Source organism: Burkholderia sp. SJZ089, from assembly GCF_007828315.1.
Taxonomy (GTDB): domain Bacteria; phylum Pseudomonadota; class Gammaproteobacteria; order Burkholderiales; family Burkholderiaceae; genus Burkholderia; species Burkholderia gladioli.
The window spans coordinates 113,949-170,762 of the sequence record NZ_VIUM01000010.1; the positions used below are offsets into that span (position 1 = coordinate 113,949).

General features: G+C 69.7%; 49 protein-coding genes, 1 tRNA gene, 2 pseudogenes and 2 riboswitches (2 of these 54 running past the window's edge). Of the genes and pseudogenes, 12 read left to right on the plus strand and 40 right to left on the minus strand.

Features of this window, described 5'->3' with window-relative positions; translation table 11 throughout:
- On the minus strand, positions 1-609 hold the 5' end (the start) of the coding sequence (adh, locus tag FB600_RS19640; RefSeq protein ID WP_036035280.1) for an aldehyde dehydrogenase. The gene continues 912 nt to the left of window position 1, outside the view; 609 of the gene's 1,521 nt are visible here — the first part of the coding sequence; its start codon is at positions 607-609; the stop codon falls past the left edge of the window.
- A 338-nt stretch (positions 610-947) separates the two neighbouring features.
- On the opposite strand from adh, the gene FB600_RS19645 reads away from it, so the two are divergent.
- Entirely contained in the window at positions 948-2,090 is a 1,143-nt protein-coding gene (locus FB600_RS19645; RefSeq protein ID WP_145757266.1) for a helix-turn-helix domain-containing protein, read from the plus strand.
- Positions 2,091-2,151: 61 nt separating this feature from the next.
- Here FB600_RS19645 and FB600_RS19650 read toward each other — a convergent pair whose 3' ends face one another.
- From FB600_RS19650 to FB600_RS19690, 9 genes are all read right to left on the minus strand, one after another.
- Entirely contained in the window at positions 2,152-3,237 is a 1,086-nt protein-coding gene (locus FB600_RS19650; protein ID WP_145757265.1) for a glycosyltransferase family 9 protein, read from the minus strand.
- Between the two features lie 45 nt (positions 3,238-3,282).
- Positions 3,283-5,004 (minus strand): thiamine pyrophosphate-binding protein, encoded by a 1,722-nt coding sequence (locus tag FB600_RS19655; protein WP_145757264.1) that lies wholly within the window; start codon positions 5,002-5,004, stop codon positions 3,283-3,285.
- Positions 5,005-5,209: 205 nt separating this feature from the next.
- Positions 5,210-6,598: an L-serine ammonia-lyase gene (locus FB600_RS19660; protein ID WP_013696197.1), complete on the minus strand. Its 1,389-nt coding sequence runs from the start codon at positions 6,596-6,598 to the stop codon at positions 5,210-5,212.
- Between the two features lie 29 nt (positions 6,599-6,627).
- Positions 6,628-7,773 (minus strand): alginate lyase family protein, encoded by a 1,146-nt coding sequence (locus FB600_RS19665; protein WP_013696198.1) that lies wholly within the window; start codon positions 7,771-7,773, stop codon positions 6,628-6,630.
- A 143-nt stretch (positions 7,774-7,916) separates the two neighbouring features.
- Positions 7,917-10,847, minus strand: coding sequence for an aminomethyl-transferring glycine dehydrogenase (gene gcvP, locus FB600_RS19670; protein WP_145757263.1), 2,931 nt, complete (start codon positions 10,845-10,847; stop codon positions 7,917-7,919).
- Between the two features lie 63 nt (positions 10,848-10,910).
- Complete coding sequence (gene gcvH, locus FB600_RS19675; RefSeq protein WP_098181426.1) at positions 10,911-11,294, minus strand: glycine cleavage system protein GcvH; 384 nt, start codon at positions 11,292-11,294, stop codon at positions 10,911-10,913.
- A 43-nt stretch (positions 11,295-11,337) separates the two neighbouring features.
- Positions 11,338-12,456: a glycine cleavage system aminomethyltransferase GcvT gene (gene gcvT, locus FB600_RS19680; protein ID WP_145757262.1), complete on the minus strand. Its 1,119-nt coding sequence runs from the start codon at positions 12,454-12,456 to the stop codon at positions 11,338-11,340.
- Positions 12,457-12,551: 95 nt separating this feature from the next.
- A riboswitch (glycine riboswitch) is annotated at positions 12,552-12,673 on the minus strand.
- Positions 12,674-12,710: 37 nt separating this feature from the next.
- Positions 12,711-12,809: riboswitch (glycine riboswitch) on the minus strand.
- A 523-nt stretch (positions 12,810-13,332) separates the two neighbouring features.
- Complete coding sequence (locus tag FB600_RS19685; RefSeq protein WP_013696202.1) at positions 13,333-13,737, minus strand: hypothetical protein; 405 nt, start codon at positions 13,735-13,737, stop codon at positions 13,333-13,335.
- A gap of 202 nt (positions 13,738-13,939) precedes the next feature.
- Positions 13,940-14,992 (minus strand): oxidoreductase, encoded by a 1,053-nt coding sequence (locus FB600_RS19690; RefSeq protein WP_145757261.1) that lies wholly within the window; start codon positions 14,990-14,992, stop codon positions 13,940-13,942.
- Between the two features lie 471 nt (positions 14,993-15,463).
- On the opposite strand from FB600_RS19690, the gene FB600_RS19695 reads away from it, so the two are divergent.
- Positions 15,464-17,548 (plus strand): UvrD-helicase domain-containing protein, encoded by a 2,085-nt coding sequence (locus FB600_RS19695; RefSeq protein WP_017920316.1) that lies wholly within the window; start codon positions 15,464-15,466, stop codon positions 17,546-17,548.
- A gap of 97 nt (positions 17,549-17,645) precedes the next feature.
- Here FB600_RS19695 and FB600_RS19700 read toward each other — a convergent pair whose 3' ends face one another.
- On the minus strand, positions 17,646-18,584 hold the full coding sequence (locus FB600_RS19700; RefSeq protein ID WP_036048662.1) for a c-type cytochrome: 939 nt from the start codon (positions 18,582-18,584) through the stop codon (positions 17,646-17,648).
- A gap of 243 nt (positions 18,585-18,827) precedes the next feature.
- Here FB600_RS19700 and FB600_RS19705 point away from each other — a divergent pair.
- A tRNA-Arg gene (locus tag FB600_RS19705) sits at positions 18,828-18,903 on the plus strand.
- Between the two features lie 99 nt (positions 18,904-19,002).
- Here FB600_RS19705 and FB600_RS19710 read toward each other — a convergent pair.
- The 7 genes and pseudogenes from FB600_RS19710 to FB600_RS19740 all read right to left on the minus strand — a co-directional run bounded on the left by FB600_RS19710 (position 19,003) and on the right by FB600_RS19740 (position 25,064).
- Positions 19,003-20,109: a tyrosine-type recombinase/integrase gene (locus FB600_RS19710; protein ID WP_145757260.1), complete on the minus strand. Its 1,107-nt coding sequence runs from the start codon at positions 20,107-20,109 to the stop codon at positions 19,003-19,005.
- Between the two features lie 83 nt (positions 20,110-20,192).
- Positions 20,193-20,414: pseudogene (locus FB600_RS38180) on the minus strand (DNA-binding protein); the annotation flags it as partial.
- A gap of 496 nt (positions 20,415-20,910) precedes the next feature.
- Positions 20,911-23,703: a toprim domain-containing protein gene (locus FB600_RS19720; protein WP_145757259.1), complete on the minus strand. Its 2,793-nt coding sequence runs from the start codon at positions 23,701-23,703 to the stop codon at positions 20,911-20,913.
- Positions 23,704-23,705: 2 nt separating this feature from the next.
- Positions 23,706-23,909 (minus strand): hypothetical protein, encoded by a 204-nt coding sequence (locus FB600_RS19725; RefSeq protein WP_017920741.1) that lies wholly within the window; start codon positions 23,907-23,909, stop codon positions 23,706-23,708.
- Positions 23,906-24,418 carry a hypothetical protein gene (locus tag FB600_RS19730; protein WP_145757258.1) on the minus strand — a complete coding sequence of 171 codons (513 nt, stop codon included), beginning with the start codon at positions 24,416-24,418 and terminating at the stop codon, positions 23,906-23,908. Before FB600_RS19730 ends, FB600_RS19725 begins: the two co-directional genes overlap by 4 nt.
- 84 nt (positions 24,419-24,502) lie before the next feature.
- Positions 24,503-24,751 (minus strand): ogr/Delta-like zinc finger family protein, encoded by a 249-nt coding sequence (locus FB600_RS19735; RefSeq protein WP_025097752.1) that lies wholly within the window; start codon positions 24,749-24,751, stop codon positions 24,503-24,505.
- A gap of 109 nt (positions 24,752-24,860) precedes the next feature.
- A complete protein-coding gene (locus FB600_RS19740) occupies positions 24,861-25,064 on the minus strand; it encodes a hypothetical protein (protein WP_013696212.1) in 204 nt (67 codons plus the stop codon).
- A gap of 91 nt (positions 25,065-25,155) precedes the next feature.
- On the opposite strand from FB600_RS19740, the gene FB600_RS19745 reads away from it, so the two are divergent.
- The gene (locus tag FB600_RS19745) at positions 25,156-25,629 is read left to right on the plus strand and encodes a helix-turn-helix domain-containing protein (RefSeq protein WP_098154677.1); all 474 of its coding nucleotides are present in this window, start codon (positions 25,156-25,158) and stop codon (positions 25,627-25,629) included.
- Positions 25,630-25,818: 189 nt separating this feature from the next.
- Positions 25,819-26,106, plus strand: a complete 288-nt coding sequence (locus FB600_RS19750; RefSeq protein ID WP_046580238.1) for a hypothetical protein — start codon at positions 25,819-25,821, stop codon at positions 26,104-26,106.
- A 195-nt stretch (positions 26,107-26,301) separates the two neighbouring features.
- On the opposite strand, the gene FB600_RS19755 is transcribed toward FB600_RS19750, so the two are convergent.
- The 22 genes and pseudogenes from FB600_RS19755 to FB600_RS19860 all read right to left on the minus strand — a co-directional run bounded on the left by FB600_RS19755 (position 26,302) and on the right by FB600_RS19860 (position 42,786).
- A complete protein-coding gene (locus FB600_RS19755) occupies positions 26,302-27,399 on the minus strand; it encodes a phage late control D family protein (protein ID WP_145757257.1) in 1,098 nt (365 codons plus the stop codon).
- Positions 27,399-27,881 carry a phage tail protein gene (locus tag FB600_RS19760; RefSeq protein WP_096749939.1) on the minus strand — a complete coding sequence of 161 codons (483 nt, stop codon included), beginning with the start codon at positions 27,879-27,881 and terminating at the stop codon, positions 27,399-27,401. Before FB600_RS19760 ends, FB600_RS19755 begins: the two co-directional genes overlap by 1 nt.
- 14 nt (positions 27,882-27,895) lie before the next feature.
- Positions 27,896-30,841: a hypothetical protein gene (locus FB600_RS19765; protein ID WP_145757256.1), complete on the minus strand. Its 2,946-nt coding sequence runs from the start codon at positions 30,839-30,841 to the stop codon at positions 27,896-27,898.
- Complete coding sequence (locus FB600_RS19770) at positions 30,838-30,957, minus strand: GpE family phage tail protein (RefSeq protein WP_013696217.1); 120 nt, start codon at positions 30,955-30,957, stop codon at positions 30,838-30,840. Before FB600_RS19770 ends, FB600_RS19765 begins: the two co-directional genes overlap by 4 nt.
- Before the next feature lie 8 nt (positions 30,958-30,965).
- Positions 30,966-31,301, minus strand: a complete 336-nt coding sequence (locus FB600_RS19775) for a phage tail assembly protein (RefSeq protein WP_096749937.1) — start codon at positions 31,299-31,301, stop codon at positions 30,966-30,968.
- Between the two features lie 69 nt (positions 31,302-31,370).
- Positions 31,371-31,880, minus strand: coding sequence for a phage major tail tube protein (locus tag FB600_RS19780; RefSeq protein ID WP_013696219.1), 510 nt, complete (start codon positions 31,878-31,880; stop codon positions 31,371-31,373).
- 27 nt (positions 31,881-31,907) lie between these two features.
- Positions 31,908-33,080 carry a phage tail sheath protein gene (locus FB600_RS19785; protein ID WP_025097759.1) on the minus strand — a complete coding sequence of 391 codons (1,173 nt, stop codon included), beginning with the start codon at positions 33,078-33,080 and terminating at the stop codon, positions 31,908-31,910.
- A gap of 253 nt (positions 33,081-33,333) precedes the next feature.
- A pseudogene (locus tag FB600_RS19790) lies at positions 33,334-33,969 on the minus strand (tail fiber assembly protein); the annotation flags it as partial.
- 18 nt (positions 33,970-33,987) lie between these two features.
- Entirely contained in the window at positions 33,988-36,582 is a 2,595-nt protein-coding gene (locus tag FB600_RS19795) for a phage tail protein (RefSeq protein WP_098181417.1), read from the minus strand.
- Between the two features lie 2 nt (positions 36,583-36,584).
- Positions 36,585-37,142, minus strand: a complete 558-nt coding sequence (locus FB600_RS19800) for a phage tail protein I (RefSeq protein ID WP_096749934.1) — start codon at positions 37,140-37,142, stop codon at positions 36,585-36,587.
- Positions 37,120-38,025, minus strand: a complete 906-nt coding sequence (locus FB600_RS19805; protein WP_098181416.1) for a baseplate J/gp47 family protein — start codon at positions 38,023-38,025, stop codon at positions 37,120-37,122. Before FB600_RS19805 ends, FB600_RS19800 begins: the two co-directional genes overlap by 23 nt.
- Positions 38,022-38,384: a GPW/gp25 family protein gene (locus FB600_RS19810; RefSeq protein WP_025097764.1), complete on the minus strand. Its 363-nt coding sequence runs from the start codon at positions 38,382-38,384 to the stop codon at positions 38,022-38,024. Before FB600_RS19810 ends, FB600_RS19805 begins: the two co-directional genes overlap by 4 nt.
- Positions 38,381-39,079, minus strand: coding sequence for a phage baseplate assembly protein V (locus FB600_RS19815; protein WP_096750684.1), 699 nt, complete (start codon positions 39,077-39,079; stop codon positions 38,381-38,383). Before FB600_RS19815 ends, FB600_RS19810 begins: the two co-directional genes overlap by 4 nt.
- A gap of 233 nt (positions 39,080-39,312) precedes the next feature.
- Positions 39,313-39,729: a phage tail protein gene (locus FB600_RS19820; RefSeq protein WP_013696227.1), complete on the minus strand. Its 417-nt coding sequence runs from the start codon at positions 39,727-39,729 to the stop codon at positions 39,313-39,315.
- Positions 39,722-39,991, minus strand: coding sequence for an Rz1-like lysis system protein LysC (gene lysC / locus FB600_RS37520; RefSeq protein ID WP_227743026.1), 270 nt, complete (start codon positions 39,989-39,991; stop codon positions 39,722-39,724). Before lysC ends, FB600_RS19820 begins: the two co-directional genes overlap by 8 nt.
- Complete coding sequence (gene lysB, locus FB600_RS37765; protein WP_145757254.1) at positions 39,876-40,325, minus strand: Rz-like lysis system protein LysB; 450 nt, start codon at positions 40,323-40,325, stop codon at positions 39,876-39,878. The genes lysC and lysB overlap by 116 nt, the downstream gene beginning before the upstream one ends.
- Entirely contained in the window at positions 40,322-41,134 is an 813-nt protein-coding gene (locus FB600_RS19835; protein ID WP_145757253.1) for an N-acetylmuramidase domain-containing protein, read from the minus strand. Before FB600_RS19835 ends, lysB begins: the two co-directional genes overlap by 4 nt.
- Positions 41,131-41,403 (minus strand): phage holin family protein, encoded by a 273-nt coding sequence (locus FB600_RS19840; RefSeq protein ID WP_013696231.1) that lies wholly within the window; start codon positions 41,401-41,403, stop codon positions 41,131-41,133. The genes FB600_RS19835 and FB600_RS19840 overlap by 4 nt, the downstream gene beginning before the upstream one ends.
- Position 41,404: 1 nt before the next feature.
- Positions 41,405-41,749, minus strand: a complete 345-nt coding sequence (locus tag FB600_RS19845) for a putative holin (RefSeq protein WP_013696232.1) — start codon at positions 41,747-41,749, stop codon at positions 41,405-41,407.
- A 15-nt stretch (positions 41,750-41,764) separates the two neighbouring features.
- On the minus strand, positions 41,765-41,971 hold the full coding sequence (locus FB600_RS19850) for a tail protein X (protein ID WP_013696233.1): 207 nt from the start codon (positions 41,969-41,971) through the stop codon (positions 41,765-41,767).
- A complete protein-coding gene (locus FB600_RS19855) occupies positions 41,968-42,162 on the minus strand; it encodes a hypothetical protein (RefSeq protein WP_036035325.1) in 195 nt (64 codons plus the stop codon). The genes FB600_RS19850 and FB600_RS19855 overlap by 4 nt, the downstream gene beginning before the upstream one ends.
- Positions 42,163-42,501: 339 nt before the next feature.
- Positions 42,502-42,786, minus strand: coding sequence for a hypothetical protein (locus FB600_RS19860; RefSeq protein WP_047836218.1), 285 nt, complete (start codon positions 42,784-42,786; stop codon positions 42,502-42,504).
- Between the two features lie 1,053 nt (positions 42,787-43,839).
- Here FB600_RS19860 and FB600_RS19865 point away from each other — a divergent pair.
- The 7 genes from FB600_RS19865 to FB600_RS37275 form a co-directional block, all read left to right on the plus strand.
- On the plus strand, positions 43,840-50,976 hold the full coding sequence (locus tag FB600_RS19865; RefSeq protein ID WP_261383422.1) for a beta-1,3-glucanase family protein: 7,137 nt from the start codon (positions 43,840-43,842) through the stop codon (positions 50,974-50,976).
- Between the two features lie 90 nt (positions 50,977-51,066).
- A complete protein-coding gene (gspG, locus tag FB600_RS19870) occupies positions 51,067-51,531 on the plus strand; it encodes a type II secretion system major pseudopilin GspG (protein ID WP_098154669.1) in 465 nt (154 codons plus the stop codon).
- A 145-nt stretch (positions 51,532-51,676) separates the two neighbouring features.
- Positions 51,677-52,864: a type II secretion system F family protein gene (locus FB600_RS19875; protein ID WP_145757251.1), complete on the plus strand. Its 1,188-nt coding sequence runs from the start codon at positions 51,677-51,679 to the stop codon at positions 52,862-52,864.
- Complete coding sequence (locus FB600_RS19880) at positions 52,864-54,573, plus strand: GspE/PulE family protein (RefSeq protein WP_098154668.1); 1,710 nt, start codon at positions 52,864-52,866, stop codon at positions 54,571-54,573. Before FB600_RS19875 ends, FB600_RS19880 begins: the two co-directional genes overlap by 1 nt.
- Positions 54,566-55,432 carry a hypothetical protein gene (locus tag FB600_RS19885; RefSeq protein WP_186083039.1) on the plus strand — a complete coding sequence of 289 codons (867 nt, stop codon included), beginning with the start codon at positions 54,566-54,568 and terminating at the stop codon, positions 55,430-55,432. The genes FB600_RS19880 and FB600_RS19885 overlap by 8 nt, the downstream gene beginning before the upstream one ends.
- Complete coding sequence (locus FB600_RS19890) at positions 55,429-55,980, plus strand: pilus assembly protein (protein ID WP_145757250.1); 552 nt, start codon at positions 55,429-55,431, stop codon at positions 55,978-55,980. The genes FB600_RS19885 and FB600_RS19890 overlap by 4 nt, the downstream gene beginning before the upstream one ends.
- Positions 55,977-56,814, plus strand: the 5' portion of a protein-coding gene (locus FB600_RS37275; protein ID WP_186467950.1) for a hypothetical protein. Its footprint extends 1,097 nt past the window's final position; only the first 838 of its 1,935 coding nucleotides appear in the window; the start codon lies at positions 55,977-55,979; its stop codon lies off the right edge, out of view. Before FB600_RS19890 ends, FB600_RS37275 begins: the two co-directional genes overlap by 4 nt.

Consider the following 56,814-nt stretch of genomic DNA (forward strand, 5'->3'; position numbering starts at 1 on the left):
CAGCTCGGCCCACACCAGGATCGAGGCCGGCGTCTGCTCGGCCGGCTTGAGCACCACGCAGTTGCCGGCCGCCAGCGCCGGCGCGATCTTCCAGGCCGCCATCAGGATCGGGAAGTTCCAGGGGATGATCTGGCCGACCACGCCGAGCGGCTCGTGGAAGTGATAGGCCACCAGGTCGCCGCCGATGTCGGCGATCGAGCCTTCCTGGGCGCGCACGCAGCCCGCGAAGTAGCGGAAATGGTCGATCGCGAGCGGGATGTCGGCCGCGGTGGTCTCGCGCAGCGGCTTGCCGTTGTCGATGGTCTCGGCCACCGCCAGGCGCGCCAGGTTCTGCTCCATGCGATCGGCGATGCGCAGCAGCACGGCGGCGCGCTCGGCCACCGGGGTCGCGCCCCAGCTCGCCTTGGCCTTGTGCGCGGCGTCCAGCGCGAGGTTGATGTCGGCTTCCTGCGAGCGCGGGATCGCGGTGAAGGCCTGGCCGGTGACGGGCGAGAGATTGTCGAAGTACTGGCCGTCGACAGGGGGCACCCATTCGCCGCCGATGAAGTTCCCGTATTGCTTGCGGTACGGGAATTCGATGTTCAGGTGCTGCATCTCGGCGTGGTTCATCGTGTCGCTCCTCGCATGTCGGTTTTGGGGAAAACATCGCCGCGCGCGCAAGAGGACGCTCGCCACGCGCGGCGCGGTGTTCCGGATACGCCAAAAGCGTGCCAGCGCGCCGCCTTGCGGTGCGAGCCCGGCGCGAGGCGGTGCGGCGGCGGCGGGCAGGGCCGCCGCGACGATGATGCTGCCGCGACTGTGCAGGAATGGAACGTTCGCCCGTCACAGGCTGTGCCGTCGCGGCACAGCGCGCGGCGGCGGGCGACCGGGCCGCGCCGGGCCCGGTTTCGGCACGGGACTTGCGTTCGCTTTGCGGGTCGAGGCAGGAACAGGCTGGGAGGGTGAACATGGACAGCGCACGAGGCGGCGGCGAGGCGACCGCGGAGGACACGCGGCGCAGCGCGGCAGGCGACGAGGTGCCGGCTGGCCGCGCCGTGGTCAGCGTCGCGCACGACGCCGACGAGCAGGCGCGCAACCTGGTGGGCTGGCGCCAGACCTACGACCAACTGGCGGCCGGGCATTTCGTCGGCACCCTCACCGAGCTGCCGCTCGACACCATGAAGCTGTTCCGCGAGACCACCAGCCACACGCTGCGCCAGGCCTGCGAGGTGCGCGGCGATGCTTACTGGTTCGGTATCCCGGTGCTGCCGCCCGAGTTCGAGGCCGCGCAGATGCGTATCGATACGCGGCCGGTCGCGGCCGACGGCTTCGCCTGCCGGCCCGGCAATGTCGAATTCGAGCTGCTGACGCCGGCGGCCTTTTCGATCTACGGCGTGGTGGTGCGCGGCGAGGTGCTGCGCCGTCATGCCGAGCAGGTCGAGCGAGCCGGCTTCGACGAGAGCGTGCCGCGCCAGGCCATGGTGCGCGCCGGCGATGCGCGGCTGGCGCGCCTGCGCGCGCTGCTGGCATCGCGGCTCGATCCATGGCCGGATTCGCGGCCTGCTTCACGGCCTACCTCACAGCCTGCTTCGCAATTCGGCTCTCAGTCCGACTTGCCTCCCGATTCACGGCTGCTCCAGGCGACCTCGCCGCGTGCAGCCCTTTCCGATGGCGAGCGCCATGATCTGCAGGAGGCCGTGCTGGCTGCCCTGTTCGACGTCTGCGCGGGGCCGGCCGGCGATGAAGAGGCCGATGGCATGCAGCCGCAGCGGCGCCGCCGCATCGTTGCCCAGGCGCGCGACTACGTGCTCGCGCATCGCGCGCGTGCGGTGGGCGTGCCCGAGCTTTGCGAGCAACTGCACGTGAGCCGACGCACCTTGCAGAACTGCTTCCAGGACGTGCTCGGGATGGCGCCGGCCACCTATCTGCGCGCGCTGCGCCTGAACGGCGCGCGACGCGACCTGTGCGGGCGCGCCGCCGGCTCGGTGCAGGACGTGGCCGCCGCCTGGGGGTTCTGGCACCTGAGCCAGTTCGCGACCGACTATCGCCGCATGTTCGGGATGCGGCCTTCCGAGGCGCTGCGCGAATCGGTGGCGGTCGCGCTCGGCTGAAGCGGGCGAGCGCCGCGTCGCCGGTCATTGCTTGCCAATCGTCGATCCTCGGCCTCGGCTGCTACGCCCGCGCCCGCGGCCACGCCAACGCGTCCCAATCGACCAGCCCCCATGCCGCCTCGACCATCGCGATCTCGGCGGGATCGTCGCTGGCATGGCGATCGCGCAGCGCGGGCGGCACCGTCACCACGAAGGGCCGGCACAGCGGATAGTCGCGCACGCGCAGCTCCGGCGCGATGCTGGTGAAGCCGGCCAGGGTCGGCACCTCGAAGCCGTCGGCGGCGTGGATCGCCGACGTGTCGGCGCTGACCAGCACCGCCGCGTCGCGGATCCAGGCGAAGTAGGCGGCCGTGTCGGGAGACAGCTCGCGCACGTCCGTGTAGGCGGCATGCTCGACGGGCCCGAAGCCCAGCACGGGCAGGCCGTATCGCCGGGCGATGCGCTCCACGATGGCGGCTCGCCGCGAGGGCGGGATGCTGCGCAGCGGCGTGCTCGCCTCGGCGCAGAACAGCGCGTAGCGCCGCCCGCGCCAGGCCGCGGGCAGTTCCGGCAGCGCCAGCCGCGACAGCCAGCGATTGCGCCTGGCGGCGGCCGGCACCGTGGCCGGATCGACGCCGAGCGCATCGAGGAAGTAGTCGATCATCGGCAGCGCCGCGAAGGACGGCCGATACAGCTGGTTGCCGACGTCGATCCTCGGGTCGTCGGCCGGCAGCGCATCGAGGTGCGCCGGCAGCATGCGCATGCCGGCGACCGCCTCGTCGGCGAGCCGATAGAGCTGCTCGACATGGCCGGACAAACGCGATGGCCGATACAGCGCGATACGCAGCGCCGGATGCGCATCACGCAGCGCCGCCAGCGCGCTGAGCCCGATGATCGAATCGCCGAGCGCGACGCCCATGCCGTTGATCACGTGGACCCGGGCATGTCGCGCGTAGTCGAGCCGGAACGGCTGCTCGGTCGCGTTGAGGATGCCGGTGCCGCCCTGGCTGGCGGCGCGATGGCCGGGCGGCACCTGGCCCGCCATCTCCAGGTCGTAGGGCGCCACCAGCCGGCGCTCGCGCGAGAGCAGGGTGCCGGGGTGCCGCAGCGCGGCCGGCCCCTCCAGGTCGGCCGGCGTGTCAGCGGCGAGCGGCGCGGGATGTGCCATCGATCCGGGAATCCTCGAAGCAAGAGTCGACGGGAGCAGGGCGTCTCATGCGCCCGGCCCGGTTTCGCCGCGGGCGCGCCGCCCCTGCTCGCGCACCTGCTCCAACGTCGCGGCCGGCGTGCTGGCCTCCTGCGGGATCCGGATCTCGATCAGCGCGGGCAGGCCGCTGCCGAGCGCGCGTTCGAGCGCCGGCGCGAATTCGGCGGTGGTGGCGACGGTCTCGCCATGCGCGCCGAACGCGCGCGCATAGGCGGCGAAGTCGGGATTGGTGAGGCCGGTGCCATGCACGCGGTTCGGGTAATGGCGTTCCTGGTGCATGCGGATCGTGCCGAAGTGGCCGTTGTTGACCACGATCACCACGATGTTCAGGCCGTATTGCATCGCCGTGGCCAGCTCGTGGCCGGCCATCATGAAGCAGCCGTCGCCGGCCAGCGCCACCGCGATTCGTTGCGGATACAAGGACTTCGCGGCCAGCGCGGCCGGCACGCCGTAGCCCATCGCGCCATTGGTCGGCGCGAGCTGCGAGCGGAACGCGCGATAGGCGTAATGGCGATGCAGCCAGGTGGCGTAGTTGCCGGCGCCGTTGCTGACGATCGCGTCGTGCGGCAGCCGTTCGCGCAACTGCTGCATGATCTCGCCGAGCTGTACCTCGCCCGGCATCGGCAGCGGCTTGCGCCAGGCCAGGTAGGCCGCGTGCGCCTCGCTCGCGCTGCCGGCCCAGGGCAGCAGCTCGGGCGGCGCGAGCTCGGCCAGCCGCGCCGCGATCTCGGGCATGCCCGAGACGATCGGCAGGTCGGGCAGGTAGACCCGGCCCAGTTCCTCGGCGCCCTGGTGGACGTGGATCAGCGACTGGCGCGTCTTCGGTATTTCCAGCAGCGTGTAGCCGCCGGTGGTCGCCTCGCCCAGGCGCGGGCCCAGCACGAGCAGCAGGTCGGCCTCGCGGATGCGCCTGGCGAGCGCCGGATTGATGCCGAGCCCGACGTCGCCGGCATACAGCGGATGCTCGTTGTCGAAGCTGTCCTGGTAGCGGAACGCGCAGGCCACCGGCAACTGCCAGGCCTCGGCGAAGCGGCGCAGGTCGGCGCAGGCCTCGACGCTCCAGCCGCTGCCGCCGGCGATCAGCAACGGGCGCTCGGCGCGCGCGAGCCGCTCGCGCAGCTCGGCCATCTGGGCCGCGGAGGGCGCCGCCGCGATCCGCTTGGCGGCCGGCAGCACCGGCTGCGGCGCGCAGGGGTCGGACAGCAGGTCTTCCGGCAGCGCCAGCACCACCGGGCCGGGACGGCCCGAGGTCGCGACATGGAAGGCATGGCTCAGGTACTCGGGAATCCGCCGCGCGTCGTCGATCTGCGCGACCCACTTGGCCAGCTCGCCGTACATGCGGCGATAGTCGATCTCCTGGAAGGCCTCGCGGTCGAGATGCTCGCGCGCGCATTGGCCGACGAACAGGATCATCGGCGTCGAATCCTGGAACGCGGTATGCACGCCGATCGAGGCATGCGTCGCGCCCGGTCCGCGCGTGACCAGGGCCACGCCGGGCCGGCCGGTCAGCTTGCCGATCGCCTCGGCCATGTTGGCGGCGGCGGCCTCGTGGCGGCAGACGATGGTGTCGATGCGCCCGGTTTCGTCGCCGAGCGCGTCGAGCACGGCGAGGAAGCTTTCGCCGGGCACGCAGAACACGCGTTCGACATGGTTGGCGAGCAGCGCATCGACGAGCAGTCGGGCGCCGTTGACGCTGGCGGGGACGGCGGAATCCGGAGTGTGCGACATGGACGGCGGGCTCCCTCGGTGGCGGGAGGGATAGCTTACGCCGGATGGGCGAAACGTGGCGAGCGGGTCGCGAACGGTGAGTGCTCGCCGCGAAACGCCGCCGCGCGTCGTTGCGAGGAACGAGAAAACGGAAAAGGGCGAACGCGTAAACGCAAGGCGCCGCGCAGCCGATCCGGCGCGCGGCGCGTGTCGCCTCAAATCCCGCTCAGCACTCGACGATATTCACCGCCAGCCCGCCGCGCGAGGTTTCCTTGTACTTGGTCTTCATGTCGGCGCCGGTCTCGCGCATGGTCTTGATCACCGAATCGAGCGACACGTAGTGGCTGCCGTCGCCGCGCAGGGCCATGCGCGCGGCGTTGACGGCCTTCACCGATGCCATCGCGTTGCGCTCGATGCAGGGGATCTGCACCATCCCGCCGACCGGGTCGCAGGTCAGGCCGAGGTTGTGCTCCATGCCGATCTCGGCGGCGTTCTCGACCTGGCGCGGCGTGCCGCCCAGCACGGCGGCCAGCGCGCCGGCCGCCATCGAGCAAGCCACGCCCACCTCGCCCTGGCAACCCACCTCGGCGCCCGAGATCGAGGCGTTGAGCTTGTAGAGGATGCCGATCGCGGCGGCCGTCATCAGGAAGTCGATCACGCCCTGCTCGTTGGCGCCCGGCACGAAGCGCGTGTAGTAGTGCAGCACCGCCGGGATGATGCCGGCCGCGCCGTTGGTGGGGGCGGTCACCACGCGCCCGCCCGCGGCGTTTTCCTCGTTGACGGCAATCGCGTAGAGGTTGATCCAGTCGACCATCGACAGCGGGTCGCGCAGCGCCAGCTCCGGGTTGCCGGTCAGCGTGCGATACAGCTGCGGCGCGCGGCGCTTGACCTGGAACGGGCCGGGCAGGGTGCCCTCGGCGTCGGGGTTGTTGATGCCGCAGCCGCGCGACACGCAGGACTGCATCACCTCCCAGATCTTCAGCAGGCCGGCGCGCGTGGTGTCCTCGTCGTGCCAGGCGCGTTCGTTGTCCCACATCAGCTGGGCGATCGACTTGCCGGTGGAGGCGGTCAGCTCCAGCAGCTCGGTGCCGGAGCGGAACGGGTAGGGCATCTGCTCGGCCGCGTTCAGCACCTTGGTATTGGCCGCACCGGCCGTCACCACGAAGCCGCCGCCCACCGACAGGTAGGTGGTTTCGCGCAGCGCCTCGCCGGCCGCGTCGCGCGCGCGCAGCGTCATCGCGTTCGGGTGCTCGGGCAGCGCCTGCCGGTAGAAGCCGATCTGCTCCTTCAGCACGAAGGGCACCGGATGGCGGCCCAGCAGCGAGAGCGTTTTCGTGTCGCGCACGGCGGCCAGCCGCGCGTCGATGGTATCGGGGTTCACCGTGTCGGGCGCGTCGCCCATCAGGCCCAGCATCACGCCGCGATCGGTGCCGTGGCCCTTGCCGGTGGCGCCGAGCGAGCCATACAGGTCGACCTTCACGCCGGCGACCTGCTCGAGCAGGCCATCACGCTCGAGCCCCTGGACGAACATCAGCGCGGCGCGCATCGGTCCGACCGTATGCGAGCTGGACGGGCCTATCCCGATTTTGAAAAGATCGAACACGCTGACTGCCATGGGGAGTTCCTGTAATGCGGATGGGGTGATTAACGTGCCGGCAGCGGCAGGCACGCAGCCAGCCAGGCGGGCGGCTGCGGCGCGAGCTGCTGCGCGACGCTGTTGTAGCGGCCGTCGAGACGGGCCGCGAGGTGGAACAGCTCGGTGGCGTTGGCCGGCTGCCATTGGCCCGAATAACCGGGCAGGCCCGCCTCGCGACGCTTGGCGTCGAACGGCACCGTGGAGTTCACGAATTCTTCATGGGTCTTCTCGCCGCGCGCATAGGGCACCAGCCAGTCGAGCGCGGCCTGCAGGGTGGCGCCGTTGCTGCCGCGCTCGCGCAGCCAGTTGCGGTTGAAACGCCGCGCGGCCAGCGCCGCCGTGACCAGCGGCTGCAGGTCGTAGACCGCGTAGTGGACCGCGTCGCGCTCCTCGAAATCGAAGGTGGTGCCGTCCGGCTTGATGTTGTCGGCCAGGTGCTCGACGAACAGGCGCTGGGCGGCGTTCATCATCTTGCGATCGCCGAGCGTGAAGGCCGACAGCGCGATCAGCTTGATCCGGTGGCTCTGCCAGTTGTTGCGCCACACGCCGGTGAGCGGGCGCGGCTGCGCGTCGACCTGCGCCACGTAGCCGGCGCCGAGCTTGGCGATGAAGGTCGAGGCCGCGTTGCGCGTCTTGACCGGCAGCGTGCTGGCGGCCATGTCGTAGGCGATGATGAGGCCCTCGAAGCGGGTCTCGTCGATCGGGTTGAAGTCGGGCTGGTAGGTGGTGACCCAGGCCAGCAGGAAGCGGTTCAGCAGCGCGAGATAACGCGGGTTGTTGGTGACGCGCCAGGCCAGCGCCGCGTCGCGCATCAGCTCCATGTCCTTGAGCGCTTCCTCGCTCTGGTCGCGGATGCCTTCGTGCGGCAGCAGGCCTTCGGTATGCAGGTGCACGAGCGCCTTCGGCGCGTCGTTCAGGTGCGCGTCGACGCTGCGCACCAGCGCCTGGATGCCGGGCTCGGCCGAGGTGCTCTCGTTGCTCTGCAGCGCGGGCGCCGCGCAGAAATTCATTGCCGCGCGCGCCGGCGAGGCAGCGGCCGACAGCGCGAACGCGACGCAGGCCGCGAATGCCGGCGCGAGCGCGCGCCAATGGGCCTGCCGCACGTGCTGTACATGCCGTGTGGCCATGCGATCCGGAAACACCTTGCGCACCATGCGGAACTCCTCGTTTGGCTGGATGGCGGTGTCAGATGTTAGCCGGACTTGGAGGCGAACGCGACCGCGCGCCATGCGCCCCGCCGCGGGGGCGGGAGGCATGGCGCGCGTCATGACGGGCTCGGCGAGGGGCGCGCGCTCCGTCAGGCGTAGTCGGACATCGGCACGCACGCGCAGAACAGGTTGCGGTCGCCGTAGACGTTGTCCGCCCGGCCGACCGGCGGCCAGTACTTGTTGCCGGCGGCCAGCGACGCCACCGGGAACGCGGCCTGCTCGCGCGTGTAGGCGTGCGTCCACGCGTTGGCGGTGACCACCGCCGCCGTGTGCGGCGCATGGCGCAGCGGGTTGTCCTCGCGATCGGCGCGGCCTTCCTCGACGGCGCGGATTTCCTCGCGGATCGCCACCATCGCGTCGATGAAGCGGTCCAGCTCCTCCTGCGATTCCGATTCGGTCGGCTCGACCATCAGCGTGCCCGGCACCGGGAAGCTCATGGTCGGCGCGTGGAAGCCGTAGTCCATCAGGCGCTTGGCGACGTCGTCGACGGTGATGCCGCTGCTGTCCTTGATCGGGCGCAGGTCGAGGATGCACTCGTGCGCGACCAGCCCGCCCGGGCCCGAATACAGCACCGGGTAATGCGGCGCGAGACGCTTGGCAATGTAGTTGGCGTTGAGGATCGCCACTTCGGTGGCGGCCGTCAGGTTGCGCGCGCCCATCATCGCGATGTACATCCACGAGATCGGCAGGATCGAGGCCGAGCCGTAAGGCGCCGCCGAGACCGCGCCGATGCCGTCGGCGCCGCGCGTGTAGCCGGTCGAGCGCTGGTTCGGCAGGAACTTGGCGAGATGCGCGCCGACCGCGACCGGACCGACGCCGGGGCCGCCGCCGCCGTGCGGGATGCAGAAGGTCTTGTGCAGGTTCAGGTGGGACACGTCGCCGCCGAACTGGCCCGGCGCGGTCAGGCCGACCATCGCGTTCATGTTCGCGCCGTCCACGTAGACCTGGCCGCCGTGCGCATGCACGACCTCGCAGATCTCGCGCACGTTCTGCTCGAACACGCCGTGCGTCGACGGGTAGGTGATCATGATCGCGGCCAGGTTCGCCGCGTGCTGCTCGGCCTTGGCCTTGAGATCGGCGAGGTCGACGTTGCCCTGCTCGTCGCAGGCCACCACCACCACCTTCATGCCGGCCATGTGGGCCGAGGCCGGGTTGGTGCCGTGCGCCGAGGCCGGGATCAGGCAGACGTCGCGATGGCCCTCGCCGCGCGAGGCGTGATAGGCGTGGATGATCAGCAGGCCCGCGTACTCGCCCTGCGAGCCGGCGTTCGGCTGCAGCGAGACGGCCGCGTAGCCGGTGGCGGCCACCAGCATCTGCTCGAGCTGGCTGATCATGGTGCGGTAGCCGACGGTCTGCTCTTCCGGTGCGAACGGGTGGATCTGGCCGAATTCGGGCCAGGTGACCGGCAGCATCTCGGAGGTCGCGTTCAGCTTCATGGTGCAGGAGCCGAGCGGGATCATCGAGCGGTCCAGCGCCAGGTCCTTGTCCGACAGGCTGCGCAGGTAGCGCAGCATCTCGGTTTCGGAATGATGGCGGTTGAACACCGGGTGGGTCAGGTAGGCGCTCTGGCGTTCGAGCTGGGCCGGCAGCACCGGCGCGCCGGGCAGGGCCGCTTCCAGCGCGTCCACCGACGGCGCGGCGGCGCCTGCCACCGAGGCGAACACGGCCAGCAGGTCGGCCAGGTCGGCGCGGGTGGTGGTCTCGTCGATCGAGATGCCCACCTGGCTGGCGCCGGCATGGCGCAGGTTGATGCGCTTGGCGCGCGCGGCTTCGTGCAGCGCGGCGGCGTGCTGGCCGGCCTCGACAGTCAGCGTGTCGAAGAAGCTGTCGTTGACCAGCGTGTAGCCGAGCTGGGCGACGCCCGCGGCCAGCAGGCCGGCGATCCGGTTCACGCGCAGCGCGATGGTCTTCAGGCCGCGCGGGCCGTGGTAGACCGCGTAGGAACTGGCCATGATCGCCAGCAGGGCCTGCGCGGTGCAGACGTTCGAGGTGGCCTTCTCGCGGCGGATGTGCTGCTCGCGCGTCTGCAGGGCCAGGCGCATGGCCGGCTTGCCCTGCGCGTCGACCGTCACGCCCACCAGGCGGCCCGGCATCTGGCGCTTGAATTCGTCGCGCACGGCCAGGTAGGCCGCGTGCGGGCCGCCGAAGCCGACCGGCACGCCGAAGCGCTGGGTATTGCCGACCGCCACGTCCGCGCCCCATTCGCCGGGCGGCACGAGCACGGTCAGGGCCAGCAGGTCGGCCGCCGCCACCACGTGGCCGCCGGCCGCGTGCACGGCCTCGGTCAGCGCGCGGTAGTCGCGCACGTCGCCGTTCACGCCCGGGTATTGCAGCAGCACGCCGAACGCGTCGGCATCGGCGGCCTGCGCCGCCGGGCCCGTCACCACCTCGATGCCGATCGGCTCGGCGCGGGTGCGGATCACTTCCAGCGTCTGCGGCAGCACGTCGTCGGCCACGAAGAAGCGGTTCGACTTCGGCTTGCCGTTGCGCTGCAGCAGGGTCATCGCCTCGGCGGCGGCGGTGGCTTCGTCCAGCAGCGAGGCATTGGCGATCGCCAGGCCGGTCAGGTCGGTGACCATCTGCTGGAAGTTCAGCAGCGCCTCCAGGCGGCCCTGCGAGATTTCCGGCTGGTAAGGCGTGTAGGCCGTGTACCAGGCCGGGTTCTCGAGCACGTTACGCAGGATCACGGCCGGCGTATGCGCGTTGTAGTAACCCTGGCCGATGAAGGACCGGAAAACCTGGTTCTGGTTCGCCAGCTCGCGCAGCGCGGCGAGCGCTTCCGCCTCGCTCCTGGGCTGCGTGAACGGCCCCAGCGGCAGCGTCTCGTCGCGACGGATCGCGGCGGGGATCACCGCCTCGATCAGCGCCGCGCGCGAGGCGAAGCCGAGCGTGTCGAGCATGGCCTGCTGGCTGGCGGCGTCGGGGCCGATATGGCGTTCGGCGAACGCGTCGTGCGTTTCGAGCGCGGCGAGCGAGAGGGGCGTGCGGTTCATCAGGTGATCCGGATGGTCGAGCTTCATGGCATTCCTGCGGGTTGCGGCGCGCGTGCCGTGGTCGCGCGCGCCGCTCGGGTCGAAAAGGGCTTAGCCGTCGATCAGCTTGCTGTACGCGGCCGCGTCGAGCAGATCGTTGGTGTTGGCGCCGGGGGCGAGCTTGATCCTGAACAGCCAGGCGTCGTAGGCGTCTTCGTTGACCGACTCGGGCTCGTCGATCGCGTCCGGGTTGGCGGCGATGATTTCGCCGGAAACCGGCGCGTAGATGTCGGAAGCGGCCTTGACCGACTCGACCACGCCGATCGGGTCACCCGCCTTCACCTGCTTGCCGGCTTCCGGCAGCTCGAGGAAGACGATGTCGCCGAGCGTGCTCTGGGCGTGATCGGTGATGCCGACCGTCAGCGTGCCGTCGGCTTCGGTGCGGATCCACTCGTGTTCGTCGGTGTATTTCAGATCTGCCGGGACGTTGCTCATCGGATGCTCCTGATTGTGTTGTGCGTGTTGGAGGTTCGTGCGCTCAGGCGGCCAATACCTTGCCGTTGCGCACGAACGGGAGTTTTACCACGCGCGCGGGAAGGTTCTTGTCGCGGATTCGCACCTGCACGGTGTCGCCGACGGCAACGCCGGCCGGCACGCGCGCGAACGCGATCGATTCCTGCATGCTGGGCGAGAAGGTGCCGCTGGTGATCTCGCCCTCGCCGTGTGCGGTGAGGACCTGCTGGTGGGCGCGCAGCACGCCGCCGGCCTTGCCGTTTTCCTTCTCGAGGATCAGGCCGACGAAGCCGGCGCGCTCGCCGTGCGCCTCGAGCGCGGCGCGGCCGACGAACTCGCGCGGCGCCGACAGGTCGATGGTCCAGGCCAGGCCCGCGTCGAGCGGCGAGACGGTCTCGTCCATGTCCTGGCCGTAGAGGTTCATGCCGGCCTCCAGGCGCAGCGTGTCGCGCGCGCCGAGCCCGGCCGGGCGCACGCCGTGGGCGATCAGCGCGTCCCACAGCGCTTGCACGTGGCTGGCCGGCACGATGATCTCGAAGCCGTCCTCGCCGGTGTAGCCGGTGCGCGCCACGGTCAGGTCGCCGAACGGGGTGCCGGCCACCTGGGCGGCGTTGAAGGGTTTCAGTTCGCTGGTGGCGGCGCGCGCGGCGGGCACCGTGTCCCAGGCCTTGGCGCGGGCGTTCGGGCCCTGCACGGCGATGATCGCCAGCTCGCGGCGCGGCGTGATCTCGAGGCCGAAGCCGCCTTCCTCGTTCAGGCGCTGGAACCAGGCGATGTCTTTCTCGGCGGTGCCCGCGTTGACCACGGTGCGGAAGAAGGTTTCGGTGAAGTAGTAGACGATCAGGTCGTCGATCACGCCGCCTTCGGGGTTCAGCAGGCAGGAGTAGAGCGCCTTGCCGGGCGTGTGCAGCTTGCCGACGTTGTTGGCGATGGCGTACTCGAAGAAGGCGCGGGCGCGCTCGCCGCGGAAATCGACCACGCACATGTGGGACACGTCGAACATCCCGGCATCGGTGCGCACGGCGCGATGCTCTTCCAGCTGCGAGCCGTAGTTGACGGGCATGTCCCAGCCGCCGAAATCGACCATGCGGGCGTTGAGCGCGGCATGCGCGGCGTGGAGCGGGGTGTGTTTGAGTGCGGTCATCGGGGCCTCGAGGTTCCGTGCGGGCGGGTGCCCGGACGCGAAAACGATTCGGCAAGTGGGCGAGCCGCCGGCGCGCGACGCGTCCGTGGTTCCTTGCCAGCCCCTCTGTCCTCGATACCTGAGAGATTGCACCGTCCTTGGCCGGTGCGCGCCCCTTCGGTGGGCAGCCTGCCGATGCTCGCGCACGTGGCTACTGCCGCTCTCCAGAGTACGAAAAACCTGACGCGCAACCTGGGCTGCGCGTATGTGTTCCGACGCGGTCGGTCCTTTTGCCTGAGAGTTTGCGGGTGTGCCCCTTCGGCGGCGCGGCGGCCCGGAATCCAGGCTGTCGCACGCTCTCCCGACGCGTGCCGGCGAATGTACGCGAGGCCAAAGGGCTTGTCAATTTGCGCAAATTCACGTCGCTTGGCGGCAGGCGGGCAGGGCGCGGATGCCGACCGCGGACCCCGCTGCGCGGCCGTCGGCACCGGCGTGCCGCCTGGGGACAAGTCGGTGGACAGCCTGTGGATCGAGCGGGGACAAGGCTGCGTGAAGCTGTGGACAAGCCGGTGGACGAATCAGGGGACAAGCTCGGGATAAAGCGGGGACAAGTCGTGGACAACCCGGGCAACGCGCGTGGATAAGGCGGTGGAAAAGCGGGTGGACAAGTTGGGGGCAAGCCCGGGATAAGCGCTGGACAAGTCGCGTTCGGCGGTGGACAAGTGGCGGCCGGAGCCGCATGGCGCGGGCTCGGGCAGGCAGCCGGCGCCATGCCGGCATGGGTGGAAAGGGGGAGGCGTGGAACGCCGGCGCCGGCGGCTCGCCGATTCGATCGGGCCGGGCCGCCTGCCGAGGGACCATGTCGCGAGGCGGCCCGAGCGAGCCGCCCCGCCCGTCTCAGACGCCGATCGCGCGCGCGGCCGTGTCGAGTTCCTGGTTCAGCACGCGCTGCTCGTCGGCGGTCAGCCCGCCGCCATGCTGCGCGCTCATGTCGTTGGCTTCCTGGCGGATCACCTCGAGGCGTCGATGCAGCGCCTCGCCCTGCGGCGGCGGATAGGCGCCGCCGTTCACCCGCGAATCGATGCGGTTGCCGAGGCTGTCGATGCGGCCCAGGATGCCGTTCATGCGCTCCACGCCGATCGGCGGCGGAGCGGGTTGCGGCGGCGGGGGCGGCGGCTGGACGGGGATCGGTTGAACGGGGCGTGGACGCGGCGCCGGCCGCTTCGGCGGCGGCGTGACGACGCACGCGGCCAGCGAGGCGACGAGGGCGGCGCCGAGGGCCGCACGGATCAGCCGTTGCATGAATCGTTCTCCTATGGCGAATCGGTGAGGCGCAAGATCCGGGCCGTGCGAAACGGCATCTTGCAAAGCGAAGCCGGCCCGCGAGGGGCCGGCCGGGGAAGCATGCTTCAGACCTGCCCGAAACGGAAGCCGGTTCCCCGCTGTTTTGTAACCGAATGTTGTTCGTGGCCGGCGAAAGGTCGTCCGGGCCCGGCGCGCAGGGTCAGAACGGCTCGCTGGCGAACGGCAGGCGACGGCCCTCGCGCTCGCTGCGCTCGGCCAGCTCGATGATGGCCATCACGTCCACCGCGTCCTGGGCCGGCACCGGGAACGGCGCGCGATCCTGCACCGAGGCGGCCAGCGCGCGGTAGAACTCGGCGTACTGGCCGTCGAGGGTGGGCACCGGCCGCTCGGTCTCGACCTCGCCGTCCAGCAGGTGCAGCACGCCGGGCGGATTGCCGCCGCCGAACTCGACGTCGTCGGGCGTGAGGCCGGCCTTGAGCTGGTCCTCCTGGGTATCGAGGCCGAACTTCTGGTAGCCGCCGCGCGTGCCGAGCACGGTGAAGCGCGGCGCCTCGATCGCGGCCAGCGCGCTCGCGTGCAGGATCACTTCATGGTTCGCGTAGCCCAGCACCAGGTGCACGAAGTCGGCCGCCGCCGCGCCGTCGCGGCGCGCGCGCACCGTGGCGCCGACCGTCTCGGGCCGGCCGAACAGCACCAGCGCCTGGTCGATCAGGTGCGGGCCGAGGTCGAACAGCAGGCCGCCGCCGCGCGTGGCGTCCTCGCGCCAGCGCTGGCGGATCTGCGGGCGGAAGCGGTCGAAGTGCGATTCGAACAGCGTCAGGCGCCCCAACTCGCCGCTGGCCACCAGCTCGCGCACGGTGAGGAAGTCGCCGTCCCAGCGACGGTTGTGGAAGGGCGCGAACACCAGGGCGCGGTCGGCCGCCAGGCGCGCCAGCGCGCGCGCCTCGGCCGAGCTGAGCGTGACGGGCTTGTCGACCACCACGTGCTTGCCGGCCTCGAGCGCGCGGCGGGCCAGATCGAAGTGGGTGTCGTTGGGCGTGGCGATCACCACGCAGTCGAGCTCGGCGAGCCCGAGCAGCGCGTCGAAATCGGCGACCACGGTCGCCTCCGGGTACGCGGCGCGCGCCTTGTCGGCTTGCCCGGTGGCGATCGCGGCCACCCGCGTGCGGCCACTGTGCGCGATCACCGGCGAGTGGAAGGTGGCGCCGGCGAAACCGAAACCCATCAGACCAACTTTCAGCAAAGACGTCATGAGCGAATCCTGTCAGCTTGCGAGATCGAACGGAAGGCGGGCGGCGGGCGGTGAAGCAGGCTGGGGAGCGGGCCGTGAGGCGGGCAGTCGAGCACCGCGCGCGGCCGCCGCCGCGACCGGCTATTGTGGCACGGCGAACCGGGGCGCGAACGCACCGGGCAGGCATGCCGGCGAGCGCCGCCTGCTCGCGGCGCCGGCCGCGAGCGGTCTTCCTTCGCGCGCTCGCGTCAGCCCTGCCGCGCTCCCCGCGGTGCTTTCCGGCCGCTGCCCGGCACGCCGCCCGGGCCGCCCTCGCGCGTCGTCGCCGTCGCCGCGCGCGCGTCACGGTTCCATCGCGCGCGGCGTGTTAACATGCGCCCTCCCGCGTCCGTCGTTTTCCGCATCGCGCGAGCCGCTCAGGCCGCGCGCACCGCGCCCGCCCCAAGGCGCGGCGGCGGCGCCGTCACCCGCATTTCCAGTCCGCCAGTCACCATGTCCGCAGGTCTCAATGCCGCTCAAAGCGAAGCGGTGCGCTATCTCGACGGTCCCTGTCTCGTGCTCGCCGGCGCGGGCAGCGGCAAGACGCGCGTGATCACGCAGAAGATCGCCCACCTGATCGAGAACAAGGGTTTCGAGCCGCGCCATATCGCGGCCGTCACCTTCACCAACAAGGCCGCCGCCGAGATGCGCGAGCGCGTCGGCAAGCTGCTGGAAGGCAAGACGCTGACCACGCCCGGCAAGGAAGGCCGCAAGGTGCCGGTCAACCAGCTGACGGTCTGCACCTTCCACTCGCTGGGCGTGCAGATCCTGCGCCAGGAAGCCGAGCACGTCGGCCTCAAGCCGCAGTTCTCGATCATGGATTCGGACGACTGCTTCGGCATGGTGCAGGAGCAGATGGGCACCACCGACAAGGGGCTGATCCGCAAGATCCAGAACATCATCTCGCTCTGGAAGAACGGGCTGGTGACGCCCGAGCAGGCGCTGGCGATCGCCGCCAACGAGGACGAGCAGCAGGCCGCGCTGGTCTACCGCAACTACGTGGCCACCCTGCACGCCTACCAGGCGGTCGACTTCGACGACCTGATCCGCCTGCCCACCGAGCTGTTCGCGGCGAACGAGTCGGTGCGCGATCGCTGGCAGAACAAGCTGCGCTACCTGCTGATCGACGAGTACCAGGACACCAACGCCTGCCAGTACGAGCTGCTCAAGCTGCTGGCCGGGCCGCGCGCGGCCTTCACGGCGGTCGGCGACGACGACCAGGCGATCTACGGCTGGCGCGGCGCGACGCTGGAGAACCTGGCCCAGCTCGGCAAGGATTTCCCGAAGCTGCACCTGGTCAAGCTCGAGCAGAACTACCGCTCGACGGTGCGGATCCTGACCGCCGCCAACAACGTGATCGCCAACAACCCGAAGCTGTTCGAGAAGAAGCTGTGGTCCGAGCACGGCATGGGCGACACCATCACCGTGACGCCCTGCAACGACGAGGAGCACGAGGCCGAATCGGTGGTGTTCCGGCTCTCGGCGCACAAGTTCGAGCGGCGCACCCAGTTTCGCGACTACGCGATCCTCTACCGCGGCAATTTCCAGGCGCGCATCTTCGAGCAGGTGCTGCGCCGCGAGCGGATCCCCTACGTGCTGTCGGGCGGCCAGTCCTTCTTCGACAAGGCCGAGATCAAGGACCTGTGCGCCTACCTGCGCCTGATCGCCAACGCCGACGACGATCCCGCCTTCATCCGCGCCGTCACCACGCCGCGCCGCGGGATCGGCAACACCACGCTGGAGGCGCTCGGCTCCTACGCGGGGCAGGCCAAGGTGTCGCTGTTCGAGGCGGTCTACATGGGCGGCATCGAGGCGCGGCTGTCGGCGCGGCAGATCGAGCCGCTGCGCATGTTCTGCGACTTCATCCAGCGCCTGACCGAGCGCGCCGACAAGGATCCCGCCACCACCGTGCTCGACGACATGATGGAGGCGATCCACTACGAGGCCTACCTGTACGACGCCTTCGACGAGCGCCAGGCGCAGAGCAAGTGGCAGAACGTGCTGGAATTCCTCGAGTGGTTGAAGCGCAAGGGCACCAAGCCGGAAACCGAGGCGGTCGACGGCGAGGCCGAGGGCTTCCACAACGCCGACGGCCTGGCCGATACCGGCAAGAACCTGCTGGGCCTGATCCAGACCGTCGCGCTGATGTCGATGCTGGAGGGCAAGGAGGAGGATCCCGACGCGGTGCGCCTGTCCACCGTGCACGCCTCGAAGGGGCTCGAGTATCCGCACGTGTTCCTGGTCGGCGTGGAGGAAGGCGTGATGCCGCATCGCGGCGGCAGCGAGGACGACACGATCGACGACGAGCGCATCGAGGAGGAGCGGCGCCTGATGTACGTGGCGATCACGCGCGCGCAGCGCAGCCTGCACCTGAACTGGTGCAAGAAGCGCAAGCGGGCGCGCGAGACGATCGTCTGCGAGCCTTCGCGCTTCATCGTCGAGATGGGCCTGGACGAGGCGCCGCCGCCCACTCCCGAGGAGGCGCCGATGACGCCGAAGGACCGGCTGGCGAGCCTGAAGGCGCTGCTGCAGAAGTAGCCGCCGGGCTCGCGGCGCAAAGATCCATGAATGAAGATGGCCCGTGCCGCCTGAAGCGGACACGGGCCATTTTTTTGTGGTCGGCCCGGTGCGCGGCTTACTTTGCCGCGCCCACCATGTAATCGACGGCGGCCTTGACCTGGTCGTCGGGCGCGTTCGAGCCGCCCTTGGGCGGCATCGAACCCTTGCCGTGCAGCGCGTAGTTGTAGACGGTGTCCATCGAATCCTTCAGGCGCGGCGCCCAGTCGGCCTTGTTGCCGAACTTGGGCGCGCCGAGCACGCCGGCCGCGTGACAGGCCACGCACACCGAGTCGTACAGCGCCTTGCCCGCGCCCGCGCCACCGGGCGCGACGGCCGGCGCGGCACCGGCCTTGGGCAGGGCGGCGATGGCGGCCATCGCGGCGGCGGCCTGCGCATTGGCGGCCGCCGCAGCATCGGGCACCGCCGAGGCGCCGGACGCGGCATTCGCGCTCGCGTCCGAGGCGCCGCCGGCGGTCGCCGCGCCGGATGCGCCTGCCGCGGCGCCGGCCGCCGGCTGCACCGGATCCGCGAACTTCGCGCCGCTGTTGTTCGCCATGTAGACGACGGCGCGCGCGATTTCGAAATCGCTGACGTCGTCGGGGCTGGTGCCGCCGCGCGCGGGCATCGCGCCCTTGCCGGTCAGCGCCACGTGCAGCAGCGTGTCGTAGCCCTGCGCGATGCGCGGCGCCCAGTCGCCGGCATTGCCGAACTTGGGTGCGCCGGCCGCGCCGCTGGCGTGGCAGGTCACGCAGACCGCCTTGTAGATTTCCTCGCCGCTCTTGTAGCTGCGCGGCGCGTTGGCATCCTTGACGTCGACCTGCGCGAGCGGCGCGATGCGCGCGGCCACCGCCGCGTCCGACAGGCTGTCGGTGCCGGCGCCGGTGCGGAACACGTGGTTGGCGTAGGTGGCGAACAGGATGATGATGACGATCGGGATCGCGAACGACGCGACGATCACGGCGATCAGTTGCCCGGGCGTCTTGATGGGCGCTTCGTGGTGGGGCGCTTCACTCATGCTGGCCTCGTCTCCGTGAGTAGGAATTTTGCTCGGGTTCGGCTGCGGCAGAATGTCTGTTGGCGGAAGCACCGATGATTATAGACGCCTCTTTTTCGAGCGGAAGGGCTCCGCGCGGCGGGCGTTTACCCGCAAGGCGGCGGGCCGCCGCGGGCGGTGGACGCTGTCATGGAAACAAGGTATGCTCTCGCTCTTGCCGCCGTCCCGCCCGGGTTTTCGAGGGTCGTGACACGGTTTCCCGAAGCGCCCGTAGCTCAATGGATAGAGTACTGCCCTCCGAAGGCAGGGGTTGCTGGTTCGATCCCAGCCGGGCGCGCCAATCGCCGTAAGGCTCTCAGCGGTTTTTCCCCGTTTTCGTCGATATCGTGTGCAGCTGGATTGCAGCCGCGCCTGTTCCCGTTCACGCGGCCCTTCTGATTCAGTGCCCGTTTTCTTCGTCCCCGGCGTCCCCGCGACGGACCGGCAGCGGCGTGGTATCGGCCGTCAGCGGCCTGACCCATTGCGCGAGGTGGTCCGCCGACAGGTGCGCATAACGCTGCACCATCTCCAGCGTCTCCCAGCCGCCCAGTTCCTTGAGCACCTGCAGCGGCGTGCCGCGTTGCACGTGCCAGCTGGCCCAGGTATGGCGCAGGTCGTGCCAGCGGAAGTCGGCGATGCCGGCGCGCTCGAGCGCCTTGTGCCAGGCCAGCGTCGAGGTCTGGTGGACCGGCCGGCCGCGATAGACGAACACGCTGTCGCGGCAGCCCGGCGCTCGTGGCGCGCCTTGCTGGCGCTGCAGCACGGCCAGCGCGGTATCAGAGAGCGGCACGGTGATCGCCTTCCTCGCCTTCGCCTGGTCGGGATGGATCCAGGCCACGCGGCGCTCCAGGTCGACCTGTGACCACTGCAGGCCGGTGACGTTGGAGCGGCGCAGGCCGGTCTCGAGGCTGAAGCGCGCCATCTCGGCCAGGTGCGTGGGCAGCTCGGCCAGTAGCCGCTCGGACTGGGCCGGCGTGAGCCAGCGGATGCGCTTCTCGGGCAGCCGGGTGCGCCGCGTGACCGGCGCGCGATCCAGCCATTCCCATTCGACGGCCGCGTTCAGCACCGCCTTCAGCACGCCGATCACGCGCCGCACGGTGGCCGCGCTGGCACCGCGCCCGGTGGTCACCACGCCCTCGCGGGTGCGCACCGTGAGCGGTTCCTGGCGCTTGGCCAGCGCGATCGCGTCGATGCGTTCGCGGTCGATCCGATCCAGCGCCAGGCCCGCGAGATGCCGGTCGAGCCAGCGCAGGTGCGTCTTCGAGGTTTCCAGGCTGGGCAGGCCCTCGCGCTCGGTGACGTAGCGGATCACCGCCTCGTTCCAGCTGTGGCGCTGCCTCACGCCCAGCCGCGCCTGGTTCCACAGCTGCACCTTCAGCCGGTCGTGGAATTCCTGCGCCTGCTCCTTGTCGCGGGTGCCAGTGCTTCCCTGTAGCGGCGTTCCGCCGCCTGGGGGGTAGAGCTTGTATTGCCAGTTCGGGCTGGTTTTTCGTTTGTAGAGCGACATGGGGCGAGGGGTTCCGAAGTAACGGTGACGTTGACGGGGGCGGCCGGCGTTTCGCGCGGCAGCCATTCGCCCGCGAGGTAGCGCTGCAGGGCCAGGGTCGAGAAGATCCAGCGCTTGCCGACCTTGCGGCCCGGCAGTTGGCCGGCGCGGGCCTTGAGCCGGATGGTTTCCGGATGCGCGCCGAGCAGCGCGGCCGCGCCGGCCAGGTCGAGGGTGGCCAGCGGCGCCGGCGGCTCGATCCCGGCCTCGCGCGGCGCGGGCACCGGCAGCGCAAGCCATGGACTCGCGGGATTCGTGGAATTCATGGGCAAGTCCTTGATCGGCAAGGGTTTCGGGTGCCATGGGTGGCCATCGGCGATGGCTGGCGGGCGGTGGCGACTGATGGCGCGTCATCCCGGCGGCGTTTGTCACCGATGGCGGAACAGCCGCGACTCGTGGCGCGCGGCGCGGCTTCGTGCTGGCCTTCCCCGCCCCTTTCTTTTCCTTTTCCTTCAATGATTTGAAGAGAGAGAGACAAGCAGGGGCGCCGCGTCTGGTTTGGCCGACTGGTGGTGAAAACAGCGGGACTGATGGCGCGGCGGGGCGCTGTCGCGGCAGGCGATGTCTTGCGAATCAAGCACTTGGGCGCCAATGCCCGCGCCAGCCACGAGTCCTGCGCGCTGCCCGGGTACCCCGGCGAGGCGATCGAGGCGGGCAGGCCCCCTTGCTTCCGGGCCCGCGCTCGCGCCCGGCCGGATCGATCGGCGGGGGGCGCGGGGGGCGAGTCGATACGGCGGCCGAGCGCCATCGTGATCGGCGCCTTCATGCCGGGCTCCTGGCCAGCGCGTCGGAGGCGAGATCCTCGCGGATCGACACGTGCAGCCCGAAGCCGGCCAGCCGCTCGAGCGAGACCGGCGTCAGGTAGGGCACGCGCCGCGTGTAGATGCGCCGCTCGACCTCCTTCTCGCCCACCACCACGCCCGCCTGCTTGAGCTGCGCCTTGAAGATGCGATCCGACTTCACCGGCAGCGCGTTCCACTTCTCGCGCAGCGCGCTGGTGTGGGCGAGGTGGTCCATCACGTGGCCGGTGCGCAGCAGCAGGCAGAACTCGCCGTCGATGGTGTCGAAGGTGAAGGGATGCTGGTAGTTGCCGCCGTCGATCTCCGAGAGCACCGTCTCCATGATCCAGACCCAGGGCTCGCGATCGGCGCTGGTCTCGGCCACGTGGCCGTTCATCTCGGTGAGCAGGTCGCGCGCGAACTCGCCCTCGGCCGGATCCATGCCGGCGAACTCGCACAGATAGCGCCAGGCCAGCGCGAGCGCCGCGTAGTTGCCGGCCATGCGCCGCGCGCCGTCGTCCTCGCCGCTGGCGCGGCAGTTGGCCAGCGCCTTGTCGCGCAGCGTCGCGTAATGCTCGAGCACGGCGCGCCGGTTCAGCCCGGCCAGGAACTCGAGCCACTGGCGTACCGGGAAGCGCGGCAGCTCGTCGGGCAGCAGCGGGCCGCGCTTGCCGGTCAGGGTGGTGCGCACCAGCTTGCCGAGCAGGCTGCGCACCGGCACGTCCTCGCCGGCCAGCATCACCGGCGCGCACAGCAGGTACTCGGTCATGTCGCTGCCGCGCCGCGTGACGGTGTACTGGTAGTTCTCCTGCAGCAGGCCGACGGCCTTGTCGATCACGTCCTGGCGGCGCGCCGACAGCTCCTCCCAGCCGATCGGGTGACTGGTGTGGCTGATGCTGGTGAGCAGGCGGAATTCGGTCTGCAGCGACTGGCCCGAGAACATCGTGAAGGCCAGCGTGCGCTCGAGCCGCTTGATCAGCGTCGACTTGCCGGCGCCCTTGTTGGCCTGCACCGTCAGGTGCGGCCAGAAGCCGAGCAGGGCCTTCAGGTGACCGCCGAGCGCCCACACCAGCGGAACGGTCGCGGCGTTCTGGCGGAAGGTCTGCTGGTAGGCGGCGATCACGCGCCGCGCGTCGGCCACCGGGCCGCTGGGGAAGCTGAGGTTGTGATACGGGCACTGCTTGTCGGCCTCGGTGAAATAACAGTCGGGGCCTTCGTTGACGATCAGCCGGCCGTCGCGCCAGGCCAGGCCCACGAAGTTCGCGGCCTGGCGCGCGCCCAGGTCGGCGCCGCGCTCGAGGATGTTCACCATGCGCTTGAACGGCGCCGGCGCCCAGATCGGGCCGAACTTGTTCCACTGGTCGACGTTGTGCAGCTGGTCGTCGAGCATCACGCGGCGGATCAGTTGCGCGCCGTGGCGCGGCGCCTGCACCGAGACCGCGAAGTAGACGGTGGGCGCCTGGTCCTCGTCGCCGGTCATGGTGGCGGTGGCGCTGGCCACCGAGACGCGGCTGATGCCGGCGATCCGGAAGCCGCAGAGGTCGGCCAGCACCGGCGTCTCGGCGCCGCTTTCCTCGTTGCGCTCCATCTTGCTGATGTGGCTGGTGAAGTCGGCGCGCACGCGAAAGCGCCAGTACTGCGCGAAGTCGTGCGAGGGCAGGAAGATGCGCGGGCGGCCGCGCCGCGTGGCGTCGCCGGGCAGGCCCGCGATCAGCCAGGGCTCGGTCTGCTCGAGCGCGCGCGCGAGCTCGGCCGCGCCGCGCTCGCGCAGGTAGTCGTTGACGTCGTTGATCGGCTCGCCGGCGCCGCCGCCCTGGGCCGCCTCGCGCAACCAGCCGGCCTGGTCGACCAGCATCGCGCCGATGTTCAGGCCGGTGAGCGTCTCGTAGAGCGCCCAGGACGCTTCCGGGCCGGGACGATGGCCGGCACGCGGATGGCCCTCGGCGAAGGGCGCGTCGTTGTCCAGGCAGATCAGCACCTGCTTGCCGCGCAGGAAGCTGAAGTCGAGCTGGCCGACGTTGCACAGCCCGCGCAGCGCGAAGGCCGCCGTGCCGGGCAGCGCGCAACTGTCGATCGACAGCGCGTTGATCGCGCTTTCGACCAGGACCACGCGCCGCGCGCGCTCCAGGCGCCGCGCGTCGGCGGTCCAGCCGTGGCCGGCCTTCTCGCCCTGGGTCTGGGTCTTCACCGCGCCGTTCAGGGCGGGGTCCAGATAGCGCATGTCGACCGCCACCAGTTGGCCGTCGCGCGGCCCGCGCACGATGAAGGCGGCCGCCGGCCCGCCGTGGCCCACTTCGCCGGCGGCGATCCGGGCGCTGCTCCAGTCGTTGAAGCCGAGCGTGCGCGCGGCGAACGCGGCGTCGATCGCCTCGGGCGTGATGGCGCGGCCGAGCAGGTAGTCGCGCACGCCTTCTCGCGCGGCCAGGCAGCGCTCGGCGATGTAGTCGAGGGTCGACTTGGGGCGCCGCTCGGCCGTCGCGGGGCGCGTGGCGGCGATCCCGTAGCTGTCGTGCAGGTAGCGCAGCGCGTCGGCCAGGCTGCCGCCGCGCGCGTGCATCACCAGGTCCACGCAGGAGCCGCCGGCGTCGGCGCTGTGGTCGCGCCAGCCGGTGCCGTGCTTCGGGTGGTCCACGTAGATCGACAGCGAGGGGCTGCGGTCCTCGTGATGCGGCGAGTGATAGAGCGCGCGTTCGCCGCCGCGTCCGCGCTTCAGGCCCAGGCGCTCGGCCAGTTCGTGCAGGTCGATGCGCTGCTTCAGTTCGTCGATCGAGGCCATGGTCAGGGGCGGGGCTCCGTGGATTGCGGGTCGCTCGCGCAGTCGAGCGCGCGCAGCGCCTCGGCCGAGGCGGGGAAGCCGAGCGCGAGCCGTGCCGCGAGCGCGGCGAGGAACTGCCGGGAGGTGCCGGCTGGGGTGGCGGCGGCCGCGGCGGCGATCGCGGCATGTAGCACCGCGTCATGCGGGGCTATCGGGTGGGAATTCATCGGCAGGCCTCCGGGATGGAGCGGGACAAGGACAAGGAGCGGGGCGGGTGGCACGGCAGGGTCAGCGGCAGGTGCAGGTGCAGGGCGCGTTCGCGCATCAGGCGGGCCGCGGCCTCGACGGCATGGCGCAGCGCGCGATGGCGCATCGCCGCCTCGAAGTCGCCGATCAGGCGCAGGTGTTCCCAGCACGCGCGCAGCGAGGCCTGGCGCGGTGCGAGGCAGGACGAGGCGCGGGGCGATCGGCGGGTCGAGGCGCTTGCCGAATGGCAGGACGAGCAGCAGGACGAGCAGCAGGACGAGCAGCAGGTCGATCGGCAGGTCGAGCCGCAAGACGAGCCGCAAGACGAGCAACAGAACGAATCACCGGTCGAAACGTCGGCCGGCAGCGGCGCCACCAGCGAACAGCAGGCGCCACAGGCGGCAGCCAGGCCGCGCCGCGCGCCGATTTCGGGCAGCAGGGTGCCCGGGTCGAGCGCCGGGGCGATCGACCCTGGAACAGGGTGCGTCATGCTTTTCTCTTTTTTCGGGCAAACGGATCCCCTCACGCCACGCGGGCGCGATGCGAGGGGACGACGAAACGCGGAAGGGCGGGTTTAGACGGGCAGGTCGAGCTGCTGCTCGCCGCGTTCACGCACGTGCGGCGAGACCGGCAACTGCAGCGTCGGATCGGGCATGGCCGAGGGCGAGAGGGTGCGCGCGAACTCCATGTTCACCACGTAGGTGTGCCCGCATTCGACGTTGTTGCACTGGTAGGTGACTTCGCGAAAGGTCGGCGACATTTCGCGGCTGGTGCGCGCGGTGGCGCGCGTCCGGCAATGCGGGCAGCGATTCAGGATGCGCATGATGGAGGTCCTCCGGACGAGGCGGTGAGCGGGGCCGCGGCCGGCCGTTCGCTCGGGTTTCGACTTGGTATGGGGTTGGGGTGCTGCATGGCGCGGGCGGGCATCGCGCTCATCCCTCGGGCTTGCCGGCGGCCAGGCGCGCGGCGCGCATCGCGCCGATCAGCAGGCTGCGCGCGGTGCTCGACAGCGAGCGGTTCTGCGCCTGCGCGGCGCGCTCGAGTTCGCCGCGCTCGAGCTCGGACAGATGCACATAGAGCGGCTTGCTCGACAGGGCGAAACGCGGGGAGCGGCGGGGTCCTTTGGCGGTCTTCACGGTCGGTATACTGGCTCGCTTAGTCTTGCGTTAATGTCAGCTCAGTGTGTCATCCATTTTTATGGACGTCAACAACTTGGATGGAAATTTAATGGATAGTGTGGGGAAACGGCTGCGCGGCGAGCGGATGCGCCTGGGCTTGAGTCAGCCAGAATTTGCCGCGCTGGGAGGCCTCAAGCACAAGACGCAGCTCAATTACGAGGCCGACGTCAGCGCGCCCGACGCGCGTTATCTGCTGGCGCTGCGCGAGGTGGGCGTCGACATCTGGTACGTGCTGACCGGCGAGGTCAGCCCGGCGGTGCTGCCGGCCGACGAGGGCGACCTGGTCGACGGCTACCGCCAGCTCAACGAGGCCGGCAAGGCCGCCGTGCAGGGTTTCATCGCCACCTGCATCAACACCGGCTCGATGACCTCGGGCGGCGAGGGCTCGAGCGCGCCGCGCGTCAAACGGCTCGCCGAAAACCGCCGCGCCGCGCTCGACCAGCGCATGGCCGAGAACGTCGAGCGGGCCATGGCCGAGGTCGAGCGGCTCAAGGCCGAACGCGCCGGCAAGACCCGGAAGTGAGTACCGAATGGCGCGCCGGGCGTGCCATTGCGGACCTCCGCGAGGCAATCGTCAGCCTGCGCTGAGAGATTCGACAGCTTGATACTGTATGGATATACAGTATTATCTTGCTGACACGCGCTGCCATTCCGAGGCGATCCGCTGCCGCGCGGCGCTGTTGTCGAACGTGTCCGTGGGAGACCAGAACAAATGCACAGCAACACGAAGCCCTTCGAACGCATGAACGGTGTCGCGCCGCTGGCCGAGCGGCCAGTCAATCCGGCCGCGCATCTGCTCGTCGCACCGACCCTGCACACCGCCGCGCATCTCGACGCGGACGAGCGGGCCGAGGCGGCCGCGGCGATCGATACCGCGATCGATTCGGTGGGCGTGGTGCTGGAGGCGGCGCTGGCCGCGATGACGACGCTCGGCCAGGTGCGCGCCATGCTGGTTCGCGGCGAGGAAGGGCAGGGCGGCGCGGCCGCGGCACCGCGCTAGCGCCGCGCGCTGTTCCCGGCATGTCGCCGACAGCTGGATCCGCACCAGCGCCGGCATCTTCATCGGCACCTCCGCCGCCCGGGTCGAGTTCTTCGGCCCGACTTCTCCTGATGACCTGATCTCCGCTCGCGGCCGGTTTCCCGCGCCGCGCTCGAGCCACGCGCTTTCACCACGCGCCGTCGCCGCTCGCCGGGCTCACGACGCGGCGCCCGGCGTCGCCGTCTTGCCGGCGTTCTTCTTGTCCGCCTGGGCGTCCTCGCGCGTCTCCAGCTCGAGCTCCGTCTGCAGGCCATTGTTGTCGAGCGTGTGCCGCGCGCTCTTGATCAGCCATTCGATCGCGTCGATCTCGGGCTTGAGCCCGCTGAAGCTGACCGGCGTTTCCGGGAACACCTCGGGCCGGCCGCGCGCGAGCGAATAGGACAGTGTCTGCCTGCCGCGCTGCATGCGCTTGTACTCGGCCTGGGCCGCGGCCATCGCCTCCTCCTGCGAGGCGTAGTCGTCGATCAGCACCTTGACGTTCCTGCTGGTCTCGCCCTTCACCGTCACCGACAGGCGGCGCCCCTTGCCGTTCGAGTGGTAGTTGGCGCGCACCGCGTCGTACTTGTCGCGATCGGCCGAGCGGTACTGGTGATGGTCGCCGTCGGCGCGGGTCAGCGCGAGCACCGCCAGCGGCTTGCCGCTCGCGCTCTTGCCGGTGTCGATCGGCATGAACAGCAGCCGCTTGTCCTTGACGTTCATCACCGCGTCGTAGCGCTTGGCCAGGCGCGTCAGGAAGGACATGTCGGATTCGTGGGTCTGGTCGACATGGGCGATCTGGATGGCGGCCAGCGCCGCGCCCACCACCGGCTGCAGCGCGTAGCGCGCGGCGATCGCCTGCACGATCGCGCCGATGGTCTGCCGGTGCCAGCTGCGCTCGCGGCGCTGCTGCATGCCCTCGCTCATCGCGGCCGAATGCGCGCTGACCGACAGCGTGTCCGGCGTGCCCGACCAGCTCACCGTGTTGACGATGTAGGTGCCCTTGTCCACCAGCGGCTCGCCGCTCCAGCCGATCGCCACCTTCAGCTCGGCGCCGAGCGTGGGCAGCGCCAGGTCGCCGCGCGTGTCGTCGAGCGTGATGTCCACCGTGTCGGCCTGGTCGGCGCGGTTCTCGGTGATCGTCAGCGATTCCAGGCGCGGCGCGAACAGCATCGAGATATCGCGGCCGTCGAGCGTGATCCGGTAGTCGGGCTGCGATTCGACGCGCGCGATGCGGCGCCGCTCGGCCGGGGTGCGTTGGTTCGAATTGCTCGGCATCAGGCGGTCCCGGTTTGCGAGGTGGGGGTGCCGGTCGTCGAGCCGGCGTCGGCGCCGCCGTTGCCGCCGGCGGGATCGGCGTTGTCGTCGGTCATGCGCAGCTCCGCGTCGTCGACGCGCGTGAGCGTCAGCGTGAAGGCGATATGGCGCGCCACGCCCTCGGGCGTGTGATAGGTCTGCGTCTCGTTGAGCGCGGTGATCAGGTAGGCGCCATAGACGTTGCCGCTGCCGTCCACCAGCACGTAGGCGTCGCCGTGGTCGGCCATCGCGGCGAGTTCGTCGATCGAGGCGATCGAGCCGATCGTCTCGGGCGCGACCACGCCGTCGAGCGTGATGATGTCGTCGCCGGGGCCGACGTACTGGCGCGCGTCGCGCCGGCCGACCCGCGTTTTCGAGGCGTGCTTCCAGCCGCGCGCGCGCCCGAGCTGCTGGAACGGCGCCGAGGTGAGGCTGAACACGAACTGGTCGAGGGACATCAGCATGAGGGGGCTCCGGGTTAGTCGGTCAGTGCGGCGGTGGCGCGCTGGCGATCCTGGGCCGCCTGCTTGTCGAGGGCGGCCTTGATCAGGTTGGCGACGGCCCTCTCGTCCATGCCCGGCGTCGGGTAGACGTTGATGGTGACGTTCGAGCTCACCGTCGGCGCGTGGAAGGGCGTGCCGTGCGCTGCCGCGTTGAGCGGCGGGCGGCGGTCGATCGGCACCGTCGGCGTGGTGATCGGCGCGCTCGGCGGCGGAACCGCGGCGGCGCCGGCCGGCAAGGCCGCCGCGGCGCCCGAGATGGCGGCCGCGGCCGCCTTGGCGCCGGTCTTGACGCGCGCGGCGCGCTGCGCCGCCTGCTGCTCGGGCGTGCCGCCGGCCGCCGCCGGATCCTGTCCCGCCGGCTCCTCCTTCGCGTCGCCGAACAGCGCCTTGTAGATCGGGTTGTCGGTGATCGACTTCCACAGCCCGCTCAGCGAGATCGACGAGACGCCGTCGATCAGGCGCTTGATCAGGTTGGCGCCGAACTCGGTGAAGGTGCCGGGCAGGTCGACGCCGAACCACTTGAGCACGCCCGCGAACACCTGGTAGAACGCGCCGATCGGCGACCAGTCGAGGATGGTCTGGAGGATGCCTGACAGGCTGCCGCCGAACACGCTGGAGAGCTGCTCGCCGATCCACGAGAACACCCTTCCGATAGCCTCGCCCATCGAAACCAGGAAGGCCTTGATTGGCTCCCAGTTGCGATAGATCGCGTAGGCAGCCAGCGCGATCACGGCGATCACGGCGCCGATCGGGGTGGTCAACAGCAGCCGGCCGACCGTCGTCACGGCGCCGCCGACCAGGCGCAGGCCCGAGGCGGCGCGGGCCGCGCCGCTGCCGAGCGCGTTCCAGATGCCGCCGCCGGCCGAGGCCAGGCGTGAGCCGACGGCGCCCGCCGCGCCGCGGCCGGCCGTCCAGGTGTTGCGCGCGATCCGGCCGCCGGCGGCTGCGCCGCTGCCGAGCCCGCGCCAGGCGGCGCCGGCCGCGTCGAGCGCGCGCGTGCCGAGCGTCGACATGGCGCCGCCCACGCTCGAGGCGGTCGAGGCCAGCACCCGGCCGGCGGCCGTCGCGCTGCCGGCGAGCATGCGCCAGCCGCCGCTGGCCAAGCCGAGCCCCCGCGTGAGCAGGCTGCCGCGCAGTCCCAGCACGCTCATCGTATTGCGCACCAGGGCATAGGCGCCGACCACGCTGGACAGCACGCCCAGCAGCGAGCCGAGCCCGAACACCAGGCCGGCGACCGCGGCGACCACCGTGCCGATCACCCGCGCCGCGCCGCTGTGATTGGTGATGAAGGCGTTGAGCTTGGTGAGGGCGCCGACGGCCATGTCGAGGCCGCTGTTGTAGAGCGGCGTGACGGTTTCGCCGATGTGCGCCTTGAGCGTGTCGAACTGGGCATGCACGGCGGCTTCCTTGGCGCGCGTGAGCCCGCTGGCGGCCTGCGCGCTGGCGTCGACGCCGGCTGCCTTGCTGCCGCTCTCCTCGTCCTGCTTCATGTCGCTGCGATGCTGGTAAATCGACATGAGCAGCTTCGCGGCATCGGCATTGGGGAGGATCGAATTGAGCAGCTCGGCGACCTTGTCGTCGTCCTTGATGCCCTTCTTCGCGAGCGCGGGCACCAGCACGGCGTCCACCCAGGCGAGCGGCGAGCTTTGCAGCAAGGCGTCGCCTCTCAAGGCGCCCTGGTCGAAGCCGGTCACGGCGCCGTCCTTGTCGTGGTGGACCGCCTTGCGGTCGATGAAGCCGAGATCGACCAGGTTCTGCGTGGCCTTCGCGGTGGTGTGTCCCTGCGCGAGCTGGTTGACCAGGGCGGCCATGCCCTTGCCGGCGGCCGCGCCGCTGCCCACCGTGTCGAACAGCGACCTCATCTGGAAGTAGAGCGCGTCCGTGCTCAGGCCCTTGGCCGCGTCGCCGCCGGCCTTCATGAAGCCGGCCCACTCGGCGGGCTTGATGTCGCCGGCCGAGATGTTCATCAGCTTCTGGATCGCGTCGGTTTCCCGCGCGATGCCCGCGATGTCCTTGAAACCGTCGCGATCGTGCGCGACGGCCAGCAGGGCCGTGACCTTGGCGTTGTTGGCCTTGGCCTCCTTGTCGTCGTACTTGGCCAGGTTGCTGAACTGCATCTTCGCGACCGCGGTGCTGAGCGTTTCCGCCAGCGCCTCGGTGCTGGTCATCTGCAGCGAGTCGCGCATCAGGCCGAGGCTGCCGGCCATGCTGATACCCGGCGAGTTGGCGGTGCGCGCGTAGCGTTCGGCCTGCCGCGCGGTCTGCTCGTCGACGCCGAGCGCGCGGATCTGCGCGCGCGCGTCGTCGACCTCCTTCGAGGCGTCGATCGCCTTGTGCAGGCCCTCCAGGACGGACTTGCCGGCCTCGCGCAGCGACTCGCCGGTTTCCTTGAGGACCTGGGCGTTCTCCGCCAGTCTCTTGCGGCGCTCCTCGGCTTGCGTCGCGCGGTCCAAGGCACTCCTGGTGTCGGCGATGTCGGCATTGAGCTTGCGGTGATGCGCGGCCAGCTCGCGCGTGCCGAGCCCGGCGCGGCCGAGTTCGTCGCGCAGCTCGCGCACCGCCTGGGTCTGGCTCTTGTGCCGGGTGCCGAGCTCGATCAGTGCGCCGCGCGCGCTGGCCAGCTCGCCGATCATCTGCTGCGAGGGCGCTCCGGAGGCGCGCATGCCGCGCGATAGCGCGTTGAAGCGCGCCTGCGCGGCGGCCAGCTCCTTCGAGGTGCCGGCCAGCTCGCCGCGCATGGCGCGGAACGACTTCACCGAGTCCTGCTGCTTGCCGAGCCTGTCGAGCTCCTCGCCCAGCTTCTCGATGTCTTTGTTGAATGCCTCGGCGGGCTTGGACGCGCGCTTGAGCGCGTCCTGCGCGGACTGGGTCCAGGCGGTGATGGTGTCCAGCATCACGCGCAGCTTGTCGGCGTCGTTCATGTTTCCTCGTGTCCGCTACGTATCCGTGCGCGTTCGCGCCAGTCCATCAGCTCCGTCAGGGAGAAGCCGTCCATCTCGCGCGGCGCCCAGTGGAACACCGTCGCGATGTCCGCCATCGCGTCTTCTACGCGCTCGGGGATTCCATGCTCGCTTTCAGCGACTTCGGCATCAAAAAACCGGCGAAGATGCCTCCCAGCGAGACCAGATCGGCGGGGTCCATGGCGCGCACGTCGGCGGCGGTCAGCGCCGGGCTCGTGATGCGCGGCAGCACCTTGCACAGCGCGTCGACGTCGAGGTTGACGAGCGCCGACAGCGAGGTGCCGCGCAGCGCGCCGGCATCGGGCTTGGCCAGCATCACCTGGGTGATCGTCTGCTCGCCGCGCGCGATCGGCGTGTCGAGCGTGTGCGTGTTCGCGGCGTTGTCGCTGGTGCGCGTCGGGTCCTGGTTTTCCGTGTTCATGTCGTCACTCATGGTGGCTAGGTTGAGGTGAGGGAAAGCGGTGCCGCGCCGGTGGGCGCGGCCGGGGTGTTACAGGCCGATCGCGTTGCGCAGGCCGGAGGCGAGGTCCGTGCCGTTGACGTTCTCGATCATGTTGATGAAGTCGAGTTCGATCAGCACGAAGCCGTTGATCGACAGCTTGTAGTAGCTGGCGTTGGTCGTGACCTTGAAGCTGGTGTCGTCCTTGACCTTGGCCTTGCCCATGTCGATTTCCTCGTGGCGGCCGCGCACCACGATCTCGACCGAGTCGTACTTCGCGCTGTCCTCGGCCTGGTAGGCGCCGGCGAAGCGCAGCAGCACGCCGTCGTGGGTGGTGATGCCCCACTGGCCGAGCACGTCTTCCATGAACCCGCCGCAGGTCCAGACCAGCTGGATTTCCTCGTTGCCGAGGTCCAGCTTGACCGGGCCGCTCATGCCGGCGCCCTGCCAGGATTCGGTCTTGCGTTTGAGCTTGGGCAGCTCGAGTTCCTGCACCTCACCGGCGAAACGGTTGCCGTTGTAGAACAGGTTGAAATTCTTGAGTTTGCGTGGCATTCCCATCGTGTCTGACTCCAGGTTGGGCCGTGGTTAGGCCGTCACGCGATCGGCGAAGGTCGCGAGATAGCGGTCGGTGAAGCGCTGGCGCAGCATCAGGTTCTCGAGCGGCGGCACCGGCGTGTAGTCGTAGTCGATGTACATCGCGCCCGAGGCGAGCTCGTCGGAGGTGTTCGGCTCCGGGTCGTACCAGGAGCTGCCGCCGATCAGGTAGCCGTTCGAGATCTGGCGGCGGAACCAGCCGTTGATGTTCTCGATGATGTCGCGGGCCAGCGACGGGTTCAGCGCGCCGTCGACATTGCCCATCTGGGCCTCGGCCAGCGAATCGGCGATCACCTGCGCGGTGCGCGTGTAGTTCTCGAACACGAACTTGGTGTCGGCCGCGCAGGTGCGCGAGCCCCAGAAGCGGAAGCCGTTGTAGTTCACCAGCGTCGTCACTTCGTTCTCGTTCAGGTAGCCCGCGTCGGTGGCCGGGTCCTGCAGGTCCCAGGACACGTCGGCCGAGATGCCCGTCACGCCGTTGACCACGACGTTCGAGAGCGTCTTGTGCCAGCCGATGTCGTTGTCGATCTTGGCGCGCAGGCCGGCGGCGATGGCCGGCGCGGGGATCGTCACGGTGGTGCTGGTGGTGCTGTCCCAGCCGAGGAAATCCGGCCACACGACCATCAGCTCGCGCTGGCCGAACTGCTTGCGGTAGGTGACCGCGTCTTCCTTGGTCTTGCAGCCGTAGGCCGAGACGTAGACGAAGGCGCGCAGCGACTGCGCGATCGGCGCCAGCGCATTGGCCACCGCCGGCGTGTCCAGGCCCGGCGCGACCAGGATGCGCGGCTTCACGCCCAGGCTCGCCTGTGCCGTCAGCAGCGCCTTGGCGCCCGTGTACTTGCCGTCGGCGGTGACCGTGCCGATCACGTTCGAGGCGGTTTCGGCGTCGTCCTTGCCGTCCGGCACGCGCACCACGACCGTGATCGGCTTGGTCTGCTGGCCGATCGCGTTGAGCGTGCGGTACAGCGTGCCCTTGGTGCCGGCCTTGCCGAGCGCCGAGACCACGTTGGTCAGCAGCACCGGGGTGTTGAGGGGGAAGGTGGCGTCGTCGGCGTCGGAGCCCGTGCAGACGATGCCGAGCACGGCCGTCGAGACGGAGCGGATCGGCGGGCCGCCGTCCGTGACTTCGATGACGCGTACACCGTGGTGGTAATCCTGCGGCATAGCTAAATCTCCAGTGGTGAGAGGGGTTCGGGGTGATGCGGCGCGCGGCTTACGGCTGCGCGGTCGAGGTCGGCGCCGGCGCGCTGGCCGTCTCCGACGTCGATTCCTGGGTGGGCGCGGCTTGCGCGGCAGGCGCCGGGTCGGCCGTCGACTGGCCGGCCGGATCCTGGGTCGGGCTCGGGGCCTGGTCCGATGCGGCGGGCTGCGTGGTGCTGGCGTTCGAGTCCGTCGTCGTGCCGGCCGTCGCGTTCGTGTCGGCCGAGTTGGTCGGGCTGGGCGAGGTCGACGTGTTCGGCGGCAGCGGCTCGGCCTTCGGCGGCACATAGGGCGCCGGCTGCGACGGCCACACGATCGCGTCGGGCGAGCTCGCACCCTCGAAGGCGGAAACCAGGGCCATCTGATAGGCGGCCCAGGCCTTGAAGTAATAGATGCCCTCGTCGTCGAGCTGGCCGGCCGCATAGGCATCGGCCTTGCCTTCGTTGGCCTTCCTGGCCTTGGCCATCAGCATGTCGAAGGTCTGCTGCGCGGCGGCCTGCTGCTCGGCGGCGATCACCGAGGCGGGCACCACCCAGGCACCGTCCACCCACGCGTGGCGCGGCGACGGACGCGGCTCGGTGGTCAGGCCCAGCTCGTCGGGGGTCTTGCCGGCCACCGAGATCTCGACCGGCTCGCCGGTGTCGGTGCGGTAGCAGATCCGGCCGCGATAGTCGGGCAGCAGGAACCAGGCGCCGTCGCGATAGAACGGCCAACTGGTGGGCGTGCGCTCCGGCGGGGCGTCGAGCGTCGCGTTGGCGGGGATCAGCCAGCGGCCGTCGTTGCGCGGGTCCGCGTCGGGCTGGCCGCTGCTCAGGTACTCGCCGGTGGACGAGCTGTAGTGATGGATCAGCATGGTTGGGTGTCCGTAGGGTTAGTAGGCGCGGATCATGGCGAGCAGCGCGATGTTTCGGGGACGGGATTCGTTGCCGCCGTCGGCAGCGACGGTGATGGCGTGGGTGTGACCGCCGGCGCCGCCTATACCGACGTTGTGCGCATGCGTACCGGCGCCGTCCGTGTCGAAGGTGTGAGCGTGGCTGCCGGCCGGAGATGTGTAAGCCAAGGGGTTGTCATGGTCGAGACCGCCGTTCGATCCTGCCTGGTTCTGCGCATACGCTCCCCACGGCGACACGCCAGCCTCGGAGTAGGGCGCGATGTGCTGGTGATCGCCGACGCTGGTGGTTTGTCCGTGGTGACCATGCCAGCCTTGGCTGTCAGTCCAGGCGCTGTGGACGTGATCGCCCACCGCGTCGGCGCTCGCGCTGTGCGCGTGCGAGCGATTCAGGCTGTCCTGCCAGGAGCCGATCGCGCGATTCGCGTCGACGCCGCGTGAATCGTCCAAGGCACGGATGGTTTCACCGCGCAGTTCAGGCAGTCGGAAGGTGGTCGAGCCGTCACCAGTAGAGAAGCAGCCCCAGCGTGCGTTGGCCCAGTCCGCGTCGGAGACCAGCGCGCCGCTCGCCTGGGCATAAGCCCAGAGATCGGGATAATCGGCCCGATTCACGAGAGAGCCATTGGCTTTCAGGTAGCCAGCGCGCACCGTGGTACGCGGTTCGAAGACGATCTGACCAACCGAGGACGATGAGATCGCGGCGAGCACCCATTCGGTGGTGGCGAGTCGCCGCGAGCGATCGTTGACGGGCGGGGTCGGGCCAGACACGACACCGTTGAAGGTCGTGCCGCCAGTTTCGAACTGGACGATCGGCTGCGAATTGCAAGTGATGCCGAAGCGGCCGTCGCCATTGTGGAAAAGGCCCGTGTCCAGGGCGCTGTCGATCGCGAATGCGAGCGACGGCGTGCTTGGCGTGCCGTCGCCGAGCAGCAGTCGCTTGCCATCCGCGATCGTGACGTCGCCGGACACTATGCCGCCCACGCGCTTGTCCAGCGGATCCACCATCGCCTCGGTCCAGACTCGCTGGCCGTCGACGCGGAAGGTGCGGTCGGCGATGTAGTACTGGAATGCGCCATGGCTCGGCGTCCACCAGCCGTAGCCGTCCTGGTTCGAATACAGGAAGCCGTCGATGGGGCCGACTCGTACCGAGCCCTGATTCTGATTCAGGCCGACATGCAACTCACCCAGCACGGCAACCGTGCCGCCCAGCGTGGTGCCGTTCGCGCTGCCGTCGATCATGACGCGGCCGTTGGCGTGCTCCCACGAGAACGGCCTGAAGTCGCTGAACTGCCCTGTCGGGTCGCCTTGTCTGGTCGACAGCAGGTAGACGGAGCGGCCGTCGTTGCGGATCATCGCGCCATAGTCACCGCTGGTGGCGCGGAAGTTCGCGCCGCCCGTGTCGAGTTGCTCCGAGGTGATTCCGGTTGACGCCTTGATACTGCCGGCAACCTGCAGTTGATTACGGCCGTCGTCAGCCGTTGTGCCGACCAGCACGCGCCCTGACGGCAGCACGCGCACGCGCTCCTGGTTTGCAGTGACCAGCGAAGTGACGCCGCTGCCGGTTGCACCGAGCATGGTGTTGCCGTCACCCATGGCGGCGAAGTAGGCGGTGCGGTCATCGGTATTGGCGATCGCGCGAGCCTTGCCGCGACCGATCGTCAGGGCGCCGAGCCCGACAATGTCGCCGGCCGACTGGATGGTCGAGACCCCATCGTCGTTGATCGTGCCGAACAGCGTGCGCTGACCTTGGGTCAGGCGCATCACGCGTGTCATGTTGGCATCGTCATGCGCATCGTTCGGCACGTAGTTGAGATGGAAGTCGAGGTATTCGCTTCCCCACACACCGCCATTGAAGCCGGCGTTGATCGACGCGGCGACTCGCGGCATGGTGTCCCCGACCTTCGCGTCGCCAAACGTGGCCGAGAAGCGCAGCTTGCCTTCCAGGCTCAGCGCGCCGCCGGCCGGCGAGATGTTGAGCTGCGCATTGTCGTTCCCCGCCACACCGCGCACGCCGACCGGTCCGTTGAAGACCCCGCCGTCATACGACATATAGCGCTTGGCCGCGCCCAGCGGCGTGACCGCGCGAACATCGTCCGTGCCCGCCTTGACCTCGTCCTGCGTGGCCAGCTCGACCACGCCCTGGCGGATGGTCGTTGCCGGCGGGTTGAGAAAACTGGTGGGCCCGAACTGCAGCTGCGAGGCATCGATGCTCGCGAACACCGCATCGGCCGCCAGCAGCAGGATCGCCGAGGGCGACTTCTCCATGATCGCCGTGTCCTGCACGTACACGCCGAACAGCACGCCGTTGTCGAGATAGAGCCCGAAGCCGAACAACGAATACTGATCGCTCGTATCGTCCTGGATCACGACGTGGATGGTGTCGGGCGCGACGTTGTCGCCGCCGAAGGTGGTCACGCGCTTGCGCTCGTTGGGCAGCGCCTGCAGGCCGCGATCGAAGGCGAAGCTGGCCGTCGCGAGGCCGATCGAGACGACCTTGCGCGCCGTGGTGCCGGTATTGCCCTGCGCGACCAGCGCGGCCCGTCCGGCATCGGTGATTTGGATCAGGTTTCCTGCCATGTTCAGTTATCCGTGAGGTTCAGCCTGCGATAGAGAGCCGCCTGGGCACCGGCGCCGATGCGTTGCCTGCCGCTCGCGCTGAAGCCCTGCGTGAGCGTGTAGTGCGCGCTGCCGCGCTTGGCGCGATCGACCTCGGCGATGATGTCGGCCACGTAGTCGGCCGTGACGGGCAGGTTGTCCCGCTCGCCCACCGTCAGCACGATTTCGAAGGTGCCCGGCTGGCCCGGCGGCGCGGTCTCGAACCACTCGCGCATCACCACGTTGGCGCCGAACGAGGCGCATACCTGGCGCACCGCTTCCGCCGTGCCCTTGATCCGCGCGATGCGGATCGCGGCCTTGACGCGCGCGCGCTTGACCTGCTCGGGCCAATAGTCCTTCCAGGTCTCGACGCCCATGTGCCAGGCCAGCCACGGCAGGAAGGCGAGCGGGATGCGGTCCGGGTCCATCAGCGTGTCGAGCGTGACCGGGATCGCGCCGAGCGGCGCATTGGCCTCGGCCAGGCGCTGCTCGAGCACGGTCGCGTTCGGCGGCAGCAGCTTATTCATCGGCCACTCCGCCATCGACCAGCTCGATGCCGGTGCAATACGGCGCCTGGCCGGCGGTGATCGGCACGCCCGCGGCGGGCGAGTCGAGCAGCACCTTCTGCACGCCCGGCACGCGCATCGCCGCGTAGAGGCCGTCGAGCGTCACTTCCATGCCGATCCGGTGCATGTCGCTCGCGAACTGGGTGACGCGTTTCTGCGCCTCGGCCAGCGCCACCGAGCGATCGGGGCCGGCGAAGAAGCGCAGCGTGGCGTGGATCGCGTAGGGCACGATCTCGGCGCTCTGCACGATCACCTGGTCGGCCTGCGGACGCTTGCCCTCCAGCTCGGCGCGCACGGCGTCGAGCAGGGCCGCATCGGCGCTGCCGTCGCCGTCTCGCGACAGCACGGTGACCACCATCACGCAGGGCTTGGGGCTTTTCGCCGAGGCGGACAGCACGCGGCCGTCGGCCGAGCGCGCATGGAATTCGTAGGCCTCCTCGGGGCCGGCCACCGAGAAGCCGCGCGGCGCGAGCTGCACGCGCTCGCGCAGGCTGTCGTCGTCCTCGTAGGTCGGCGCGATGCCGTTGTCGGGGTCGCCCGCCGAGATCTGCAGGCGGTCGACGTCGAACAGCGCGGCGATATGGTCGAGCGTGGAGCCGCTCGCATAGGCCAGCAGGATGCCGCGCGCCTTGTCGTTGACCAGTTGGCGCAGCAGCATCTCGCGGTAGGCGCTCTCCTGCAGCAGCCGCGCCAGCGGCTCCGATTCGAGCGCCAGCGTGGCGGCGAGCTCGGCCTGCTGGTCGGCCGGGTAGAGCGCGAGCAGGCTCGCGCGGCGCTCGGCGTAGAGCGTCTCGAAGTCGATGGTGTCGACGATGTCGGGCGCCGGCAACTGCGAAAGGTCGATCGGCGTCGTTCTCATGCGGGGGCTCCGTTCGTGACCGGCACGCGCAGCGTGACGGCCTCGTCGAGTTGGTCGGTCCAGCCCTCGATGTCGAGGGTCTGGCTGCCGTCGAGCGGGTCGTCGCTCGAGGCGCTCAGTTGCACGCTGCTCACCGTGAGGCGCGGTTCCCAGCGCATCAGCGCGGTGGCAGTCGCGGCGTACAGGCGCACGCGCGTGGCGCCGTTGTTCGGCGCGTCGACCAGCTCGGGCAGCTCGGAGCCGAAGCTGCGGCGCTGCAGGCAGGTGCCCAGCGGCGTCATCAGGATTCGCGTGACCGATTGCGCCAGATGGTCGGCGCCGGAGATCGAGCGGCCGGTGACCGCGTTCATGCCTTTCATGCGCCTCCCGGAAGCGGTTGACTGGTGATCGCGTTCTCGCCGCGTGCCTGGTGCGTGTGCGAGACCAGGCTGACCTGGCCGGCGACCACGTCGCCGGTGAAGGCGGCCGAGCCGTCGATGCGCATCACGTTGCCGCCGCCGCCGTCGGTGCCGCCCTTGCCCGTCATGCCCGACTCGAAGACGAACGGGCCCTTGACGGTCATCGCGCCGGTGCAGGTGGTGGTCTGCGCGTCGAGCGTGACCGTGTCGGCCTTCACGGTGGCCTCCCTGGTCTCGATCGTCACCGACACCGGCGCGACGACGCGCACCGTCGCGCCGGCCGGCAGCTCGGCCAGCAGCGCATGCGCGGCGTGGTCGTAGCTGATGCGCGCGCCGTCGGCATAGACGCGCGTATGCGTGTCGGGCGAGTTGTCGGGCTGCGGCGCGGCATCGGAGTAGAAGCCGCGCAGTGCGACCGCCTGTGCCGGATCGCCCATCGGTGCGAGCAGCACCACCTGTTCGCCGCGCGTCGGCGGCAGCCATTCGCGCGTCGCGCCGGCGGTGCCCGCGATCCAGGGGATCCAGTTCGTCTGCAGGCCGTCGTCGTCGGTCTCGCCGATCGCGACCCGGCACAGGCCGTTCGCATGATCGACATCGAGGATCGATCCCTTGCGTACCGCGTTGCGTGCCTTACGGTGAATTTCGTTCGCGTCCATGTCGATCATGTTGCCGTCGTGACGCTTGCCGGGCGAGCGATGGCATGTGTGTTCGCATCGAGTACGTTTGGAGTCCGGATGGATTCGACGAGGCGAGGACGAATGCCGGATAAGTCATTGCGAGTGCAACGACATGGGGAATGGAAGATTGGGGTGAGAAAGCGCAACGAGCCGCTTGAAGCGGCTCGTCGAAGGTGAGGCGGGGAACAGGCGGGGTTCGACCGCTCAGGCGATCAGGGCAGCCATGGCGAATCCGCGTCGATCACGTATTGGATGACACGCTTGCCGTCGGCGCCGACGCTGACCATCACGCTCTCCGACAGCTTCAGCTTGATGTCGAGGTTGACGCGATCGTCGGCCAGCAGGTTCGCGTAGAAGGTGAAGCCGGTGCGCCAGAGATCGGGATTGGCCACGATTGCGGGCTCGTTCAGGCGGATCCACTCGAGCAGGGCGATCGTCACGTTGTCGATATCGGCGGCGGTGGCCCACAGGTTGACCTCGCAGTCGTATTCGTAGTCGAACGAGGCGCTGCGCGCGCCGGTCGAGACCACCGCGCCGGCGCTGATCGACATCAGCATGGCGTCCGGCGTGGCGACGAGCGCGGGCACCGCGGCGAGGATCGCGGCGCGCAGGCTGGCGGGCTTATTCATGGGCGCTCACTCCCGGGGCGATGGCGGGCGCGGCGGCGCTGGCGCCGATGCCGATGCCGACGCCGGCCTGGCAGGTGGCCACCATGTCCACCTCGGCGGCGCAATTGGCCCAGGCCGCGCGCGCCTGGTTCAGCGCGTCGCTGAGCTCACCGTTGCTGCGCGGGTGCATCGCCGGCAGCGTGCAGCGCGTCACCGTCGCGCAGGCGTTGAGCGTAATCGTCGGCGCCGGCGAGGGCGGGACTGGCGTGCAGGCGCACAACATCGTCAGGCAGGGCAGTATCGGCCCAGGCGCGAATCGCTTGGTTCTCATCGATCAGTTTCCGCAGTTGCTGTTGATAGGACGCGAGCCGCGCGTCGACCTGGCCGCGCGTGCGCTCGAGCTGCACGCGCTGCGCGTCCTGCTCGCGTACCTGGCTGGTGAGCCGCGCAATCAGCGCGTCGCGCGCGTTGGCGTCCTGGCGCGCCTGGCTGGCGGCGGCCGTCGCGCCGGCCAGGCGCGCCTGCAGCAGGCGCGTGTACTCGTAGCCGGCGCCGCCCGCGGCCAGCACGGCCAGCGCGATGCCGAGCCGCAGGCCGGGCAGGCTCGGCAGGCTCATGCAGCCGCCTGGTCCGCGCCGGCGTACTTCTGGTAGGCGCGCTCGAGCCGCACGTCGTAGAGATTGCGCGCGTAGTCGCGGCCGTTGTAGGCGGCGGCGAAGTCGGCCCATTTGCGGCCCTTCAGCGCCGCGAGCAGGGTCTTGTCGGCGAGGATGAAGCGCACGAAGGCGTCGAGCTGCGCGCTTTCGCCGGTTTCCATGCGCGACACGAAATCGTCGACGCTGGCGTAGCCGAGCCGCTGCCAGTGATAGCCCATGATCTGGAACGCGCCCCAGCTGGCGGCCTCGTAGGCCGAGCGCGCGTCGATCCGGGCGGCCGCGTCGAGCCGCACGTATTCGGCGGCGCCGCCCTGGTAGCCGCCGGCGCTCGGGTTGACGATGTCGGGGCTGGCGGCGGCCGCGGCGCTGGCCGCGTCCTGGCCGAGGTTGGCGACGAGCTGCCGGTACATCACGTGGCGCTCGAACAGGATCTTGGGCCGGCCGTCGCCGAGGAAGCCCGCGCCATTCGACTCCACCTCGTTGACCGCGCGCACGCAGGCGGTCGACACGCCGAGCCGGTTGGCGGCGGCCAGCAGGTCGGCGTTGGTCAGGTCGCGCGGGTCGCGCTGGCCGGTGGCGAGCGCGTTGTAGGTCTTGGGGCCGGCGATGCCGTCGACCACCAGGCCGGCGGCGGCCTGCACCGCCTTCACGGCGCGCTCGGTGGCTTCGTCGTAGATGTGGGTGACGGCGAGCGAGTAGCCGGCGCGCACCAGGCGCTGTTGCAGCAGGCCGACCTCGGCGCCGCAGTCGTTGAAATGAAGGACGTTCACGCTTGCTTGCTCCGCAGGAGATGCGCGATGTCGCCACGCGCGAGATGGACGAGGATGGCCAGCAGCACGGCGAGCGCGGCCTGGAAGAAGCCGGTGGCGCGCGCGTGCAGCAGCAGTTCGATGCCGGCGCCGCCCGAGACGGCGACGATCGCCCAGGCGGCCCAGGCGACGTGGAAGCGGTGCCGGGCGCCGTTGCGGCGATAGGCCAGCACGCGCACGATCACGGCGAGATGGGCGGCGAACGCGACCAGCGCATAGGACAGGTGCATGTCATTGCCCCTTGCGCAGGAAGGCCAGCAGGTCGGCGCTCTTGACGCGCTCGATCAGCGTGAGCGTGACGGTGATCACCAGCGCCGCGGCGAAGAACGCGGCGACGCCGGCCGAGCGGATCGGCACCACGTTCATCAGCTCGGGCGCGGCCAGGTAGCCCATCACCAGCGAGATCAGCATGTAGGCCGCGCGGCGCGCGATGCCGAGATCCTTGGCGGTGACCACCACCAGGGCGGCGCCGGCGAAGGCGCCGATCAGCGTGTCGCCGTCGATGCCGGGCGAGATGCCGACGATGCCGAGCGCGGCGAACAGCGCGGCGGCGGTGGAGATATTCGGTTCAGCCATGCGTGGTCGCCATGTTCAGTTGAAGAGTTGCAGGAGCGGGCGCACCTGGTCGATCGCCACCGGCGCGGGCATCTCGACCACGGTGCCGGCCGGCAGCGCCACGCCGAGCGCGGCGATGCCGGGATTGGCGGCCATCACCGCCTCGACCGTGCCGGAGGTGCTGCCGTAGTAGCGCCAGCACAACGCGTCGAGCGATTCGTCCTGCAGAGCGGTGACCTTCATCGTCTTGCCTCCTGCTTGGGTTGGGCCTGGCCGCGCGCATGGCGCGAACCGGGGCTCGTCGAGCGCGGGGCGTGCACGGCCGGCGTGAGGCCTGGCGCGCCCAGGTAGTGCGCGGAGATCCGCACGAAGCGCTCGACATGACGCGTCGGCGCGCTGTCGCGATACGGATTCGGGGTGTCTTGCTTCGCCATCGATGAGGCCGGGCCAGGGGTGATTGAGCTGGTTTCCATGTTCGGCATTCGCGCCGGGCGGCTCAATGGGCGGGGTTTGTCGGGAGGATGGGGACAGTGAAGGGCGGAGCGTGCTTCGTCGCGAGGGCGATGGCGGGCGAGGCGTAATGCGCGGGTGGGGCGGGGACGCCGTGCAGCCGGATTGCAGCTTGGGCGGACTGGCGCGAGCTTGATTGAGGTGGCGCAGCCTTGGTTTTGCGCTGCAGCTTGCGCGCAAGGGCTTGACCGGAAAGGCTTCGTGGCGCGTCGATGAAACTCCGAAGGCAGGGGTTGCCGAGGCGTGGCCTCGTGATGATCGGCTCAGACGTTTTTCCTGGATGAGCGACGAAGGAGGCGGTCCGCCCATCCAACGATCAAGACTGAAATGATCAACGCGAGAAAAAAGCTGATCAGGAGCAGCGAGCCATACAGATAATCCTCATCCGCTTCGCCACCATACGAGCCGAGCGCACGAAAGATCGGCGCGGCGATGTCCCATCCGTTTCCGTTGTCGAACCAATGCGACAACCACGGAAGGGCGGTGACACCTACGTAGATCGGAAGCGTGAGAAGAAGTGTCAGCACAAGGCGAGCGAAGATTTTCATCTGACTGGGTCGTTTTTCGGAGGTGCGAATCACGGGTGCCCGCTGAGACGGCGATGAGCGTGTTTGATGCGCGCCAATCCTCCATCGAGCGCCGAGGTCGGTACAAGCCGGCAAAACAGCGCAGGCCGTGCAGCGATCGACGGCAACGAATCACCCCCGCAAACAATCGTTCCCTATGCAACCATCTCGCTTCGCGTCGCGAGAGAAGGGTTCGCGTCGTAAAAAGACTGAAAGCCTTCGTTCATGAGACGCTGCGGGCAATGTAAAGCCTCGCCTACAGGGGATCACGTTCACGGGGTGCACGCGAACGGCCAGCATCGGGACGACACATCGGGTCCGATGCACACCACGGCCTCGCCGCAAAACAAACGAGAACGCCAGACACTGCCGCAGGCTCGATTCACACCGCAGACGACACTGCCGCGGATGCCATCACGCATCCCTGGCGGGACGCTTGCGAGCTTCGTATTCAGGATGTTGTCGCCGTTTCGCCCAGCCGATCGCGGCTGCCCATCGTGCTTGCGCGATCGCGCGCACCGATCGGCGCCGGGTGCGATCGCGTGTGTTTTCCCCTTCGCGCGAGTGCCCGCGTGAGGCCGGAAAACCGCGCGCGCATGTGTTTCGTAATGCTTTGGAAAGCAATTTCCATCAACGCGATACACGATCTTTGCGGCTTACGCATTCATTCCTGAAATTTACTAGTTGCAAGGGTTTACACCTAATCAATTTCGAATTTGCAGGCCGTTATCCCCTGCTGATGCCACGTAAGGGTCATCCCCTATTTGGCGGGTAAAACGTTTGCGCCCCGTCAAGAACGGGGCAAGGCCAACGGGGCGGGCGATGAATCAGGAGCGTGGGCGAGACCGGCCGGAAGGCGGCCCGGGGCCACGCTGCACGGCATTGGGGGGCGTGCGCGGGATGCGCAGCCTTGAGTGCAAGACATACCTAAAACGCAAAACTGGGAAACTCAACATGCGCAAGAGTGTTAGGCATCCAGCCTGGCAGGGTGCGGGCTTGTTGCTCCTGTTATGGGGGCTATTCCTGCTATCCGCGATGCATGCGCGCGCAGCGGTGCCGCTGCCGCCGAGCAATCACATCCGGATCAACCTGGGTGCGACGCCGTGGAAATACATCAAGGACGCCGATGACCCGAATTCGATGAATCGGAGCTTCGACGATTCGAAGTGGCAGTCGATCGGCGTGCCGCAGACGCCCGCCGACAACGACACCTTCATCAACATCGAGTCGGGCGGCGGCCAGGGCCAGCTGACCGGCAATACCAACTGGTATCGCAAGCACTTCACGCTCGATCCCTCGTTCGGTCCCGACAAGCTCAACCGCAAGATCCTGGTCGAGTTCGAAGGCGCGCACACCGGCGTGCAGGTCTACATCAACGGCCACTTCATCCCGGGCAACAGCCAGGTCGCGGCGAACGCGCAGGCCACGCACGTGATCGGCTTCATCCCGTTCGTGGTCGACATCACGCCCTACGTGCAGTTCAAGGACGCCAACGGCCAGCCCTTCGACAACGTGCTGGCGGTGAAGGTCTCGCGCGGCGACAAGTTCTTCGAGTCGCCGAGCTTCTCGGGCGCGTTCCGCTTCGGCCAGGACGACACGGGCATCTTCCGCCCGGTCTGGATGGACATCACCGACCGGATCCACATTCCCGAGAACGTGTACGCGGTGCTCAATACCTGGGGCACCTACGTGGCGACCGTCACGGCGAACGATGCGTCCGCAACCATCCGGGTGCAGACCAACGTCCTGAACGAGTATTCGTCCGACCAGCCGGTCACGCTGACCACCCAGATCGTCGACGCCTCGGGCGCGGTGGTGGCCACCGCGCAGGACACGCGCACGCTGCCGGCGAACAGTACCGGGCCGCTCGCGCCCGCCCTGTTCGACCAGATCCTGACGGTGAGCAACCCGCATCTCTGGTACCCGAACAACAGCATCTACGGTCATCCGTACATGTATCACGTGATCCATTCGGTCAGCGTGAACGGCGTGGTGGTGGACACCAAGGAGAGCCCGCTGGGCATCCGCACCATCACCTGGAACCAGAACTTCCCGGTCATCAACGGCCACCCGCACTTCCTGTGGGGTGCCTCGGGCCGTTACGACTATCCGGCGCTCGGCTCGGCCGTGCCGCCGAACCTGCAATGGCAGGATCTCTCGCTGCTCGCGCAGGCGGGCGGCAGCTCCTATCGCCCCGGCCACTCGAGCCAGGGCCGCGAGTGGCTCGACGCCGCCGACGCCTACGGCATCATGATGCTGCAGCCCAGCGGCGACGGCGAGAACGGCTTCAGCGCGATCTGCAGCGGCACGGTCACGGGCAATTGCGTGTCGGCCGACAACATCACGCTCAAGGAAGAGCTGCACCGCGACATGATCATCCATGATCGCAACCATCCCTCGGTGCTCGCCTGGGAGGCGAACAACGGCAAGATGGACACCAGCATCGCCAAGCAGCTCAAGCAGATCTCGCGCACCTGGGACTTCATCAACACGCGCGCCCAGGCGGACCGCACGCCGGATCCCGCCAACGGCGACATCCTCGGCTGCTCGGGCCAGGGCTGCGACGTCGGCGTCAAGCAGAGCAACCCGGGCGTGCCGGCCTATGGCTCGGAATACTGGGGCGACGGCCTGGGCCGCTGGAAGTACGACTTCGAGATCCAGTTCGCCGCGTCCTACATCCGCGACTGGGTGCACAGCGTGGCCGGCAAGTCGTTCGGCATGGCGCACTGGTACCTCGCCGATACGCCGGGTGAAATCAACACGCAGACCGACGGCACGCTGAACACCAACGTGCGTTCGAACGGCGCGTCGATGATGGACGCGAACCGCTTCCCGCGCCTGCTGTACTACATCTACCAGGCGCTCTGGACGCCGAACCAGATCAAGCCGGTGGTCAAGCTGGCGAACACCTGGAACCGCAACACCACCGGCAACGTGCGCGTCAACGCGTTCAGCAACTGCCACTCGGTGCAACTGCGCCTGAACGGCCAGATCGTCGGTCCGGCCCAGGCGCCGAACCCGGTCAACCAGGATCCCTCGGCCGACATCACGCAGAACACCACGCTGCTGCCGGGCCAGGTCCATTGGGACAACATCCCGTTCCAGCCGGGCACGCTGGTGGCCGAGTGCCTGAACGACGACCTGCAGGTCGCCGCCACCGACACGCTGGTCACGGCCGGCCCCGCCGACCACCTGCTGCTGACGGTCGATCCGCAGATCACCAAGCCGGACGGCGACACCTTCGTGCTGACCGCCAACGGTACCGACGCGGCCACGCTGACGGCCAAGGTGGTGGACGCCCAGGGCAACCTGGTGCCGGACGCCGGCCAGACGCTGACCTTCGCCGTCAGCGGCCCGGGCACCTATCGCGGCGGCACGGACCACTACGTCGACCACTCGCAGCCGCAAGGCTGGCACGCGCCGGGCGACCCGAACCTGCTGGCCGAAGGCGGCATGGCGAAGATCGCGGTGCGCACGCAGTTCCAGCCGGGCACCGTCAACGTCACGGTCTCGTCGCCGGGCCTGGCCAGCGCGAACGCCTCGTTCGTGGTGCAGCCGGTGCCGCTGGCCGACACGCAGCCGTTCGACGGCACCGACATGAACGTCGGCCCGCAGCAGCAGACCGCGCCGCAGATCCTGACCCAGCCGAGCGACCAGATCGTCACGCTGGGCCAGAGCGGCACCTTCACGGTGCTGACCGCCGGCGCGACGCCGATCGGCTATCAGTGGTTCAAGAACGGCCAGCCGATCGCGGGCGCCAACGCGTACAGCTACACCACGCCGGCACTGCAACAGGGCGACGACCACGCCAGCTTCAGCGTCGAGGTCAGCAACAGCATCGGCAAGCTCGATTCGCGCAATGCCGTGGTCTCGCTGGTGCAGCCGCAGGCGCCGACGATCCAGCTGCAACCGCTCGCGAAGAACATCACCGCGGGCCAGAGCGCCGAGTTCACGGTGCAGGCATCGGGCTCGCCGGTGCTGACCTACCAATGGCTGAGGAACAACCAGCCGATCGATGGCGCGACCTCGCCGGTGTACGACACGCCGGTGATGCAGACCACCGACAGCGGTTCGCTCTATAGCGTGATGGTGAAGAACAGCGCCGGCGTGATCACCTCGGACCAGGTGGCCCTGACGGTCAACGTGGCGACGCCGCCGGTGATCGTCTCGGACCTCGCCGACCAGAGCGTGCCGTTCGGCCAGAGCGCGACCTTCAGCGTGAGCGCCACGGGTTCGAACCCGCTCAGCTACCAGTGGACCCACAACGGCCAGCCGGTCGGCGACAACGAACCGAGCCTGCTGATCTCGCAGGCCCAGTCGAGCGACGCCGGCAGCTACGTGGTGACCGTCACCAACACGGCCGGCAACGTCAGCAGCCGCACCGCGACGCTGACCGTGAGCGGCACCGACGCCTCCAACCTCGCGCTCGGCGCGCTGGCCAAGTCGAGCAGCGACCAGAACGGCGGGCTGATGGCCGCCAACGCGATCGACGGCTCGACCACCACGCGCTGGTCCTCGGCGCCGGAAGTCGATCCGTCCTGGCTCGAGGTCGACCTCGGCTCGGTGAAGACCTTCAACAAGGTCGTGCTGATCTGGGAAAACGCCTACGCCTCGCAGTACGACATCCAGGTGTCGAACGACGAGAAGACCTGGAACACGGTGTTCCCGAACGGCCAGCCCGATGGCGCCGGCGGCACCACCGCGCCGGTCACCGGCGCGGGCGGCACCGAGACGCAGTTCTTCGCCAGCCAGTCGGCGCGCTACGTGCGCATGCTGGGCACCAAGCGCGCCACGCAGTATGGCTACTCGCTGTTCGAGTTCCAGGTGCTGGACGCGCCGCAGTGCTCGGCCAACAGCGCCACCGAGCGCTACACGCCGATCCCCGCGCAACCGGGCACCTGGCAGTCGACCATCCCGGGCCTGCCGTCCGGCCCGTTCGTGCCGACCGTGAAGGACAACGTCAGCGGCCTGACCTGGCAGCAGACGTACACCACCTTCGCGGCCGACGGGGCGCAGTTCACGCAGCAGATCGCCGACCAGTACTGCAAGTCGATCGGCATGCGCATCCCGACGCTCAACGAGGCGATGACGATCGCGCGCGCCAACTACGCGTCCTGCGCGTTCCCGTCGCCGTGGCGCACCTGGACCACGACGCCGGTGCCGAACATCGACAACAACGCCTGGTTCGTCGAATCCTCGGGCAAGTCCTGGGCGGGCATCATCAACAACACGCCGGGCTGGGTGATGTGCGTGTCCGGCACCACCTCGCCGGCACCGGTGATCGTCACGCCGCCGGTGGCGACCACCGCCAGCGAAGGCCAGGGCGCGCGCTTCACGGTGGCCGTCACGGGCACCGGCCCGCTCGACTACCAGTGGAAGCGCAACGGCCAGCTGGTCGCGATCACCACCATCCCGTCGTACACCACGCCGGCCCTCACGGTGGCGAACGACAACGGCGCGATCTACACGGTCGACGTCAGCAACGCCGGCGGCACGGTGAGCAGCGCGCAAGCCCTGCTGACGGTGGTGCCCGCCACTGCCGGCAACGGCGGCAATGGTGGCAACGGCGGTAACGGCAACAACGGTGGCAATGGTGGAGACAACGGCGGCGGCGGCAACACGCAGCCGCAAACCCCGAGCGCGAACCTGGCGCTCGGCAAGCCGGCCGTCTCGACCGGCAACGAGAACGACGGCTACGGCCCGTCCAATGCAACGGACGGCAGCCTGAATTCGCGCTGGTCCTCGGCCTTCTCCGATCCGCAGTCGATCACCATCGACCTCGGCACGGTGCAGACCGTCGACCGCGTGGTGCTGCGCTGGCAGGACTCGTACGGGGTGGACTACAAGATCCAGACCTCGACCGACAACGACCAGTGGAACGACGCGGTGACCAAGACGGGCGACACGGGCGGCACCGAGGACCTGCGCTTCCCGGCGCCGGTGCAGGCGCGCTACGTGCGCATGCTCGGTACCAAGCGGGCCACGCAGTACGGCTACTCGCTGTTCGAGTTCGAGGTCTACAACACCGCGAACACCCCGGCCTTCCCGATCACGGCCACCTCCAGCGGCGCGGGCACGCTCACGCCGACGGGCAGCACCTCGGTGCTGCAGGGCGGCGTGCAGACCTACCAGTTCGTTCCGGCCGCCGGCGGCGCCGTGACGGGCGTGCAGGTCGACGGCAAGGACATCGGCATCGTCGATCACTACACCTTCGACGACGTGCTGGCCCCGCACAGCATCAACGTGACCTTCGGCCAGGCGGCAGCGGCGGTGAACCTGGCGCTCGGCACCAAGGCCACGGCCAGCGGCCTGGAAGGTGACGGCTATCCGGCTTCCAATGCGGTGGACGGCAACCTGAACACGCGTTTCTCGTCGAATTTCGCCGACGACGCGTGGCTCACCGTCGACCTCGGCAAGGAAACCGCCTTCAACCGGGTGGTGATCAACTGGGAGAACGCCTACGGCAAGCAGTTCCTGATCCAGGCCTCGCACGACAACGTCGACTGGTCGAATACCGTCTATACCCAGGCCAACGGCAAGGGCGGCATCGACGACCTGTCGTTCAACACCACGACCGCGCGCTACATCCGCCTGCAAGGGCAGCAGCGCGCGACCGGCTACGGCTACTCGCTGTTCGAGTTCGCGGTGTACAACGACCCGTCGAAGGCGGCAGGCACGGGCTCGGGCAGCACCGGCACAGGCTCCGGCAGCACGGGTTCCGGTTCGGGCAGCACCGGCAGCGGTGGCGACACCGGCACGCAGCAACCGGCCAGCCCGTTCGTCGAGCAGCCGGCCAACCAGGCGGTACCGGTGGGCCAGCCCGGCCACTTCGCGGTGATGATGTCGGGTACGGGGCCGTACACGTACCAGTGGCAGCTCGGCGGCAAGCCGATCGCCGGCGCGACCAGCCGCATCTACGACACGGCCGCCGCGGCGGCCGGCGACAGCGGCAAGCAGTACAGCGTGGCGGTGACCGGCCCGGACGGGACGGTCCTGACGTCGAACAGCGCCACGCTGACGGTCGACACGACGGTACCGAAGTACACCGTCACCCCCGGCCTGATCGGCGTGGACCTGCAGAACAACACGCAGGGCGCCTACACCGACGACCAGGTGTACGTGGCGGTGATCGCGCGCGACCCGGCGACCGGCCAGTTCGCCTGGCTCAAGCCGGACGGCACGATCGTCGCCTCGTCGGTGGCCGACAACGATGCGCCGAACCACCTGACGGCACCGAACGGCCAGAACTACAGCAACTACTTCTTCACGCTCGCGCAGAGCAAGACGCTGCAGTTGCCGCCGATGTTCTCCGGCCGGATCTTCGTGTCGCTGGGCAGTCCGCTGTACATCAAGATCAACCAGGCCGCGGACGGCAGCATCGGTTTCGCGCCGCCCGATCCGAACAACGGCACGGACCCGAGCCTCGGCATCCCGTTCGACTGGTACGAGTTCGCCTACGGCGGCAACGGTCTGTGGATCAACACCACGCAGGTCGACGAGTTCGGCTTCCCGCTCACGCAGGACGTCTACTCGGCGAACGGCACGGTGCACCAGCGCACCGGCATCACGCAGCGTCGCGCCGATCTGTTCCAGGCCTACACGCGTGAAGTCTCGACGGCCTTCCAGCCGTCGGTCCCGTCGAACTTCCGGATCATGGCGCCGGCCCACGACTCGTTCGCGGTCGGCAAGGTGAACGGCAACTACTTCGACGGCTACGTCAACGACATGTGGACGTTCTACGCCTCGAACGACCTGCCGGTAGTGGCGGGGGCGCGTGCCTTCGTCGGCCGCACCTCGGGCACGCAACTGGTGTTCAAGGAGATCGATCAGCACAACGGCCAGTTCGCCGGCAGCACCTATGCCGTGAACAAGCCGAGCACGCAGGCGGTGCTGCTTTGCAACGACGTGTTCCTCGACGGCGATGCGACGCAGCAGCAGATCGAGGCGCAGCTGTGCGCGGCGATCAACCGTCACGTGATGGGCGACGCGAGCAAGTGGAACGTGCCCTCGGCGTACTACGCGGCCTCGCCTTACAACGAGTACGCGCGGTTCTGGCATGACCACGGCGTGAGCGGCCTGGCCTATGGCTATGCCTTCGACGACGTGAACAACCAGAGCTCGACGATCCAGGTGCCGGTGCCGGAGCACATCGTGCTCGGGATCGGCTACTGACGGCCGGCGGCTGATGCCGCAAGGCACTGGCCAGGCAAATCCGGGCGCCCGCGGTAGGGGCGCCCGCTCAACTTTTTCGAAGGGTGATCGATGATGAACCGGACCCCGGTCCAGGCGAGCGGCGCAGGCCGGCCACGGCTCGCAATCCGCCGCCGCGCGCGCGGCTTCACGCTGCTCGAACTGCTGGTGGTGCTGGTCATCATCGGCATGCTGGCGGCCATCGTCGGGCCGCGCTACTTCGCGCAGCTCGGCAAGTCGCAGGTGACGGTGGCCCGCGCCCAGATCGACGTGCTGACCAAGGCGATCGACAACTACCGGATCGACGTCGGCCGCTTCCCGACCGCCGAGGAAGGGCTGCAGTCGCTGGTGGTCAAGCCCGCCAGCGCCGACAAGTGGAACGGCCCCTACCTGAAGAAGGAAGTGCCGCTCGATCCCTGGGGCCACCCCTACGTCTACCAGGTGCCCGGCACCAAGGGCGACTACGCGGTGATCTCCTACGGCCGCGACGGGCAACCGGGCGGCGCCGGCGAGGACGCCGACATCAGCAGCGAATGACGCCATGCCCGGGTCCGCGCGAGCGGACCCGGCATCGCCTTGCGCCTGTGCCCGCCCCGGGCGGGCGGCGGACGCAAGGCCATGCAGCGAGCGGCAACAGCAAGCAGCAACAGGCAGCAACAAGCAGCAGCGGGAACCCAGCACCATGCAATTTGAAGTCAGAGCGCTTTCGCCGGAGAACCGGATCATCGCCCTCGTCGTCGACGCCCAGGACGAGGCCGGCGCGCGCGCCCACGTCGAGGCGCGCGGGCTGCATGTCACGCGCGTGGCGCCGGCGCGCGCGCTGGGCCGCCCGGCGGGCGGGCGCGGCCGGATCTCGCTGGTGCTGTTCAGCCAGGAACTGCTGGCCCTGCTCAAGGCCGGCCTGTCGATCGTCGAGGGCCTCGAGGCCCTGCTCGAACGCGAGGGCGGCGCGCGGCTGCGCGGCGTGCTGGAGCGGATCCTGGCCGGGCTGCGCGAGGGCAAGCGCTTCTCCAGCCTGCTCGGCGAGCAGCCCGATGTGTTCCCGCCGCTCTACGTCGGCATCGTGCGCGCGGCCGAGGGCACCAGCGACCTGCCGCGCGCGCTGCAGCGCTACGTCGACTACCAGGAGCGCATCGACACGGTGCGCAACAAGCTGGTCAGCTCGGCGATCTATCCGTCGATCCTGCTGGTGGTGGGCGGCGGCGTGTCGACCTTCCTGATCACCTACGTGGTGCCGCGCTTCGCGACCATCTACGAAGGCACCGGCCGCGCCCTGCCGTGGATGTCGCAGATGCTGCTCGACTGGGGCAAGTTCGCCAGCGCGCACGGCCTGCCGCTGGCGCTGGCCGCGCTCGCCGGCGTGGCCGCGATCTTCCTCGGGGTGCGCGCCACCATCGAGCGCGTCGGCCTGGTCAGCCTGCTCTCGCGCGTGCCGCTGCTCGGGCCGCACCTGCGCATCTACCAGCTCTCGCGCCTGTACCTGACGCTGGGCATGCTGCTCGAGGGCGGCATCCCGATCGTGGCGGCGATGGAGACCGCCTGCGGCACGGTCTCGCCGTCGATGCGCGACGCGCTGCTGCTGGCGCGCTCGGCCGTGCAGTCGGGCGAGCCCCTGTCGGGCGCGTTCCAGGCCCGCCAGCTGACCACCCCGATCTCGCTGCGCATGCTGCGGGTGGGCGAGCGCTCGGGCGAACTCGGCGCCATGCTCACGCAGTCGGCCGCCTTCTACGACGGCGAGATCAGCCGCTGGATCGACCGCTTCACGCGCATGTTCGAGCCGCTGCTGATGTCGGCGATCGGCGTGGTGGTGGGCACCATCGTCGTGTTGCTCTACATGCCTATCTTCGATCTCGCGGGGAGCCTGTCGTGATGCATCTCGAAACCGCGCCGGGCGAGGCGCTGCCGCTCGACGCCATGCCCTTCGACGCCGAACTGCTGGCACGCGCCCGCGCGAGCGCGGCCGCCACCCAGCGGCACCTGGTCGAGGAACTGCAGGCGCTGACCGGCGCCGAGCCCATCGAGCTGCTGCGCGCGCTGGCGCGCCAGACGGCGATGCCGGTGCTGGAGACGGCCGGCATGCTGGCGCTCGAGCCGGTGTTCGAGCGCGTGCCGCTGTCGCGCGCCATGCAGCGCCGCTGCGCGCTGCTGCGCGAACCCGGCGGCGCGCTGGTGGGGGTGGTCACCAGCCCCTTCGACCTGGACCTGCAGACCTGGCTCGGCGCCCAGGCCGGCGCCGCCGTCGAGATGCGGCTCGCGCTGCCGGGCGACCTCGCCGCCTATCACACGCGCCTGGAGGAATCGGCGCGCGCGGTCGACAGCCTGGTGAGCACCGGCGACGGCCTGCAGGCCGACGGCCGCGCCACCCAGGTGCTGTCGTTCCAGAGCGTCAACGAGGCGGCCAGCCCGGCGGTGAAGCTGGTCAACTCCACGCTCTACGACGCGCTCAAGGCCGGCGCCTCCGACATCCACCTGGAGAGCACCGCCACCGGCCTGGCGCTGAAGTACCGCGTGGACGGCGTGCTCGACGCGGCCGCCACCCTGCACGGCGTGGAAACCGCCGAGCAGGTGATCTCGCGCCTGAAGGTGCTGGCCGAGCTCGACATCGCAGAGCGCCGCGTGCCGCAGGACGGCAGCTTCCGCGTCGCCGCGGGCGGGCGCGACATCGACCTGCGGGTGTCGATCATGCCGAGCATCCACGGCGAGGACGCGGTGATCCGGATCCTCGACAAGCGCGCCATGATCGAGGCCTATGGCTCGCTCACGCTGGAGGCGCTCGGCTACGACGCCGATTCGCTGGTGGCGCTGCGCGCGCTGGCCGAGGAGCCCTACGGCATGCTGCTGGTGACCGGGCCGACCGGCTCGGGCAAGACCACCACGCTGTACGCCGCGCTCACCGAGATCCACAACGGCCGCGACAAGATCATCACCATCGAGGACCCGGTCGAGTACCAGTTGCCCGGCATCCTGCAGATTCCCGTCAACGAGAAGAAGGGGCTGACCTTCGCGCGTGGGCTGCGCTCGATCCTGCGCCACGACCCGGACAAGATCATGGTGGGCGAGATCCGCGATCGCGAGACCGCCGAGATCGCCGTGCAGTCGGCGCTCACGGGCCACCTGGTGCTGACCACGGTGCACGCCAACAACGTGTTCGACGTGTTCGGCCGCTTCGGCCACATGGGCATCGATCCCTATGCCTTCGTCTCGGCGCTCAACGGGATCTGGGCGCAGCGGCTGCTGCGCGTGAACTGCCCGCGGTGCGCGGCGCCCTACCAGCCGAGCGACGCCGAGCTGGCGCGGCTCGGCCTGTCGCGCGAGGCCACCGCCGGCTACGACTTCCGCCAGGGCACCGGCTGCGGCGACTGCCGCGGCACCGGCTATCGCGGCCGGCGCGCGATCGCCGAGATCCTGATCCTCGACGACGAGATTCGCGACCTGGTGGTGGAGAAGCAGCCGATCCGCGTGATCAAGGAAGCCGCGCGCCGCAACGGCACGCGGCAGTTGCGCGAGGTCGCGCTGGGCCTGGTGAGGCGCGGCGAGACCACGCTGGCCGAAGTGAAGCGGGTGACCCTCAATGCTTGAACGCTGGATGAAGCGGCTCGCGCCGCGTGGACACTGCCGGCTCGCGCTGTCGCGCACCACGGTGACGGTGCGGCGCGTGGGCGCCTCGCGCAAGGTGCCGGCGCTGTTCGTCGAACGGCCGCTGCCGGAGGCGGGTGCGCCCGAGGTGCTGGCGGCCGCCATCGGCGCCGCGCTGGAGGAATCGGGCGGCCACGGCCTGCCCGTGCACGCGAGCTTCGCCGACGAGCTGGCGCGCTATTTCATCGTCACCCCGGCCGACAACAGCCGCCGCCTGCAGGACCTGCGCGCGGCGGCCGAGGTGCGCCTGCAGATGCTGTACGGCGACGATCCGGCCCGCTGGCAGATCCTGGCCGACTGGCAGGCCGCCGAGCCGTTCCTCGCCTGCGCCGTGTCGCGCGCCTGGGCGGGCGCGCTGCACGCGGGCGTGGCGGCCGCGCGCGGTTGCCTGGTGTCGGCGATGCCGGAGTTCGTCGCGGCCTGGAACCGCTCGCGCCGCGAGCTCGACGCCGGCACCTGGCTGGCCACGCGCGGCGAGCGCGCGCTGACCCTGGGCCTGATCGGCGCCGCGCCGCGCGCGCGGCTGGCGGCGGTGCGCACGCTGGCGCTGCCGGAGCCCGCGCCCTCGCTGGGCTGGCTGCGCCAGCAGGTCGCGCGCATGGCCCTGCTCGACAACCTGCCCGCGCCCGCCGCGCTGCTGCTGCACGGCCCGCGCTGCGAGCCCTGGCTGCCGGGCGCCACCGACTTCACCGAGCCCGGGCTCACGGTGCGCTGGGCCGAATCGGCCGAGCGCGCGAGCGTCGGCGGCGGCCCGCTGGCCGAGCCCGCCGCGCCGCTGGCATGGAGCGGCACCGCGCAATGAGAAGCCTGCCCATCGATCTCGCGCCCTTCAGCCTGCGGCGCGAGTGGCACCGGATTCGTCCGTCCGCGCGCATGCTCGCGCTGGTCGGCCTGCTGCTGTGCGGCGTGGCCGCGTGGCGCGCGCAGACGCTGATCGTCAGGCTGCAGGCGCTCGACGCGCAGACCGCGCGCATCGTCGAGCGCAACGAGCGGATCCTGCGCGCGGCGCAGCGCGTGCACCGCGAACCGGTCGACGCCAGGCAGGCGGCGGCCGTCAACCTGGCGGTGGCGCGCCTGAACCTGCCCTGGGACGCGCTGCTCGACTCGATCGAGGCGGCCACCCCGGCGCAGATCGCGCTGATGACCATCACCCCCGAGCCGGCGCGCGCGCTGATCCGCATCGAGGCCGAATGCGCGGGCAGCCAGGACCTGCTCGACTACCTGGCCGCGCTCGGCAGGCAGCCCCTGCTGGGCCGCGTGACGCTGACCCGGCACGAGCTCGTGAAGGACGGCATGGACCCGGTGCTGCGGTTCCAGGTCGAGGTGCAATGGCGGGGGAGCGGTTCGTGAACCTGCAATCCCTCGCGCGCGGCCTGCTGCGGCTGCGCCTCGCGCTGGCGCGCTTCGGCACCGGCCCTTTGGCGGCCGGCGCGGCACTGGTCTGCGCCGCGCTGCTGTGGCTCGGCGTGCTGCCCGGCATGGCCGCGCGCGTCGAGGACGAGACGCGCTCGGCGGCGCGCCTGGCCACGCTGCCGCCGCCCAGACCGGTGATCTCGGCGCCCGAGCTGGCCGCCGATCGGCTGGCCGGCTTCTATCGCGGGCTCGGCGATTCGGCGCACACCGGCGAGATCGTGACGCGCCTGTTCGAGGCCGCGGCCGCGGCCGGCGTCACGCTCGACAAGGCCGAGTACAAGCCGGGGCACGACACGCCCGGGCGCTTCGATACCTACACCATCGTGCTGCCGGTGAAGGGCGATTACGCGAAGCTGCGGCTGTTCAGCGAGAAGGTGCTGCTGGCCGTGCCCTACGCGGCGCTCGACGACATGCGCTTCAAGCGCGGCTCGGCCAACGACGCGGGCGTCGAGGCGAGCCTGCGCTTCACGGCTTTCCTGCGACCGGTGACGATCGCGCCGCTGAGCGCGTCGGAGGTGGCGGCGATCGAGGCGGCGGGGGCGGCTTCGGGCGCCTCGGCGACGGCGGTGGCCGGTGTGCCTGCGAGTGGGGTGGCGGCGGCAAGCGCTGTTTCTGCGAGCGGGGCGGCGGTTGCGGTTTCGGCGGTCGCGGCGAAGTCGGCGGCAGCGATGCCGCAAGCCGCGTCAACGATCGACACGACTCGGCGTGCGCTGGCATCCGGTGACGGTTTCGTGCCGCTGCCGAGCTCGGGCGCGGTGAGCCCGCATCCGC

Coding starts and splice junctions, on each gene's coding strand:
- FB600_RS19645 (WP_145757266.1), top strand. CDS start 948: ATGGACAGCGCACGAGGCGGCGGCGAGGCGACCGCGGAGGACACGCGG.
- FB600_RS19650 (WP_145757265.1), bottom strand. CDS start 3,237: ATGGCACATCCCGCGCCGCTCGCCGCTGACACGCCGGCCGACCTGGAG.
- FB600_RS19655 (WP_145757264.1), bottom strand. CDS start 5,004: ATGTCGCACACTCCGGATTCCGCCGTCCCCGCCAGCGTCAACGGCGCC.
- FB600_RS19660 (WP_013696197.1), bottom strand. CDS start 6,598: ATGGCAGTCAGCGTGTTCGATCTTTTCAAAATCGGGATAGGCCCGTCC.
- FB600_RS19665 (WP_013696198.1), bottom strand. CDS start 7,773: ATGGTGCGCAAGGTGTTTCCGGATCGCATGGCCACACGGCATGTACAG.
- gcvP (WP_145757263.1), bottom strand. CDS start 10,847: ATGAAGCTCGACCATCCGGATCACCTGATGAACCGCACGCCCCTCTCG.
- gcvH (WP_098181426.1), bottom strand. CDS start 11,294: ATGAGCAACGTCCCGGCAGATCTGAAATACACCGACGAACACGAGTGG.
- gcvT (WP_145757262.1), bottom strand. CDS start 12,456: ATGACCGCACTCAAACACACCCCGCTCCACGCCGCGCATGCCGCGCTC.
- FB600_RS19685 (WP_013696202.1), bottom strand. CDS start 13,737: ATGCAACGGCTGATCCGTGCGGCCCTCGGCGCCGCCCTCGTCGCCTCG.
- FB600_RS19690 (WP_145757261.1), bottom strand. CDS start 14,992: ATGACGTCTTTGCTGAAAGTTGGTCTGATGGGTTTCGGTTTCGCCGGC.
- FB600_RS19695 (WP_017920316.1), top strand. CDS start 15,464: ATGTCCGCAGGTCTCAATGCCGCTCAAAGCGAAGCGGTGCGCTATCTC.
- FB600_RS19700 (WP_036048662.1), bottom strand. CDS start 18,584: ATGAGTGAAGCGCCCCACCACGAAGCGCCCATCAAGACGCCCGGGCAA.
- FB600_RS19710 (WP_145757260.1), bottom strand. CDS start 20,109: ATGTCGCTCTACAAACGAAAAACCAGCCCGAACTGGCAATACAAGCTC.
- FB600_RS19720 (WP_145757259.1), bottom strand. CDS start 23,703: ATGGCCTCGATCGACGAACTGAAGCAGCGCATCGACCTGCACGAACTG.
- FB600_RS19725 (WP_017920741.1), bottom strand. CDS start 23,909: ATGAATTCCCACCCGATAGCCCCGCATGACGCGGTGCTACATGCCGCG.
- FB600_RS19730 (WP_145757258.1), bottom strand. CDS start 24,418: ATGACGCACCCTGTTCCAGGGTCGATCGCCCCGGCGCTCGACCCGGGC.
- FB600_RS19735 (WP_025097752.1), bottom strand. CDS start 24,751: ATGCGCATCCTGAATCGCTGCCCGCATTGCCGGACGCGCGCCACCGCG.
- FB600_RS19745 (WP_098154677.1), top strand. CDS start 25,156: ATGGATAGTGTGGGGAAACGGCTGCGCGGCGAGCGGATGCGCCTGGGC.
- FB600_RS19750 (WP_046580238.1), top strand. CDS start 25,819: ATGCACAGCAACACGAAGCCCTTCGAACGCATGAACGGTGTCGCGCCG.
- FB600_RS19755 (WP_145757257.1), bottom strand. CDS start 27,399: ATGCCGAGCAATTCGAACCAACGCACCCCGGCCGAGCGGCGCCGCATC.
- FB600_RS19760 (WP_096749939.1), bottom strand. CDS start 27,881: ATGCTGATGTCCCTCGACCAGTTCGTGTTCAGCCTCACCTCGGCGCCG.
- FB600_RS19765 (WP_145757256.1), bottom strand. CDS start 30,841: ATGAACGACGCCGACAAGCTGCGCGTGATGCTGGACACCATCACCGCC.
- FB600_RS19770 (WP_013696217.1), bottom strand. CDS start 30,957: ATGGCGGACATCGCGACGGTGTTCCACTGGGCGCCGCGCGAGATGGAC.
- FB600_RS19775 (WP_096749937.1), bottom strand. CDS start 31,301: ATGAACACGGAAAACCAGGACCCGACGCGCACCAGCGACAACGCCGCG.
- FB600_RS19780 (WP_013696219.1), bottom strand. CDS start 31,880: ATGGGAATGCCACGCAAACTCAAGAATTTCAACCTGTTCTACAACGGC.
- FB600_RS19785 (WP_025097759.1), bottom strand. CDS start 33,080: ATGCCGCAGGATTACCACCACGGTGTACGCGTCATCGAAGTCACGGAC.
- FB600_RS19795 (WP_098181417.1), bottom strand. CDS start 36,582: ATGGCAGGAAACCTGATCCAAATCACCGATGCCGGACGGGCCGCGCTG.
- FB600_RS19800 (WP_096749934.1), bottom strand. CDS start 37,142: ATGGCGGAGTGGCCGATGAATAAGCTGCTGCCGCCGAACGCGACCGTG.
- FB600_RS19805 (WP_098181416.1), bottom strand. CDS start 38,025: ATGAGAACGACGCCGATCGACCTTTCGCAGTTGCCGGCGCCCGACATC.
- FB600_RS19810 (WP_025097764.1), bottom strand. CDS start 38,384: ATGAAAGGCATGAACGCGGTCACCGGCCGCTCGATCTCCGGCGCCGAC.
- FB600_RS19815 (WP_096750684.1), bottom strand. CDS start 39,079: ATGGACGCGAACGAAATTCACCGTAAGGCACGCAACGCGGTACGCAAG.
- FB600_RS19820 (WP_013696227.1), bottom strand. CDS start 39,729: ATGAATAAGCCCGCCAGCCTGCGCGCCGCGATCCTCGCCGCGGTGCCC.
- lysC (WP_227743026.1), bottom strand. CDS start 39,991: ATGTTGTGCGCCTGCACGCCAGTCCCGCCCTCGCCGGCGCCGACGATT.
- lysB (WP_145757254.1), bottom strand. CDS start 40,325: ATGAGCCTGCCGAGCCTGCCCGGCCTGCGGCTCGGCATCGCGCTGGCC.
- FB600_RS19840 (WP_013696231.1), bottom strand. CDS start 41,403: ATGCACCTGTCCTATGCGCTGGTCGCGTTCGCCGCCCATCTCGCCGTG.
- FB600_RS19845 (WP_013696232.1), bottom strand. CDS start 41,749: ATGGCTGAACCGAATATCTCCACCGCCGCCGCGCTGTTCGCCGCGCTC.
- FB600_RS19850 (WP_013696233.1), bottom strand. CDS start 41,971: ATGAAGGTCACCGCTCTGCAGGACGAATCGCTCGACGCGTTGTGCTGG.
- FB600_RS19855 (WP_036035325.1), bottom strand. CDS start 42,162: ATGGCGAAGCAAGACACCCCGAATCCGTATCGCGACAGCGCGCCGACG.
- FB600_RS19860 (WP_047836218.1), bottom strand. CDS start 42,786: ATGAAAATCTTCGCTCGCCTTGTGCTGACACTTCTTCTCACGCTTCCG.
- FB600_RS19865 (WP_261383422.1), top strand. CDS start 43,840: ATGCATGCGCGCGCAGCGGTGCCGCTGCCGCCGAGCAATCACATCCGG.
- gspG (WP_098154669.1), top strand. CDS start 51,067: ATGATGAACCGGACCCCGGTCCAGGCGAGCGGCGCAGGCCGGCCACGG.
- FB600_RS19875 (WP_145757251.1), top strand. CDS start 51,677: ATGCAATTTGAAGTCAGAGCGCTTTCGCCGGAGAACCGGATCATCGCC.
- FB600_RS19880 (WP_098154668.1), top strand. CDS start 52,864: ATGCATCTCGAAACCGCGCCGGGCGAGGCGCTGCCGCTCGACGCCATG.
- FB600_RS19885 (WP_186083039.1), top strand. CDS start 54,566: ATGCTTGAACGCTGGATGAAGCGGCTCGCGCCGCGTGGACACTGCCGG.
- FB600_RS19890 (WP_145757250.1), top strand. CDS start 55,429: ATGAGAAGCCTGCCCATCGATCTCGCGCCCTTCAGCCTGCGGCGCGAG.